Raw genomic sequence first — 57,015 nt, 5'->3', positions numbered from 1 at the left:
GGCGATGTCCAGCTTGGCCATCACCTTGACCCGCGAGACCAGCATGGCGGCGATGCGCGGCGACAGGCTGAGGATCTCGCGCAGCACGCCGTCGACCCGCAGGCGCACGACCAGCGCCTGCTCGTAGGGCTCGACGTGGATGTCGGACGCGCCCGAGCGCACGGCCTCGGCGATAAGGCCGTTGATCAGGCGGATGACCGGGGCGTCGTCCTGCGGGTCGAGCAGGTCGGCGGCGGTCGGCATGTCCTCCAGCAGATGACCCAGCGAACCGTCGAAGTCGTCGCCCGAAGCCGAGGCGAGGCCCGCGCCGGCATAGACCTCGGAGAACTTGCGGTCGAAGGCGGCGGTGGCCAGCATCTGCAACTTCAGGGGGACGCCGAGCGCCCGGCGCGCCTCGATCAGGGCCAGGGGATCGAAGCCCTCGCGCAGGCCGATGGTCGCCTCGCCGTCCAGCGACAGCAGGACGAGGCCATGGCGCTTTGCGAAGCCGTAGTCGAGCACGGTCATTGCGGCTGGGCCCGAGGCGGAGCCGGCAGGGCCACGGGCGAAGTACGCTGGAAGTCACGGATCACCGCATCCAGAGAGCTGTCGCCCTCGGGGGTGGTCAGGGCGCTCTCGCGGCGCATGCGATCCAGGCGCGGGCCGGTGACGGCGCGGGCGTCGTCGACCGTCCTGATGATCCGAGGACGGATGAAGACCATCAGGTTGGTCTTGCCGCGCTCACGGGCGGTGCTGCGGAACAGGCCCCCGATCCCCGGCAGATTGCCCAGGCCCGGCACTTTCTGCACCGACGAGGTCTCGGTCTGATCCAGGAGGCCGCCCAGCACGACGATATCGCCGTCGTCCACGAGGGCCGTGGTCTCGATCTCGCGCTTGTTGATGACCAGTTCGCTGGAGCCGACGCTGACCGGGCCGGCCACGGCCGAGACTTCCTGGCGCAGGAACAGGGTGATGCCGCCGCCGGCGTTGATCTGCGGCTTCACCTCCAGCTGCACGCCGACGTTCTGGCGCTGGATGGTGCGGAACGGGTTGGAATTGGCGTCGCCCAGCACCTCGCCGGTTGTGATCGGTACTTCCTGGCCGACCAGGATGCGGGCCTCCTCGTTGTCGAGGGTCATGATCGACGGCGTCGACAGCAGGTTGGAGCCGCTGTCCTTCTTGACCGCATTGATGATCGCGCCGAACAGCACGTCGCCGCTGCGGCCGGCCACGCCGCTGGTTATGCCCGAGGCGTTGAGCAGCGAGTTGATCGCGGCCTGGCGCATGGAGTTCACCGCCTCGGAGTCGCCGTCCTTGGGGTCGCCCGCCGCGATCGCGCCGGCCAGCGGCAGCAGGCTCGGCGAGGCGTTGGTGTAGTTGGTGGCCATGAACGGGATGGTTCCGTTCGTTCCGCCCAGCAGCAGTTGCACGCCCAACTGCTTGGCGGCGTCGTCGGAGACCTCGACGACGATGGCCTCGACCAGCACCTGCTCGCGGCGCACGTCCAGCTGGCGGATCACCTCCGAGAGCGTGCGCTGCAGTTCCGGCGGGGCGTTGATGATCAGGGCGTTGGCGCCGGGATAGCGGGCCACGTTGGCCCGGGCGCTCCCAGGAGCGGCCGTGACGGCCGAGGTCGTGGCGGGGGTCGCGTTGACAGATCCCGCCGCGCCGCCGGCCGGGCGGCTGGCGCCGGTCGCGACGCCCGACGGCGCCTGGCCCACGAGCTGTTGCAACACCGGAAGCATCTGCTCGGCGTTGGCGTGGCGCAGGAAGACGACCCGCACGTCGTCGCTGGACTCGGCGCGGCGGTCCAGGTCGGCGATCAGCGGCAGCAGCTTCTGGACGGCGTCGGGATCGCCGCGCAGCAGCACCGAGTTGCTGCTCTCGACGGCCACGACGGTGACCGCCCCCCTGCCCGCCTTGCCGTCGGCGCCGGGCCCGGCGATCAGGTCGTTGATCACCTGGGCGATCTCGCGCGCCGAGCTGTTGGTCAGGGTGACGGTGTGGACGGCGGCGCGGTCCTGGTCGACCTGGGCGAGCAGGGCCCGGATGCGACGGACGTTGTCGGCGTAGTCGGCCACGACAACCGTGCCGCCCCGGGCGTTGGCCACGACCTGCCCCTGAGGTCCGACAAGGTGTTTCAGCATGTCGGCCGCCGTGGCGGGGTCGAGAGTCCGTAGACGGAACACCTCGGTGGCGAACTGCCCCCCGGCCGCGCTCGGCTGGCGGGCGGCGTTCTCGGACGGCTCGATGCGGTAGACCCCGCCGCCGGCCGGGGTGGCGACCAGGTTGTTGGCCCGCAGCGTGGCCAGGAACAGCTCGAACAGCTCGCGCCGGTCCAGCGGCCCATTGCTGGTCACCGACACCGTGCCCTTGACCCGCGGATCGATCACGAAGGTGGTGTTAGTCGTCTTGGCCACGTCCTGGATGAAGGCGCGGATGTCGGCGTCCTGGACGTTCAGCACCTGGGTCTGGGCGAGCGCGGGCGCGGCCGACGGCAGGGCCAGCGCGATCGAGGCGGCCGCGGCCAGGATGCGCAGCGTGGGGGCCTTGGTCATGGACGTTCCGGAAACGAGAGGGTCATGCGGGCGCCGGCCCGCGAGAGTTCGACATGGTCGGCGGCGACGGACGCGAGGGTGACGCCGTCGGCGATGCTCTCGCCCACGGCGTAGGACTTCTGGACGCCGTCCGGGCCGGCGATGATCGCCGAACCGCCGCCGTCGGTCTGGCGCACGCCAAACAACCGGAAGCCCTCGACGCTGGCCGCGCCCCCGACGCGCGAAGACGCCCCGGCCGAACCGAAGGCGTCGAAGGTGGCGAGGATGCTGGGATCGACCGCTCTCTGGACCGGCGCGACCTTGACAGACAACGGCGGTGGCGGCGCGGCGACGATCCAGACCAGCCGCGCGATCTGCGTCGCCAGGACGAGCAGCACCATGAGCTCGAGTGCGATGAACGCTCGCGCCCCATGGGTCCGGATTGTTTCAGTCAGCTTTGAGAGCATCGGGATCGGCTTGGTGGTTCAACGGCGACGAGCGCTCCCCGCCCGCCAGGGCGAAGAGCGCCGTCGATCGGCCGCGGTGGGTCTTTGGGAGACCTAGAACCGCGTGGAGAGCGAGACCGAGAAGGTCTGGCCCAGGTCGTAGGTGTTGGCGTCCACCCGGCCGCCGCCCAGCACCTGGTACTCCTCGAAGTCTTCGCCGAGCAGGTTGCGGGCCTTGAAGGTGAACTCCAGCTCGCGGTCCCGGACGTCGAAGGCCTTGCGGTAGGTGAAGTCGACCGTCACGCCCGGTTCCTGCACGAGGTCGGGCTGGTCGGGCCGGCCGCGGGCCGAGATCCGCTTGCTGACATAGGTGGCCAGGATGGTGGCCTGGGAGCGGTGCTCCTCGTCCTCCCAGCCGAACTGGATGTTGGCCAGGTGCTTGGAGAGGCCCTGAAGCTGGCTGCCGTCCTTGACGTAGTCGAGCGCGCGGCGGGGCGCGCCGGCCCCGGCCAGCGGGTAGACGACGTCGTCCTCGCCCACCTTCACCTGCGAGTCCGAGAAGGTGTAGTTGGCGCCGACCAGCCAGCGCTTGCTGCCGAAGAAGGCGCCTTCGAACGGGCTGTCGAACAGCTTCTTGAAGTCGAGCTCAAAGCCGTAGAGCGAGGCCTTCGGCGCATTGACGTAGGTCTGGACGATCGTCGAGCCCTGCTCGCTGACCACCGACTCCACCGGACGATCCAGGTCTTTGTAGAACAGGCCGCCCGACAGGTACTGGTTGGCGGCGAAGTACCACTCGACGCGGGCGTCCAGGTTCAGGAGTTCGGTGTCGGTCAGGTACGGATTGCCGATGAACAGGCGGTCGGTGTCGGGATCGAAGTACTGCTGCGGCGCCAGTTCGCGGAACTGCGGGCGGGCGATGGTCTTCGAGGCGCCCAGGCGCAGCTGCATGTCCTCGGCGAAGTTGTAGGTCAGGGTCGCGGCCGGCAGGACGTAAGTCTCTTCCAGCGCGGTCGGCGTGGCCGCGGCCCCGCCGAACAGGTCGACGACCTGGACGGTCTGCTCGGCGTCCTCGACCCGCAGGCCGAAGGAGGTGCGCAGTCGCGGCAGGAACTCGGCGTCGACCTGGACGTAGCCGGCGTGGACCTTCAGGCCGGCCTCATAGGCCGCCGCGCCGTCGCCGCCGGTGATCTCGGTGAAGGTCAGGTAGCCCTGGGCCAGGTTGTAGTCCGACAGCAGGAAGTCGACCCGCTCGCGCTGGATGGCCAGCGGGATGGCGCCGCCCTGGTAGCGGAAGTCGCGGCGTTCGGCGTCGCGCTCGTTGTCCAGATAGGCGTACCCGCCGCTGAACTTGGCGTCGCGACCGCTGCTCAGCGGCAGGGTGTAGCCGACGTCGAAGCCGGCGCTGGCCATCGTGTCGTCGAGCGTGCTGAAGCTCGTCGAGTTCTGCTCCTGCGAGGCGGAGTGGTAGTAGACCCCGTTCTCCAGGCGATAGCGGATGAACTTCTCGTACGGCGCGTCGCGCTCGGACTTGGCGTAGGAGCCGCGCCAGTCGAAGTTCCAGGCGCCGAACTCATGCTTGCCCGACAACTGGGTGTCGTAGAGGTTCCGCTCGAACCACTCGGTGTAGGAGTCCAGCACTTCCTGGCCGGCGGCGTAGTCCTCGCCGGCGCGCTGGCGGGCCGACTTGGTGGTGTTGTGGACGTAGAGGTTGGTCCAGCGCACCTGATGGTCGCCCCACTCCAGGCCCAGGCCCACCAGGCCGTTCACGGTGACGTTGTTGCTGGTGTTGTTGAAGTTGTAGCTGGTGCGGGGCTCCAGCACGCCGTTCTGCTCGAGACCCTGCTGCTGGATCCCTTCGCGCGAGCGCCAGCTGTTCTCGAACCCGCCGATGGCGACCACGCCCAGGCGCGCGCCCGAGGCCAGCTCGAACGAGCGGCCGGCGCTGACGTCGGCCGAGAAGTTGCCGGGGATCTTGTTCTTGGTCTGGATCAGGTTCAGCGGCGCGTTGACCAGGCTGGAGCCGATGCGGATCAGCTGGGCGGCCGTGAAGTTGCTGGAATTGATGCGCTTGCCCGTGGCCAGCGCCTCGCGCAGCTCCGGCGGCTTCTTGCGCGTACCGTCGTCGTAGCCGAGGAAGTCGGTGTCCGAACCGTAGTAGGTCAGGCCCTTGTTCAGCGTGGTCTCGGTGTTGCCGCCGCCGCCGATCTCGACCTCGAAGAAGGCCTCGTCGGGAATGGCCACGGTCTGCAGGTCGATGACGCCGCCGCCGAACTCGCCCGGATAGTTCGGCGAGAAGCTCTTCTGCACCGTGGCGCCGGCCAGGATGGCCGCGGGGAACAGATCGAGCGGCACGACGCGCTGAAGCGGCTCGGGGCTGGGCAGCGGCGAGCCGTTCAACAGGGCCGAAGAGTAGCGCTCGCCAAGGCCGCGCACATAGACGAAGCGGCCCGACACCAGGCTGAGGCCGCTGACCCGGGTCAGGGCCTCGGCGGCGGTGCTGTCGCCGGCGCGCTTGAGGTCTTCCTGCGTCAGGAAGCTGGCGACCTCCGAGGTCGTGCGCATCGGCTCGGGGATGTTGCGACCCAGGATGAGGACTTCCTCGACCACATTGGGGGTCTCTTCGGGATCGAGCGCCGCGAACTGGCGCGGCGCGGGGGTTTCGGCTGCGCCCGGCTGCGGCTGGGCGGCGGGGGTCGTCTGCGCCATGGCGATCTGCGGCGCGACCAGCGCCGACGTCGCGAGCAGGAGGCCGCTCAGGGGCCGGAACAGCATGTTCATCACGGGAACCTTGGGATTGTCGGGCGTCGGGAAGCGGGGGCGACGCGCGGCCGCCCCCAACCGGATCAGCAGGTCGAGCCGCTGGTCAGGCCGCAGGTCCAGCCCTGCCACCAGGTGTCGTTGCCGTCCTTGACCGCCCCGATGTAGCCGGGGTTCACCAGGAAGCTGCTGAGGCTGGTGATGTTGGCGTAGGGCGTGCGGGCCGCCTCGTTGGCGCCGTTGATGAAGGTGCCCGTCAGCGTCGAGGTGTGGCTCGACGTGTTGTTGGTGCCGGCGTTGAACAGCGCCGCGACCGCCGTGGCGTCGACGTTGGTGTCGTTGGTGAACGGCGTGGCGCAGGCCAGGGCCACCGAGTGGAAGGCGACCTGGGTGGTGGCGTCGTCGATGTCGACGCAGCCGGCGGTGGCGGCGGTCATCTGCACCACCGTGTTGACCCACACGTTGTTGGTCGAGGTGTTGGCCACCAGCAGATCGTTGCCCGAGCCGCCGCGACCGATGACGGTCCAGTTGGCGAACTTGGGGTTCGAGCGCGGCGCGGTGCCGGCGCTGCTGGTTTCGAAGGCGCGGTTACCGCCGTTGGCGCGCTGGACGATGATGCCGAACTGCAGGGCGCCGTTGTAGCCCGTGTCGGTGTCGATGCTGTCGTCGTCGTTGCCGGTCAGGACCAGGTACTTGCCGTTGACGTTGCCGCCGAAGAACTCGATGCCGTCGTCGCTGCTGTTGTGCACCTGGATATGGTCGAAGGTGGTGCCCGAGCCGACGCCGGCCAGGGTGATGCCGTTCAGCTCGTTGTTGGCGACGATGACGAAGCCCGAGTGCTGGACGCGCAGGTAGCGCATGACGCCGCTGTTATCCTGCAGGCCGCTGCCGCCGTAGAAGGCGTTGGTGCCTTCGACCTGGGCCTCGCAGCCGGCCGTGCCCGGCGTGGCGCCGGCGCCCGAGCAGTTGCTGATCGGCGCACGGCCGAGAATGACGAGACCGCCCCACTGGCCGATCGAGTCGACGCCCGTCTGGCCTTCGATGCTCTGCTTGCTGGTGAAGACGATCGGGTTGGTGGCCGTGCCCTCGGCGAAGATCTGCGAGCCGCGGTTGACGACGATGTAGTCGAGACCGGCCGAACCGAAGACCTTCACGCCGGCTTCGACAGTCAGCACGCCGCGCGAACGGCCGGCGATTGGCGCGTTCGGGTCGCCGCCCTGGTCCTGGCCGACGTCGACGCGGCCGCTGACCGAGTAGACGGTGCCGGCGCGCAGCGGCACGACGAGGTTGCCGGTGATCAGCTGCGGCAGCTGGCAGTTGCGCAGCGTGGCGTTGGCGACGGTGCCGACATTGGCGAAGCCGGTCGGACAGTCGGCGGCCGGCGTGCCCGGAGGCGGGGTGGTCGGATTGGTCGGGTTCGAGCCGCCGCCGTTGCCGAAGCCGCCTTCGCCCGGAGACGCGACGCCGTCGGCGCCGCCGCAGCCCGCAAGCGCCAGGGAGGCGCTCAGCGCGAGCGCGATCAAGCTAACGTTTCCAACGCGGTTCATGACGGTTCTCCATTGGGCAGCCGCAAACAGGGCGGCGAAGACCCCCGGTCCCCACCAATGGAAAAAGCCTCGCCCTTCCCGCCCTGGATCGGCGGGCTACAGAGCCGCGAAGACAGTTAGCCCAAAGTTTTGTGACACATTTTCTGAGCAATAATTTGATACAAAGCCGTAATGATCAGAATCCAAAAAGTGGTCGTATGTCTAAAATAGAGCGAACCATGCGCTCTTCTTCAGACATCTGCGCGAAGCGGAAATCATCGCGACGCCTGACCTTGAAGCGACAGACCGATGACGCATTTCGGCTTCCAGATACCCGATGAACTCGCCGAACAGTTCGACTCCTACGCCGCAACGCGCGGCGGGCGTTCGGCGGCCCTGCGGGCCCTCGTCTCGCAATGCCTGTCGGAGGGGGGCGGCGCGCCGCCGCGACCAACGCCCGAGCCTGTCAGTCAGGCCCAGACCAGCTCGGTGGCGGTGCTGCTGACCAGGGACGACCGGCTGCGCCTGGACGAAGAATGCCAGGTCACCGGCATGACGCGCGGCCAGTGGCTCGTGGCCTGCGCCCGCAACCGGCTGCACGGCACTCGCCACTTCGGCCAGGTCGACAGGGACCGGATCGCGCGGATCGCCCGCGAGATGCGCGAGATGAAGTCCAGCCTGCACCGCTACGCCAGCGCCATCCAGCGCGCCCCGCGCGACCTGGCGGTCGTCGAGAAGCATCAGAGCCTGATCGGCCACCTGTCGGCGCAGGTCGAGCGGGGCTTGCGCGCCATCGAAGGCGCTTTCCGGGGCAACGACCACTACTGGAGCGGCAAGCCCGCCGAGCCTCGCCCGACCGAGGAACGGCGCATCGCCCCCGCCGCGTCGGCGGCGGAGGCGTCGCTCTAGGCTATTCGGCGGCGGCCAGGGCCCCGGCGTAGCGGTTGACCGCGAAGTCCAGGCCCAGGTTCTCGCGGAAGGTCGAACCTTCGTAGTCGGTGCGATAGATCCCCCTCGCCTGCAGGATCGGCACGACCAGCTCGACGAAGGCCTCCAGCTGGCCCGGCAGGCTTTCGAACAGCACGAAGCCGTCGGCGGCGCGGCCTTCGAACCAGGCCTGCAGGCTGTCGGCGACGACTTCCGGCGCGCCGACGAAGTGGCCGCGCGGCGTGGCGAAGCGCAGGGCCGTCTCGCGCAGGGTCAGGTTCTCGGCCTTCACGGCGGCGACGATGCGGTTGACCGAGCTCTGGTTGGAGTTGGCCCCGAACGCGGCGGCCTCCAGCGGGAACGGGCCGTCGGGATCGTGCTGGGAAAAGTCGTACTCGTTGAACGGCCGGGCCAGCATCGACAGGGCGTTGTCGAGCGAGACCAGCTCGGTCAGCTCCTTGTAGAGCGCCTCGGCCTCCTGCGCCGTCTTGCCGACAACCGGGCGGGCGGCGGGCAGGACCTGCAGCTGGTCGGGATCGCGGCCGAAGCCGGCGGCGCGGGCCTTGATGTCCTTGTAGTAGGCCTGGGCGGCGTCGAGATCCTCGTGCGAGACGAAGATGGCGTCGGCGCGCTTGGCGGCGAAGGCCTTGCCGTCCTCGGAGGCGCCGGCCTGGAAGATCACCGGCTGGCCCTGGGGCGAGCGGCTGATGTTCAGCGGCCCCTTCACCGAGAAGAACTCGCCCTTGTGGTTCAGGGCGTGCAGCTTGGCCGGGTCGAAGAACTGGCCGCCGGCCTTGTCGAAGGTCAGGGCGTCGTCCTCCCAGCTGTCCCACAGGCCCTGGACGACGTCGAGATACTCGCCGGCCAGGCGGTAGCGCACGTCGTGGGCGTAGTGCTTCTCGCGGCTGTAGTTGGCGGCGCTGCCTTCCAGCCAGGAGGTGACGACGTTCCAGCCGGCGCGACCGCCGCTGATGTGGTCCAACGACGAGAACTGCCGGGCGACGTTGAACGGCTCGCTGTAGCTGACCGTCAGGGTGCCCACGAGGCCGATGTTGCTGGTGGCGCCGGCCAGGGCCGACAGGATGGTCAGCGGCTCGAAGCGGTTCAGGTAGTGCGGGCTCGACTTCTCGGTGATGTAGACGCTGTCGGCGACGAACAGGAAGTCGAACTTGCCGGCTTCGGCGACACGGGCCTGGCGCTTGTAGAATGAAAAGTCGGTGCTGGCGCTTGGCTGGGCGTCGGGATGGCGCCAGTCGCCCCAGCCGGGGCCGACCCCGTGCAGGATGAAGCCGAGCTTGAGTTGGCGGGGCTGGGACATCGGGCCGTTCCGTTGGCTGAAAATGACGGAACCTGCTTACGAAGCCCCCTGCCCGCGATCCAACGAGATGGTCTCAAGCCCCTGATCAGGCTTGGAAATAAGGCGCATCGCCCTTGATCGTCACCCGCTCGACCACGCGCTCCACCGGCCAGTAGTCGAGCACGGCGTAGTGCTGGGTGGCGCGGTTGTCCCAGAAGACGATGGCGTTCTCGCTCCAGCGGAAGCGGACCTGGTATTCCGGCGCCTTCACGCGGTCGAGCAACTCGGCCAGCAGGCTCGCGGCCTCGTCGTCTGGCAGGCCAAGGATCCGCGTCGTGAAGACCTTGTTGACGAAGAGATGCGGCTGCCCGGTCTCAGGGTGGGTGCGCACCACCGGATGGGCCTGGGGCGGATAGGCCGCCCGCAGTTCCTGCCGCTTGGCCTCGTCGATGCGGTAGCCGTAGCTCTGCAGGATGTCGTGCTCGGCGCTCAGCCCCGCCAGCCTGTCCTTCAGCGGTTGGGGCAGGTCGGCATAGATGGCGGCGGTGTCGGCGAACAGGGTGTCGCCGCCCGACGGCGGCAGGGTGCGGGCGCGTAGCACCCCGCCCATCGACGGCGCGGGACGGAAGGTGACGTCGGTGTGCCACTTGTTGGCCGCCCGCACGATCGGGACGATGGCCTCGCGCAGCTTCATGCCGTCGGCGGCCTCGATGTGCAGGATCTCCGGGAAGCCCGGCACGTGGGCGGTGACCGGATGACCCTCCAGGTCGCCGAAATAGCGGCCGAAGCGGACGTGGTCCTCGTGGCTGATGTCCTGGTCGCGGAAGAACACCACCTTGTGGCGCAGCAACGCCGCGCGGATGGCCGCGACGATCTCGGGCTCCAGGGGCCTAGTGAGATCGAGGCCGGAGATCTCGGCGCCCAGCACCGGCCCGGCGGGGGTGACCGTCAGGCCGGCGTAATCGGGCGCGTCGCCCGCTGAGATCGGGGTCAAGGCGTTCATCGCGTCCTCCCAAGGACATCGCCGCTTCGAGAACGACGTTATCCTACTGTAGGCATGGGAATTGGATGGGCTCAAGCCGCCTTGCGGCGGCCCCCTCCGGCCCTCCGGGCCACCTCCCCCAGAGGGGTAGGATCTTTTGCCCTCACACCGCCGCAGGCGCCGGGGTCAGGGCGCGCACGGCGGCGATGATCGGGTCGGCTTCGGTGCGGGCCAGCCAGTCGGGGCTGACGTCGGCGAAGCGGACGACGCCCTTGCGGTCGATCACAACCACGGCCGGCTGCGGCAGCTCCCAGGTCCCCGTGCCGGTGACGTCGCCGATGAAACTGCCCTTGGCCCGCTGGGCGTCCTGGCTGGCCTGGTCGGCGACGTAGGTGACGCCGAACCGGCGCCCCAGTTCATTGCCGAGATCGGCGGCGACCTTGTAGCTGAGGCCGTGGCGCGCGCGGATCTCGCCCAGACGCTCGGGAACCTGCGGGCTGACGGCTGTCAGGGTCGCGCCGATCGCCGCCAGGGCCGGCGCCAGGCGCTCTTCGTAATAGGGCAAGGCGATATTGCAGGCCGGGCAGCCGGCGAAGCGGAAGAAGATCAGCACCGCCGGCCCTTTGGCGGTCAGGGTCTCCAGGGTCAGGTCGCCGCCCTCGACGTCCTTCAGCACGAAGGGCGCGACCTTGTCGCCGACCTTGACCCAGGCGTCCGGATCGGCGGCTTCGACCAGGCGGGCGCGCTGGTCGATGTTGATCTTCAACGCCGCCGGCTCCCAGGTGCGGACGCGTTCGGCATGCAGAGCGGCCAGGCGCTCGCGCAGGGTGTCTTGGCTCATTTGGTCCTCCCGTCCTCGGTTCGAGCGGTCTTGGCGTCGGCGTCTTCGATCGCCATCAGGCGGGCGCGCTCGAAGATCGCCCCCATGCGCCAGTGCTGGTTGGTGTGGGTGGCGGCGTGCTCGTCCCAGCCGCTGTCGCGCCGGAAGACGCCGACATCGCCCGTGGCCAGGGCCTGCTGCGGGGTGATCCCCGCGACACGGTCGGTCTGCGGCCAGACGAACAGGGCGTCTTCCGGACAGTAGAGTTCGCACAGGTAGCAGGTCTGGCAGTCGGCCTGGCGGGCGATCACCGCCTTGCCGCCCGGCCCACGCGCCAGCACGTCGCTGGGGCAGACCTCGACGCACGAGCCGCAGCCGCCGCAGCGGTCGTCGATCACGACCTCGATCATGCGACGGCCTCCAGCCTGGCGTTTTCAGGGCTGGCCGCCTCGAAGCGGGTGACGACATGGTCCAGGCCCTGGGCGCGCTGGCGCGACGCCAGGCGGGGATCCATGCCCGGCGCGTCCTCGCGGCGGTGCATGCCCCGGCTTTCGCGGCGTTGCAGGGCGCTGGCCTTGCTCCAGCGGGCGGCGGCGACCAGGGCGGCCGCCTCGCGAGCACGCAGCAGCCCCCTGCCCCAGCCGCCGGCATGGGCGGCGATCTCGCCCCAGGCCTCGTCGAGTTTCTCACCGGAGGCGGCCAGGGCCTCGCCCGTGCGGAAGATGTTGCGGTCGTAGGCGCCCATCTCGTCGCGGACGGTCTGGACGGCGGCCGGCAGGTCCACGCTCGCCAGACGGCTGGTGGGCCGCAGCCCAGCCTGGCCGATGTGATGCAGGCGCCCCAAGGCGTTCCCACGCTGGCGGGCGAACGCCGCCGCGCCCTGCCCGGCCCACTGGCCCGACGACAGCGCCCAGGACGAGTTCACCGCCCCGCCGCCCGAGATCGCGCCGGTGACCAGCTCGCGGCTGGCCGCGTCGCCGGCGGCGAACAGGCCCGGCACGGCGGTCTGGCAGAGCCGGCCGTCGATGCGCAGCCCGCCGATGCCGCGCACCGTGCCCTCGGAGACGAGCGAGACCTCGAACCGCTCGGCATAGGCGTCGACGCCCATGCGGGCGAAGGGGCGCACAAAGTTGGGCTGCACCTGGGGCATCACCTCGCGGATGTCGCGCGGGATGCGGTCGAGCCGGCAGTAGAGCCGCCCCTTCAGCAGGGCGCGGGCCAGGTGCGGGCTGACGTCCGGCCCGGCCGGAATGTCGAGTTCTTTGTCGGCCTCGTCGAACCAGCGGGCGAAGGCGAAGCTCATCGAGCGAGCCATGTTCGTGCCCGCCTGCATGGGCGTGTAGTAGTTGGTGAACTCCATCCCCGAGAGATCCGCCCCGGACTCGACGCCCATCAGCAGGCCGTCTCCGGTGTTGGTCGCCGATCCCAGCAGGCGCGAGGCGAAGGCGCAGCCGCCAGTGGCCAGCACCACCGCCCGGGCCCGGATGGTCCACGGCCGCTCGCCGCGCAGGGCGACGCCCGCAGCCCCGGTGACCACGCCATCGGAATCCGTCAGCAGTTCCAGCGCCGGATGGTGGTCGAGGATGGTCGCCCCAGCCTCCAGGGCGAAGGCGCGCATGGCCCGCATGTATTCGGGACCGCGCAGGCCCCGGTACTGAACCCGTCCCTGCTCGTCGGTCGAGAAGGCGTAATGCTTGGCCAGCTGCGGCAGGCTGGTCCAGGTCAGGTCGAGGATCCGCGCCATCCAGTCGGGATCGCCCAGGCCCAGCGAGCGCTTCAGCCGGTCGGCGACGGCCGCCTCGCGATGCTCGGGCGGAACCCACCAGTGGCCGGGACCGGCCGTGGCGGTGACGCCGCTGGTTCCGCACCAGCCCTTGTCGGCCAGGATCACCCGCGCGCCTTCCCGCGCCGCCGCGATGGCGGCCCAGGTTCCGGCCAGCCCTCCGCCGATCACCAGGACGTCGGTTTCCCAGTGGGAGGTATCGTCGTCCTGCGCCATCAGGCGATCGCCGCGTTGAACGAGGCGTCGAAGGCGCCCGCGGGATCCAGCTCCGACCTGATCGCCCCGGCCGCGCGGAAATGGTCGAGCAGTGAGCGCGCCTCGGCCACCGACGTCTCGTCGATCGGCACGGGCACGGCCTTGTAGTTGCTGACCGTCCAGCGGGCGATGTCGAGCGACAGGCCCGTCTCCTTCGAAAGCACGGCGGCGAAGGCGTCGGGGTTCTGGGCGGCCCAGCGACGGGCCTTGGCTAGGCGGCGCAGGAAGTCCTCGATCTGGGGCCGCTTGGTGAGGATCGCCTTGACGCTGGCGGCCTCGTAGCCGTTGCCGCTGAGATAGCCCTCGCCGTCGGCCAGGACCCGCGCGCTGTCGTGCAGCCGGGCCAGCGCCACGTACGAGCCCCAGGTCACCCAGGCGTCGATGGAGCCGGCGGTGAAGGCGGCCTTGGCGTCGCCGGGACTGAGGAACACCACTTCGACATCCGTCGCCGAGAGCCCGGCCTTCTCGATCACCCGCAGCAGCAGGTAGTGGCCGATTGAGCCCCGTCCCGTGGCGATCTTCTTGCCCTTAAGGTCGGCGGGCGCGCGGATGCTCGAGTCCTTTGGCACGAGGATCGCGGTGGAACGGCCGCCGCTGCGGCCGGCCTGCACGGCCTTGATCTTCGCGCCGCTGGCATAGGCGAACAGGAACGGCGCATCGCCGGCCTCGCCGAGATCGACCGCCCCCGCGCCCAGGGCCTCGAGCAGTGGCTGGGCGGCCGGGAACTCGCTCCATTCGATCCTGTAGGGAACGCCTTCCAAGGCGCCCGAGGCGATCAGCACCGCCTTGGTGCCGCCGCGCTGGCTGCCGACCTTGAGCGGGGCGGCGGCCTCGCCCTTGCCGCAGGCGGAGAGCCCGGCCCCAATCCCGACAAGCGCGCCAAAACCGATGATGAGCTGACGTCGATCCATGCCGCCCTCCCCTTAGAAGCGTTGGGTCAGGCGGGCGTAATAGTAGCCGCCGGTGATGCCGAAGGGCGAGAACAGGCCGTATTGCAGCGTTCCCTGGTCGGCGTTCACGATGCCGATCTTGTCGGGATACTGGTCGAACAGATTGTTGGCCCCGATCGCGATGTTGGTGTTCGGCCGGACGTCCCAGGCGATGTCGAGGTCGGCGACCCACTTGGGGCTGTAGGTCCGGTCCAGGCTCACCGACGTGCCGGCCTCGGTGTATTCGCCGTAGCGTGTGCCCCGCAGGCTGGCGCTCACCGCGCCGCGGCTCCAGACCGCGCCCAGCACCACCTTCTCGCGCGGGGTTCCGACGGTGAGGTCGGAGATCTTCTGGCGGTCGAACAAGACGAGGTTCGGATTGACCGCCTTGAGGATGGCCGGGGTCTGCGCGACGTCGCGGACCTTGGTCTTGTTGAAGGCGTAGGCGGCGTTGAGGTTGAGGCGGCCGGCCGAACCGAGGTCGAAGCCGTACTCGGCCACGAAGTCGATCCCCGTGGTCCGGGTCGAGACGGCGTTGGTGTAGTAGGTCGCCGTCAGCCCCTGCGGGAAGCGGGCCAGCAGGCCGACCAGGGCCGGCTGCGAGGAGAGCTGGGTCACCGACAGGTCGAGGTTGCTGGTGTCGACGATGCGGTCGTCGATATCGATCTGGTATGCGTCGAGCGTCAGGCGCAGGCGCGGCAGCGGCTCTGCGGTGATCCCGAAACTGTAGTTGGTGGACGTCTCGGGCTTGAGCGGGCTGGCGCCCAGGGCCTTGGCCTCGGCGGTGTCGGTGCGCAGCACCTTGGTCGGGAAGGTCAGGTACTCGCCCGGGGTGCAGGGCGCGCCGCGGAAGGCGTTGTTCGGCGCGGCCGGGCACAGGCTGCCGGAGATGGTCGAGGTGGCGAACACCGTCTGGCCCAGCGACGGGGCGCGGAAGCCGTTGCTGACCGTGGCGCGCAGGGCGTAGCCGGGCAGGAACTCCCAGCGGGTGGTCAGCTTGCCGCTGGTGGTGTCGCCCACGTCGCCGGTGTAGCGCTCGTGGCGGACCGCCGCGCCGACGTACCAGTTTTCAGTCAGGTCGGTCCCGACATCGAGATAGGCGGCATAGGAATGGCGGGTGGCCGAGCCGGCGTCCTCCGGCGCTGTGCCGGCATAGGACGACAGGCCCGGATTGGGCCGCAGGCCAGCGAACGGCTGGCCGGCCGGGATCACGTAGTCGCCGACGATGTAGGACGCCTCGTCCCCGGCCTCGATCAGGAAGCGCTCGTAGCGGTGCTCCAGCCCCCACGACACCTGCAGCGGCCGGGGCAGCACGCCCTCGAACGAGCGGGTGACGTCGAGGTTGTTGGTCCATTGCTGGAACTGGTGGGTCGACAGGTGGAAATAGGTCGGGCTGTCGGGACCCAGGGTGGCGTTCAGGGTGTTCTGGCCGTCGAGCTGGGCGTGGTCCTGGGCGAAGGTGGTCGAGGCGTCCCAGGCCCAGCCGGCCTTCTCGCCACGCGCGCCGAAGCTGGTCTGCCAGTCCAGCTCGAAGATCCGGCGCAGGGCGTTGAAGCCGTTGGGATAGACCTCGGGCAGCGAGTTGCGGTTCAGCGGCCGGCCGGCCGTGACGCCGGTCACTGGCGCCAGGTTCGGCAGGAAGCTTCCGGTCACCTTCTTGGACGAGCGGTGGCTGACCGTGCCGCTGGAATAGAGGGTCAGGTCGCGCCAGGGCAGTTCGGCGTTGTAGGCCGTGGCGATGATGTCCTCCTCGCCCGGGCCGTAGCTGGCGCCCCAGAAGTAGCGATCGGCCGTGGCGTCGCGCGGATCGGGCGTCACGGTGGTCACGCCGCCTACGGTCGTGACGGTCGGCTGGTAGAGGTACTGGGCGCGCGAGGGCACGGCGCGCGAGGCGGCCTCGTTGTTCTTCCAGTTGATGGCCAGTTGCAGGAAGCCGCCGTCGTCGCCCAGGGCGCGGCCGAAGTTCAGGCTGGCGGCGCGGGTGTCGCCGTCGCCGAGGTAGTTCTGGCCGCCCGTGTAGGAGAAGGCTCCGCCTTGCGTGTCCTTCTTCAGGATGATGTTGACGACGCCGGCGATGGCGTCCGAGCCGTACTGGGCCGAGGCGCCGTCGCGCAGCACCTCGATGCGTTCGATGGCCGAGGCCGGAATCAGGTCGAGGTCGACCGGCACGCCGCCGCGCCCCACCCGGGCCAGGTTGTTGATCAGCGAGGTGGTGTGGCGGCGCTTGCCGTTGACCAGGAACAGGGCCTGGTCGCCGTTGAGGCCGCGCAGGGTGATCGCCCGCACCGTCCACGAGGTGCCGCCGCCGTTGACGCCCGGCAGGTTGAACGAAGGGATCAGGGTGTTGAGCACTTCCTTGAGGCCCACCTTGCCGGTGGCGGTCAACTGCTCGGACGAGATGACGTCGATCGGCGCGGGGCTGTCGGCGACGGTGCGGCGCACGCCGCGCACGCCGGTGACGACCACGCCGTCCAGCGCGTCGGCCGCCGCGTCGGGCGCATCGGCGGCCGGTATCGGCTCGGCGGCCAGGGCCGCGCCCGAGGCGCAGGCCAGCAGCAGTCCGGCGAAGGCCGAGCGCTTCAGGGTCTTGGACGAGGAAACAAAGGTCAAAAGTCTATCCCCCGCGCGGGGCGCATCGGCCCGGCGTCGTTCTTGGTCTTTCAGAAGTCGGAAGGTCGGCGGCGCGACTTCGGCGGGCCGCGCCGTCCAGACGTCATGCAGGCTTGCGCTCGCGGTACGGCACGTCGTCGGAGCCGATCAGCACGCGCTCCATCACCCGCGGGAAGTCGCCGTAGTCGCGCACGGCGTAGTGCAGGCCCGCGCGGTTGTCCCACAGGGCCACGGAATTCGGCCGCCAGCGGAAGCGGGCGTGGTGCTCGGGCTTCTTCACCTCGTCATAGAGGCGAGCCAGCAACGCCTTGCTCTGGTCCGGCGCCAGGTCGACGAAGCGCGGCTTGAGGCTGTAGTTGATCCAGAAGATCTCCTGGCCCGTCTCCGGATGGGTGCGGATGGCCGGGTGGGCGGTCAGCGGATAGCGCTCGCCCGAACGGTTCAGGGCGTCCTGGTAGTCGTGGATGACGTAGAGCTCGTCAACGGCGGCCTTCAGGTCGTCGGGCAGGCCCTTCCAGATGGCGTGGCCATCGGCCCAGATCGTGTCGCCGCCGACCTCGGGAATGTGCACGGCCTTCAGCACCGCGCCGAACGACGGGTTCACGCGCCAGCTGGTGTCGGTGTGCCAGTGGTTCTCGCGGATGTCGTACTTCTTGAAGGCCTCGGCCGAGATCGGCTGCACCGCGCGGTGCGTTTCGACGCCGCCGGTCGGATGGGCGTAGACCTCGCCGAAATTGGCGGCGAAGGCCAGCTGCTGGTCGCGGGTGATGTCCTGGTCGCGGAAGAACAGCACCTTGCGGTCGAGCAGCAGCGCCTTCAGGGCGTCGCGCTGCTCGCGGGAAAGCGTCTGGCGCAGGTCGATCCCGGCGACTTCGGCGCCGATGGTCGGGCTGACGGGCGTGACGGTCAGGCCAAGGGTCTCGCGGACCTGGTCGAGGACGGCGCTCATGGGAACCTCCTTGCAGCCGACGCGATACGGTCGGCGGAGGCGAACATGGCCAGCACGCCCAAATGGCGCGAACGAGTATTTCTCAGAAAGAATTCAGAGATTTATATATCGCGAACCGCAATAAACGGCATTGGCCGCGCGCATATTTCAGCGGCGTGAATGAGCAGGATCAGCCATCCTCGACAGCGCGCTTGCGCCCCGTCCGACGATCGCCGAATAAACTCCTATCGATTTCGTAGAGTTTTCTGAGCATGGCCTCGCCACCAACGCCCGTGATCGCCGTGGTCGGCGCAGGTTTCAGCGGCGTGATGACCGCCCTGCACCTGCTGCGGGACGGCGCGGCCGTGCGGGTCATCCTCTTGGAGCGCAACGCGCCGGTCGGGCTGGGCGCGGCCTACGCCACCCATAATCCCAGCCACCGGCTGAACGTCCGCGCCGGCAACATGAGCGCCTGGCCCGACCGTCCGGGCGACTTCGTGGCCTGGCTGCGGGGTCTGGGACTGGATGTCGGCCCCGGCGACTTCGCCACGCGCGGCGACTATGGACGCTACCTGCAGGCCCTGCTCGCCGAGATCGTCGAAGGCCCGGAAGGCGCCGGCCGCCTGGTGATCGCGCCGGACGCCGTGGTCGGGCTGGAGCCCGGCGGCGACGGTTGGCGGCTGACCACCGCCATGGGCCGTCCCATCCTGGTCGACGCCGTGGTGCTGGCGCTCGGCAATCCCCCGCCCTGCCGCCCGCCGGGGGTGACCGAAGCCCTGGCCGCCTCGAGCGCCTATGTCGCCGATCCCTGGCGCTGGGACCCGGCTCGCCTGCCGTCCGGCCCCGTGCTGCTGCTGGGAACGGGCCTGACGATGGTGGACCTGGCCTTGAGCCTCGAAGACGCCGCGCCCGGCCGCTCGATCATCGCCCTGTCGCGACGCGGCCTCATGCCCCGGGAGCACGAGGGCGAGCCGCCGGCCCGGCCGCCCTCGCCGCCGGCCTCTGACATTCCGCCGCTAGCCGCCCTCGCCTGGCTGCGCCGCACGGCGGCCGAGCACGGCTGGCGCACCGCCGTCGACGCCCTGCGCCCGGCCACCCACGACCTCTGGCGGGGCTGGAGCGTGGCCCACAAGCAGGCCTTCCTGCGCCACGCGCGGCCCTTCTGGGACGTGCATCGTCACCGCCTGTCGCCCGAGGTCGCCTCACGGGTCGCCGGCCTGCGTCGCTCGGGCCGCCTGAAAGTCGCCGCCGGCAAGATCGTGCGCTTGGCCGAAGCCGAGGACGGCCGGGTCGAAGGCGCTTGGCGGCCGCGCGGCGAGACCGCCTCGCAGCCGTTCTCGGTCTCGGCGGTGATCAACGCCACGGGCCCGACCGGCGACGTGACCCGATCGACCGATCCTTTGCTGCTCGACCTGATCCGGCGCGGCCTGGCGCGGCCCGATCCCCTGCGCCTGGGCCTCGACGTCGACGCCGACAACCGCCTGCTCGACATGTCGGGCTGCGCCAGCCGCACCCTGTTCGCGGTCGGCCCTGTCACGCGCGGGGCCTGGTGGGAGATCAACGCAGTGCCCGACATCCGCGGCCAGGCGGCGCAGGTGGCCGCCGCCGCCCTGGCGGCGACGCGACGCGGTTAGAGCTCCAGCGCCGCGGTGTGGATCAACTCCGACAGCTTGCCGATCGACGGGTGCGGAGCCGGGCCGGTGCGACGGACATAGGCCACCTTCGGCAGGCTGGGCAGGGCCGCGTCGGGGATCGGCTGGGCGTCCGGACGGAACAGGCTGGTGCGGCAGGTGACCGCCAGGCCCGACTGCACCGCCGCGCGCAGGGCCGAGAGGCTGGGGGTCTCCAGAGCCACCCGGTAGGGTCGCCCTTCCCGCTCCAACGCCGCAAGGGCCGCATCGCGAAAGCGGCACGGCGCCTCCAGGATCGCCAGCGGCAGGACGTCCAGCTTGGTCAGGTCCGCATCGCCGTGCCAGACCATCGGCACGGTCCGCGCCGCGGCGGGATCGTCATAGGCCCCCATGCACAGGATCACGTCCAGGCGGTCGCTGCGCAGCAGATCCAGCAGTTCGGGCGAGCCAGCCACCCTCACCTGCAACTGGGTGTCGGGATTGAGCTGGGCGAAACGAGCCAGCACGCCCGACAGCAGGGTCTCGGCGAAGTCCTGAACCAAGCCCACCCTGGCAGGCCCGGCCAGGGCGTCGCCGGTCAACGCCACCACCGCCCGGTCGTTCAGCGCCAGGATATCCCGGGCGTGGCCCAGCAGGGTCTGGCCGGCCGGGGTCAGCGAAAGACGCCGCCCCTCACGGTGAAACAGCGGCGTCAGAACGGTCTCCTCCAGCCGCTTCATCTGCAGGCTCAGGGCCGACTGGGTGACGAAGACGCGCTCGGTGGCGCGCAGCATCGAACCGCTGTCGACGATGGCCACGAAGCTGCGGAGAAGTTCGGTCGGAAGGTTGGTCGGCATCTGGCGTCCCGTCTACCCCGTTGAGGAACTCTAATAAGACCCCTGAGGATAAGTCTATTGATCGAGTAGGAATTCAGCGTCCATCTCTGTGAAGCAACGGCGCCCCCGCCGCAACGGTCACAGCGATGGAAGCGCCCCGATGTCTTTGGCGATCGCCGATAGAATTTCTTCAGCCAGGCCCTTTCGATGGCCTCGCCTCTCGCGAGCCCGCTGGCTGTCTCCGGTGCTGCTTCTGGCCTTGTGGGAGTTGGGATCGCGGCTCGGCGTGATCCCCGAGCGGGTGCTGGCCGCGCCCTCGACGGTGGCCGAAACCTTCTGGGCGCTGACCATCTCCGGCGAGCTGCCCGCCAACCTGCTGGTGTCGCTGGCGCGGGCCGCCGCCGGCCTGGCGATCGCGCTGGCCGTGGCTGTGACCCTCGGACTGGTCGCCGGTCTGTCGCGCCTGGGCGAGACCGCGATCGACCCGCTGATGCAGATCAAGCGGACCATCCCGTCCCTGGCCCTGACCCCGCTGTTCATCGTCTGGTTCGGCATCGGCGAGACGCCGAAGATCGTGCTGATCGCGGTGGCGACCACCTTCCCGATCTACCTGAACCTCTTCGCCGGAGTGCGCGGCATCGACGTGCGGCTGGTCGAGGCCGCCCGGAGCTTTGGCCTGTCGGGCTGGAGCCTGGTGCGCGAGGTGATCCTGCCGGGCGCCCTGCCCTCGTTCTTCGTCGGCCTGCGCTACGCCCTGGGCGTGTCGGTGCTGGTGCTGGTGGTGGCCGAGCAGATCAACGCCCAGGCGGGCCTTGGCCACCTGATCAACAACGCCCGCGATTTCATGCGGACCGACATCATCGTCGTCTGCCTGCTCGTCTACGCCCTGCTCGGCCTCGGCGCCGACGCCCTCGTCCGCACGCTGGAGCGCCGCGCTCTGGCCTGGCGGCCCAGCCTCGTGGAGCAATGACCATGGTCCAGCCGCGCATCCGCCGCCGCGCCTTCGACACCGTATCGCCCGCGCCGGCTTCGCCGTCGATCGCCCCGCCGTCCGTCGCCCCGGCCGTGAAACTGACCGGCTTCGTCCGTCAGTTCGGCGAGAACCGGGTCATCGACGGCCTCGACCTGTCGATCGCGCCGGGCGAGTTCGTCGCCCTGCTGGGCGCCAGCGGCTCGGGCAAGACCACCCTGCTGCGCACCCTGGCCGGGCTGGATCCGGTCGGCGACCAGGACGTCACGACGCCGAGCACCCGCGCCGTGGTGTTCCAGGACGCCCGCCTGCTGCCGTGGAAGAAGGTCTGGCGCAACGTCGCGCTGGGCCTGAAGGACCCAAGTTTCAAAAAGGGGGGCGTCCGGGCCAGAGCCGAAGCGGCGCTGAAGGAGGTCGGCCTCGGCCACCGCCTCGACGCGTGGCCCTCCACCCTCTCCGGCGGCGAGGCTCAGCGCACGGCCCTGGCCCGCGCCCTCGTACGCGAGCCGGGCCTGCTGCTGCTCGACGAGCCGTTCGCGGCCCTCGACGCCCTGACCCGGCTGAAGATGCACGATCTGGTCCTCAACCTCTGGCACGAGCACAAGCCGGCCGTCCTGCTGGTCACCCACGACGTCGACGAGGCCATCTCGCTGGCCGACCGCGTGCTGGTGCTCAACAAGGGCAGGATCGCCGCCGAGGAGCACATCACGCTGGAGCGCCCGCGTGCGCCGGACGCGCGCTTCCAGGCCATTCGCCGTCGCCTGCTCGGTCACCTGGGCGTCGAGGCGCCCGTTTCCCTGCAAGAGGCCCCGCACGAGGGCGCCCTGATCGCCTTCCCGACCGGCGAGGCCGTGCAGTGAGCACCGCCGCCGCCCGCCGCCTGGAGCCTTCCCCGCGCCTGCCCGACCTGGACGCGGTGCTGCCGGGCCTGACGCAGGCCTTCGCCGCCACCGCCGGCCGTCACGACCGCGAGGCCAGTTTTCCCTTCGCCAATTTCCAGGCCCTGCACGAGGCGGGCCTGCTGGCCCTGACCGCGCCCAAGCGCCTCGGCGGCCTGGAAAGCGACCTGCCGACCGCCCTGAAGGTGGTCTCGGCCGTCGCCCGGGGCGAGCCGGCCACAGCGCTCGTCCTGGTGATGCAGTACCTGTTCCACGCCTCGGTCGAGGGGCGTTCGGGCTGGCCCGAGCACCTGAAGCAGCGGGTCATCGGCGACGCCATTGACCACGGGGCCTTGATCAACGCCCTGCGGGTCGAGCCTGATCTCGGCACGCCGGCCCGCGGCGGCCTGCCGGCCACCATCGCCCGCCGCACGCCGGAAGGCTGGCGGATCAGCGGCCGCAAGATCTACTCCACCGGCTCCAGCGCCCTGACCTGGTTCGTGGTCTGGGCCCGCAGCGACGACGCAGCCCCCCTGGTCGGCGGCTGGCTGGTCCGCGCCGACAGTCCCGGCGTGGTCATCGAGGAGACCTGGGACCACCTGGGCCTGCGCGCCAGCGCCAGCCACGACGTGGTGTTCGAGGACGTGCTGGTCCCGCTGGACCACGCCCTGGACCCGCAGCCCCCGGGCGCTCCGCCGCCCTATTCGGCCGTGTTCGGAACCTGGTCGTCGGTGCTGACGGCGGCGATCTACGACGCCGTCGCGCGCTCGGCCCGCGACTGGCTGGCCGACTTTCTGCTGGCCCGCAGGCCCGCCAACCTGGGCGCCAGCCTCTCGACCCTGCCCCGCTTCCAGGAGGCCCTGGGCGAGATCGACGGCCTGCTGCTGGCCAACCGCGTGCTGCTGGACAGCGCCGCGCGCGGCGACACGGCCGCCAGTGAAAGCGGCCTGGTCAAGCACCTGGTCACCGAGAACGCCATCACCGTGGTCGAGAAGGCCCTGAAGCTGACCGGCAATCCTGGCCTGACCCGCGCCAACCCGCTGGAGCGCCATCACCGCGACGTGCTGTGCGGCCGCGTGCACACCCCCCAGGCCGACGTGGTGCTGACCGGCGCGGGTCGCGCGGCCTTCGCCTCCCGGGAAGATATCGGTGCGGAGGCGGCGCCATGAGCCGTCTCGTCGTCGCCAGCCAGCTGCCCGAGGTGTTCAACAGCGTCTTCGCCCAGCATGCGGCCGACGCAGAGATCATCGCCGTGCCGCCGGGCCTGACCACGCCCCTGCCACCCTCGGCCAAGGTCCTGGTGGCCGCGCCGTTCCGCAAGGCCGGCGGCGTGCTGCCCAAGACGCCGCCGCCGGGCTGGCCGTTCGACGTACGCTGGGTGCAGCTGGTTTCGGTCGGCATCGACTTCTATCCGGACTGGCTGTTCGACGGCCCCGTAGTGACCTCGGCGCGCGGCTCGTCGGCCGTGGCGCTGGCCGAGTTCGCCCTGGCGGCGATCCTGGCCGACGCCAAGCGCCTGCCCGAGATCTGGATCGACAAGGCCGAGCGCTGGACGCCCCAGCCGCTGAAGCTGATCTCCGGCACCACGCTGGGTCTGGTGGGCTTCGGCGCCATCGGCGAGGCCCTGGCCCCGCGCGCCCAGGCCCTGGGCCTGAACGTCATCGCCACCCGTCGCTCGGACAAGCCGATCCCCGTGTCCGGCGTCGAGCGGGTGGCCGACCTGAAGACCCTGTTCGCCCGCAGCGACCACGTGGTGCTGGCCGCTCCGGCGACGCCGGAGACCGAGCGCCTGATCGGCCGCGAGGTCCTGGCCCACGCCAAGCCCGGCCTGCACCTGATCAACATCGCCCGCGGCGCGCTGATCGACGACGACGCCCTGCTGGCGGCGCTGGAGGACGGCCGCGTGTCGCGCGCCAGCCTGGACGTCACCTTCCCCGAGCCGCTGACCGACGGCCACCCGTTCTACGGCCATCCCAAGGTGCGCCTGTCGCCCCACACTTCGGTGCACACCCCCGACACCCGCATCAACCTGGCGACCAGCTTCGCCCAGAACCTCGCACGCTTCCGCGCCGGCGCGCCCCTGGCCGACGTCGTCGACCTGTCGCGCGGCTACTGAGAACAAGGACCCTTTCGCGATGACCGCGATCCCCTCACCCCGCGGCTTCGCCGCCGCCGGCCCGCACCCCGCCAAGATCGAGACCGTGCTGCCGCCGTTCGGCGCGGGCGAGATCCCCCAGCAGCCGACGCTCGAGCTGGAGCGGCTCTATCGCAAGCAGCGCCTGGCCGCCGGCTATCGCCTGTTCGGCCGCTACGGCTTCGACATGGGAGGCGCCGGCCACATCACCGCCCGCGATCCCGAGTTGACCGACCACTTCTGGGTCAATCCGCTGGGCGTGCACTTCTCGCGCATCAAGGTCAGCGACCTGATGCTGGTCAGCCACGCGGGCGAGATCGTGCAGCCGCCGGCCAAGGCCCCAGCCCGCCTGAACCGCGCCGCCTTCGCCATCCACTCGCAGCTGCACGAGGCGCGCCCCGACGTGGTGGCCGCGGCCCACTCGCACTCGCTGTACGGCAAGGCCTGGTCGGCCCTGGGCCGGCTGCTCGACCCGCTGACCCAGGACTCGGCGGCCTTCTACGACGATCACGCCCTGTTCGAGGAATTCTCGGGCGTGGTGCTGGACACCAGCGAGGGCCAGAAGATCGCCAAAGCGCTGGGGCCCAAGAAGGCGGTGATCCTGCAGAACCACGGCATCCTGACCGTCGGCCAGTCGGTGGAAGCGGCCGTCTGGCGCTATCTCGCCCTGGAGAACGCCTGCCAGGCCCAGCTTCTCGCCGAAGCGGCGGGCCCGACCAAGCCGATGCCGCCGGAGGTCGCCAAACATACCGCGAGCCAGGTCGGCACGGAGCTGGGCGGCATCTACGCCTTCCAGCCCTACTGGGACATCGTCACCGAAGAAGAGCCGGACCTGTTCGACTGATGACCGGCCTTTCCCTTTCCCGCCGCGACCTGATGTCCGGCGGCCTTTCGATCGCGGGCCTGTCGCTGGCGGGCCTGACCACCGTGAACCTGGCGGCCTGTTCGCCCCCAGGCTCTGGCAAGGGCGACGACAAGGCCGGCTCGCTGGCCGACCTGACGCTCAGGGTCGCCACCTATCGCGGCAATCCCGAGAGCTTCTTCGGCGAGGCCGGCATCGCCGCGCCGCCCTACAAGCTGGCCCGCACCCAGTTCGCCGGCGGCAACTTGATCGCCGAGGCGATCAACGCCCGGGCGCTGGACTTCGGCGGCATGAGCGAGATCCCGCCGATCTTCGTCGCCGCCCAGCCCGGCAACCAGGTGCGCATCGTCGGTGTGCTGCAAGGCGACGTGAACAACCAGGTGGTCCTCGTGCCCAAGGGCTCGCCCATCAGGGACTTCAAGGACCTGAAGGGCAAGCGCGTCGGCTACGTGAAGGCCACGACCTCGCACTACATCCTGCTGCGGCTGCTGCAGGAGGCGGGTCTGGCCTGGAGCGACATCCAGCCGGTGGCGCTGAGCCCGCAGGACGGCCTGGCGGCCTTCCAGAGCGGGGCGCTGGACGCCTGGGTGATCTACGGCGTCATCGTCTACCAGGCCCGCGCGGCCGGGGCGCGGGTGCTGCGCACGGCGCTGGGCATACTGTCGGGCAACTACCTGATCACGGCGGCCAAGGAGGCGCTGGACGATCCCGTCCGCTTCCAGGCGCTGGGCGACTATGTCAGCCGCTACAAGCGGGTGTTCGACTGGATCAACGCCGATGGCGACCGCTGGGCGCAGGCCCGCGCCAAGGCCACGGGCGTGAAGGCCGAATACTACGCGCAGGAGTTCCGCGAGAAGTCGTCTCCGAGCATCCTTGGCCCGATCAGCGAGGCGGCGATCGCTTCGGAGCAGGCGGTGGCCGACACCTTCGCCGCCGCCAAGATCATCCCTTCGCGTGTCGACGTGCGCCCGCTGTGGGATGACCGCCTCTCATCATTCCTGAAATAATGTCGAGCGCTGCAAATATATCCGATGACTTCGGACGATATGAGCAGAGCTATTCGCTCGATCATTTTATATTCGTTGAGATAAGCGGCCTCACCAAGACAAATCCCCATCGAACAAGTCGGGGATAGATCCGTGCAGACCTTCAAACTTCAGCTTCTCGCCTTCACTTCAGGCCTCGCCGTCTCCGGCGGGGCCTTGGCGGCCGAACCGGCGCCGGCCGCCAATACCGACGACAGCGGGTCGGCCGCCGTCGAGCAGGTGATCGTCACCGCCGAGCGCCGCGCCACCGACCTGCAGAAGACCGCCATCGCCATCTCGGCCTTCGGCCCGCAGGTGCTGGCCGACCGCAAGGTCGACAACATCCGCGACCTGGCCGGCCAGATCCCGAACCTGTCGATCAGCCGCGTCACCATCAGCCACACCACCCAGACCTATGCGCTGCGGGGCGTCGGCGAGGCCGATCCGATCCAGGAGCCGGTGCTGGCGGTCTATGTCGACGACGTCTACGTGCCCCGCCAGATCGGCTCGATGATCGAGTTCAACGACCTGGAGCGCATCGAGGTGCTGCGCGGCCCGCAGGGCACGCTGTATGGCCGCAACTCCAGCGCCGGCGCCCTGCGGATCATCACCCGCGATCCGGGCGACGCGTTCCGGGCCAAGGCCGAGGTTGGCCTGGGCAGCTACGGCGCCGTCGACGTCCGGGCGCTGGTCGAGGGCCCGATCGTCGAGGGCAAGCTGGCCGGCAGCCTGTCCTACATTCACCACAAGCGCGACGGGGTGACCTTCGACCCGACGCTGAACCACGACGTCAACCGCATCGACCTGGACGCCTACCGCGCCAAGCTGCGCTGGACCCCGACCGAAAAGCTGGACGTGCTGTTCACGCTGAACGCCCTGCGCGACCGCAGCGACACCCGCAGCTACATCCCGGTGAACCAGCCGGGCGGCGTGTTCGACAAGCGCCGCTCCTATTCCGAGGTCGAACCGACCCAGGACCTGGACCAGATCAGCGGCTCGATCCGCGTGCAGTACGCACTGAACGACAACCTGAAGATCAAGTCGATCACCGCCTATGGCGGCTTCAACCTCAATCCCGTCAACTACGACAACGACGGCGAGGCGGCGCTGATCCAGAAGAACCTGATCCATTACAACGACCAGTACGTCACCCAGGAAGTCCAGCTGAACGGCGACTACGGCCGCCTGACCTTCACCAGCGGCCTCTTCTACCTGCACGAACGGTTCTTCGTGGAGCGCGACGGCTACAGCCGCCGCAACGCGCAAGCGACCAATCCGGTGACGACGCCGGGCAACTACAACTTCGCCCGCGCCCACAACATCACCAACACCGACGCCTACGCCCTGTTCGGCGAGGCGACCTATGCGGTGACCGACCGCCTCAGCCTCACCGGCGGCCTGCGCTGGACCAACGAGGAGAAGGAATTCACCTTCGACAACAAGGTGCTGAACCTGGCCGGCCAGGTGATCGGCCAGTCGATCGCGGGCACGGCGAACAAGACCTGGTCGGCGATCACGCCCAAGCTGACGGCGCAGTACCAATGGACCCCGGACGTCTCGCAGTACGTCAGTTACTCCAAGGGCTTCAAGTCGGGCGGCTTCGACAACCGCGCCACGCGCTTGGACCTGGCCACCCTGCCCTTCGCGCCCGAGGACGTGACCACCTTCGAGGCCGGCCTCAAGACCCAGGCCTTCGACCGTCGCCTGCGAGCCAACCTGGCGGCGTTCTACAACGACTACCAGGACCTGCAGGTGTCGTTCTACGACCCGGCCTATGTGGGCAGCCGCCGCGGCAACGCCGGCCAGGCCCATACCTACGGCGTCGAGCTGGAGACGCAGGCGCGGCCGACCGAACGGGTGGGCCTGAACTTCAACGTCGGCTGGCTGTTCGCGGTCTATGACGACTACAAGGGGGCCGGCGGCGCGGGCGTGAACGCCGACGGCAACCGCCTCTTGAACTCGCCGCGCTGGAACCTGTCGGGCGGCGTCACCTGGGACGTGCCGGTCGAGATCCCCGGCGCCGTCCGCGTCGGCCTCGACGCCCAGTGGCAGAGCGGCGTGGTCAGCAGCGCCACCCCGGCGGCGGGCGGCCAGAACAACATCCCGTCCCAGGGCTTCCTGAACGGCACGATCACCTGGACCGCGCCTGATCCGCACTGGGCCGTGCAGCTGTCGGCGCGCAACCTGCTCGACAGCGACAAGCCGGTGACCTCGACCTACACGCCGTCGACCGGGGTCTACTACCTGAACTTCCCCGATCCGCGGACCTGGCTGGTCACGCTGAAGTACGCGCTGTGACGTCATGAGCAGCACGCCCAACCTTCCCCGTCTGGCAAAGTTCGTGGGTGATCTCGGCGCCCTGCTCGACCGCACGGGCGAGGAAGCCGAGATCCTGAGCAAGGGGCAGGCCTTGCTGACCGGCCTGATCGCGCAGGACGATTGGCTGCCGGACGCCTACGCCCAGCCGAACCCGGCCCGCTACCAGCAGTACCTGCTGCACTGCGACAGCCGCGAGCGATTCAGCGTGGTCAGCTTCGTGTGGGGGCCGGGCCAGGCCACGCCGGTGCACGACCACACGGTCTGGGGCCTGGTGGGCGTGCTGCGCGGGGCCGAGCTGTCGCAGCCCTATCGCCGCGACGGCCAGGCCCTGGTTCCCGACGGTCCGGTCCACCGGCTGGAGCGCGGAGAGGTCGAGGCCGTCTCGCCGAGCGTCGGCGACGTGCACCAGGTCACCAACGCCTTCGACGACCGCCCCTCGATCAGCATCCACGTCTACGGGGCCAATATCGGCGCGGTCCGCCGCGCCACCTACGACGCCGAGGGACGCAGCAAGCCCTTCGTCTCCGGCTACTCCAACGACACCCTCCCCAACCTGTGGGACCGCTCAAAGCCGGTCCCCGCCGAGGCCGCGCCATGACCCTGCCCGTCGTCACGCCCCGCGAGGTCCGCCAGGACCTGATCGCCCGCCGCGAGATCGCCCTCCTGGACCTGCGCGAGGAGGACCCCTTCGCCAAGGCCCATCCGCTGTTCGCCTCGCAGCTGCCGCTCAGCCGGCTGGAAGTCGAGATCCTCGACCGCGTGCCCCGCAAGGAGACGCGGATCGTGCTCTACGACGACGGCGAAGGCCTCGTCTCGCCGGCCGGCAAGCGGCTGGCCGCGCTCGGCTATACCGACGTCAGGGCGCTGAAGGGCGGCCTGCAGGGCTGGAAGGACGCCGGCTACGAGCTGTTCCAGGACGTCAATTCCTACAGCAAGGCGTTCGGCGAACTGGTCGAGGCGCGGCGGCACACCCCTTCCCTTCCCGCCCAGGAGGTGCAGGCCCGCATCGACGCCAAGGCCGACCAGGTGATCCTCGACGCCCGCCGGTTCGAGGAGTACGCCACCATGAGCATCCCGGGCGGGGTCAGCACGCCGGGCGCCGAACTGGTGCTACGGGCCCGCGAACTGGCGCCCGATCCCGCCACCACGATCATCGTCAACTGCGCCGGCCGCACCCGCAGTCTGATCGGCGCCCAGTCGCTGGTGAACGCCGGCGTGCCCAACCCTGTCTTCGCCCTGCGCAACGGCACCATCGGCTGGACCCTGGCGCAGCAGAGCCTGGAAACCGGCCAGAGCCGCAAGTTCCCGGACGTCACCGAGCAGACGCTGGACGAGGCCCGCGCCAAGGCCCGCGACGTGGCCTACCGCGCTGGCGTCCGCCGCATCGACGCCGAGGGGCTGGCCGATCTGGCGACCGACCGCAAGCGCACCCTCTACCGCTTCGACGTCCGCACGCCGGACGAGTACGCCAAGGGCCACCCGCCGGGCTTCCGCAGCGCGCCGGGCGGCCAGCTGGTGCAGGAGACCGACGTCTTCGCCCCCGTCCGCGGCGGCCGCATCGTGCTGGCCGACGACCTGGGGCCGCGCGCCGACATGACCGCCTCGTGGCTGGCCCAGCTGGGCTGGGAGGTCTACGTGCTGGAAGGCGGGTTCGAGGGCGAACTGGCGACCGGCGCCTGGCGGGCGACCGAGCCGCCGCACCTGCCGGTGGTCGAGACCATCCTGCCGCGCGCCCTGGCCGAAGCCCTGAGTGAAGAGGCCGTGGTGGTGCTGGACCTCGCGCCCAGCCCCGCCCACCGCAAGGGCCACATCCCGGGCGCCTGGTTCGCCATCCGCGCCCAGCTGGCCGAGGCCCTGGAGCGGGTTCCCGAGGGCAAGCCGATCGTCCTGACCTCGCCCGACGGCGTGCTGGCCCGCCTGGCCGCGCCGGAGCTGGAGGACATCGCCGACCAGCCCGTGCGGGTGCTCGACGGCGGCACGGCCGCCTGGGTCGCCGCCGGCCGGGCGCTGGAGACGGGCCTTGCCCGCGCCGCCAGCGATCCGACCGACATCTACAAGCGCCCTTACGAGGGGACCGACAACGCCGCCGAGGCCATGCAGGCCTATCTCGACTGGGAGTTCGGCCTGGTCGACCAGCTGGCCCGCGACGGGTCGCACGGCTTCTACGTGATCTGAGGCGACGCCATGACCCTGACCCTCTACATCGCCCCCGGCAGTTCCTCGCTGGCCCCACTGGTGGCCCTGGAAGAGATCGGCGTCTCCTACGAGGTGCGCCGGCTCGACCTTTCGGCCGGCGACCAGCGCAAGCCGGAGTACCTGCGGGTCAACCCCAAGGGACGCATTCCCACCCTGCTGGTCGGCGACGAGCCGGTCACCGAGGTGCTGGCGATCCTGACCTATCTGGCCCACCGCTACCCGCACAGCGAGCTACTGCCGCTGCTGGAGCCGCTGAAGCTGGCCCATGCCTACGAGGTGATGAGCTGGTTCGCCAGCACCGTGCACGTGGCCTTCGCCCAGATCGCCCGGCCCGAGCGCTATGCCGACGACGAGGCGGTGAAGGCCGCCCTGGCCATGCCCGGCGAGGCCCGCTTCGCCCGCACCCTGGCCGACATCGAGCGCCTGGCCCAGGGTCCGGGGCCATGGCTGCTGGGCGAGCACTTCAGCGCCGTCGACGCCTACGCCCTGGTGATCTGGCGCTGGGCCGAGCGCCGCCAGATCGACCTCGCCGCCTATCCCGCCTGGAGCGCCAAGGCCACTCGCGCCTTCGCCCGCCCGTCCGTCGTCCGCGCCCTGCGCAAGGAGACGGCCCAGGCGCCGACCCACGCCCACTGACCCCCTTCTTCTCGCACCTCAGGAGCATCCCATGAGCGTCGAATTCATCGGTATCATCCACACCCAGAACGTCTCGGAGATCCATCCGCCGGCTGGCCCGGTCATCGACGTCGACTATGTCGAGAAGATCGCCCGCGCCCATGACGAAGGCGGCTTCGACCGCGCGCTCGTGGCCTTCCACTCGACCGGCCCGGAAAGCCAGCTGGTGGTGGCGCACGCGGCTTCGGTGACCAAGAACCTGAAGTTCATGATCGCCCATCGGCCGGGCTTCACCCAGCCGACCCTGGCGGCGCGGCAACTGGCGACGCTGGACCACTTCACCGGCGGCCGCGTGGCGGTGCACATCATCACCGGCGGCTCGGACGAGGAACTGGCCAAGGACGGCGACCACCTGACCAAGGACGAGCGCTACGCCCGCACCAGCGAGTACCTCGACATCGTCCGCGCCGAGTGGACCAGCGAAAAGCCCTTCGACTACAAGGGACAATACTATCAGGTCGATCAGGGCTTCGGCGCCGTGAAGCCGCTGCGCACGCCGCAGATCCCGGTCTATTTCGGCGGCTCGTCGGAAGCGGCGATCCCGGTCGCGGGCAAGCACGCCGACATCTTCGCCCTGTGGGGCGAGACCCAGGCGCAGGTTGCCGAGACCATCGCCCGGGTGCGCCACGCCGCCGCCAAGCATGGCCGTCAGGTGAAGTTCTCGCTGTCGCTGCGCCCGATCATCGCCGACACGGAAGAGGCCGCCTGGGCCCGGGCCGACGAGATCGTGGCCCGCACCAAGGCCCTGCGCGAGGCCGCCGGCCTGCCGACCAGCGGCCACCGTCCGCCCAACGCCGGCTCGCAGCGCCTGCTGGACGCGGCCGCCCAAGGCTCGCGCCTCGACAAGCGCCTCTGGACCGGCGTCGCCGCCGTCACCGGCGCGGCCGGCAACTCGACGGGCCTGGTGGGCACGCCGCAGCAGGTGGCCGAGGCCCTGCTCGACTACTACGACCTGGGGGTCACCACCTTCCTGATCCGCGGCTTCGATCCGGTCGAGGACGCCATCGCCTACGGTCGCGACCTGCTGCCGCTGGTGCGCAGGCTGGTGGCCGAGCGCGAGGCCCAACCCGCGGCGGCGGCGAGCTGACGCCATGGCCCCGTACGACGCCGGCGCGCCGGCTCCACAGCCGGAGACCGACTTCAGGGACGTGCTGGCCCACCTGGCCAGCGGCGTCGCCATCGTCGCGTGCTGGGAGGGCGAGACGCCGAGGGGCCTGCTGGTCAGCTCGATCACCGGCCTTTCGGTCGCCCCGCCCCGCTTCCTGTTCTGCGTGCGCAAGGAGGCGGGGTGCCACGACGCGCTGCTGCGGCGTCCCGACCTGTCGGTGGCGCTGCTGGGCGCGGCCGACGAGGAGGAAGCCCTGCGCTTCGCCTCGGGGTCGCGGGCTCGCGAACGGTTCGACCCCGGCCGCTGGCGGCTGCATCGCCCGACACCGCCGGTGTTCGGCGGCGGCGTGGCGCGGGCCGTGTGCCGGGTGGACACGGTGGTCGACGCCGGCAGCCACTCGATCTTCATCGTCGAGACCGAACACGTCGGGTTCTCGCCGGGGCCTGCGCTGGTGGCGTGGAACCGGGGGCTGACGCAGGTGGGGTGAGGGCTTCAAGATGCTCCCCCTGAAGGGGGAGCTGTCGCGGAGCGACTGAGGGGAAGTGATTGCTCGCTTTGAGGCGCACTTACCTCCGCAGACACTTCCCCCTCCGGCCCTTCGGGCCACCTCCCCCTTCAGGGGGAGGATCTTCAGGCCGCCGCCCTGATCCTCCGCAGCGTCGCAATCGCGCCCAGGCACGCCGCGGCGGCTTCGCGGCCCTTGTTGGCGGCGTCGTCGCGGCTGCGGACGACAGCCTGGCCGTCGTCATAGGTAGTCAGCACGCCGAAGGTGATCGGGGTCTCTGTGGCCAGGCCCGCCTGCATCAGGCCGATGCTGGCGCCCAGGCTGATGAACTCGAAGTGGGCGGTGTCGCCCTTGATCACGCAGCCCAGGCAGACGACGCCGTCATAGTGGCCGGTGCGGACCAGCGCCTGGGCCAGCAGCGGCAGCTCGAAGGCGCCCGGCGCGTCGATGACGTCGCCCTCGGCCACGGGCGCGCCGCCTTCCTGAAGCTGCGCCAAGGCGCCACGCAGCAGGCCGCCGGTGACCTCGGGATTGAAGCCGCTGACGACGACGGCGATGCGGGTTTCGGGTTGGGTCATGAAGACATCCAGGTCAGGAGGCGCGGGCCAGGCCGTGGCCCAGCTTGTCGCGCTTGGCGGCGAGATAGGCGGCGTTGTGCGGGGTGACGGGGGCCAGCAGCGGAACCTGCTCGACCACCTTGATCCCTCCGGCGCGCAAAGCGGCGGCCTTGCGCGGGTTGTTGCTGAGCAGACGGACGCTGCCCACGCCCAGCGCCTTCAGCATGGCCACGGCGGCGGCGTAGTCGCGCGGGTCGTCGGCGAAACCCAGGGCGTGGTTGGCCTCGACGGTGTCGAGCCCCTCGTCCTGCAAGGCGTAGGCGGCGATCTTGTTGGCGAGGCCAAGGCCCCTGCCCTCGTGGCCGCGCAGATAAACGAGCGCCCCGCCCTCCTCGCCGATGCGGCGCATGGAGGCCTGCAGCTGGGCGCCGCAGTCGCAGCGCTGCGAGCCCAAAGAATCGCCGGTCAGGCACTCGGAATGCACCCGCACCAGCGGCGCGTCGCCCAGCGGCCCTTTCAGCAGCACGAGGTGCTCGACGCCGCTGGTCCGGTCGCGAAAGGCGCGGACCTCGAACCGGCCGCCGTGGGCCGACGGCAGGTGCGACGTGGCGACCGGCTCGACCGTCTGGACGCGCAGGTGCTCGACCAGCTCGGCGATGGTCAGGATCGGCAGGTCATGACGGGCGCCGAAGATCTCCAGGTCGTCGCGGCGGGCCATGGTCCCGTCGTCGTTCATCACTTCGCAGATGACGGCGGCGGGGGTGAGGCCGGCCAGTCTCATCAGCTCGACGGAGGCTTCGGTGTGGCCGGCGCGGGCCAGCACGCCGCCGGGCACGGCTCGCAGGGGGAAGATGTGGCCGGGCGAGACGAGGTCGGCGGGCCCCGCGCCCGGCGCCACGGCGGCCTGGATGGTCAGGGCCCGGTCGAAGGCCGAGATGCCGGTGTCGACGCCCACGGCCGCCTCGATCGAGACGGTGAAGGCGGTGCTGCGGCGAGTGCGATTGTCGGCGACCATCGGCGGCAGGCCGAGGCGGTCGACGGCGTCGGGCTCCATGGCCAGGCAGATCAGACCGCTGGCGGCCTTGGCCATGAAGGCGATTGCCGGAGCGTCGGCGAACTGGGCGCCGAGCACCAGATCGCCCTCGTTCTCGCGATCCTCGTCGTCGACGAGGATGATCATGCCGCCGGCCTTCAGGCGTTCGAGGGCGTCAGATAGGCGTGACATAGCCGCTCCACGTATTTGGCCAGCACGTCGACCTCGACATTGATCGGAGCGCCGACGCCGGCGTGCTGAAGGTTGGTGTGGGTCCAGGTGTGGGGGATGATGGTGATCCCGACCGGAAAGCGCCCCTCGGCGTCGGCGGGGCCGACGTGGTTGAGGGTCAGGCTGATCCCGTCGAGGGCGATCGAGCCCTTCTCGACGCAGAAGGCCCGCAAGGCGCCCGGCAGGCTGAGGGTCAGCCGGCGCGAGCCGCCGTCGTCGATCACTTCGGAAAGGCGCGCGACGCCGTCGACGTGGCCCTGGACGAGGTGGCCCGACAGCCGGGTTGACAAGGTGACCGCCCGTTCGAGGTTGAGCACCGTTCCGACGCCGGCCGCGCCCAGGCTGGTGCGGGCCAGGGTCTCGGGGCTGACGAAGAAGTCGGCCCCGCCGCCCGGGTCATGGCGCACGACGGTCAGGCAGACGCCGTTGACGGCGACGCTCTCGCCCAGGACCAGATCCGGGAAGCCCGTGGCCAGCGACAGCCGCAAGGCGCCGTCCTCGGGATCGACGGCGACGACCTCGCCGAGGGTTTCGATGATGCCGGAGAACATGAGGCTCCTTCAGATGACCGCAGCGCGCAGGGTCGTCTCGACGGTGTCGGGATCGCCGGCGCGCGCGGCCTTGGTGATGACGACGCGCTCGTCCCAAAGGCCGGCGGCGAGAAAGGTGGTCGACAGGGTCGGGCCGGCCTCGACCAGGGCCTCCAGCGCGCCGCCTTCGGCCAGGTCGGCCAGCAGCGCGGGGATGTCGGCGTGTATGGAGGGAACGAGGCCGCGCGACCGGGCTCCCACGAGGTAGGTGGCCGGCACGCGGCCGCGGCGGTCGAGGATCGCCAGGCGCCTGGGCGCGCGGCGTGGGTCGGCCACGCGGCGGACGGTCAGCAGCGGGGCGTCGGCCAGGACCGTGCCCGAGCCGGTGATCACCGCGTCGGCGCGGCGGCGCAGGGCGTGGGCCAGGTCGAGGGAGGCGTCCGAGGTGAAGGTCCTTTCGCCCGGCGGCGGGATCATCGAACCGTCGGCCGCGAAGGCCTGCTTGAGGGTCAGCCAGGGCCGCCCCTGCGTGGCGCGCATGGCGAAGGGGGCGATCAGGCGGGCGGCCTCGTCGGCCAGCGGACCGGCCACGAAGGCGACGTCGAGCCCCGCGGCGGAAAGGCGCGCGGCCCCGCCGCCGGCGACAGCCGGATTGGGATCACGGGCGCCGATCCAGACGGCGCGGGCGGGGCTGGCCAGGATCGCTTCGACGCACGGTCCGGTGCGGCCGTGGTGGTTGCAGGGCTCCAGGGTGACAACGAGGGTGTGGACCTCGCCCAAGCGATCGCGGCAGGCGGCCAGGGCGGCGGCCTCGGCGTGGGGAAGGCCCGCGCCTTGGTGAGCCTCGAGCGCCAGCACGGTCCCATCGGCGGCCAGCACCGCGCAGCCCACCGGCGGGTTGGGCGCGGTGGCGCCGGCCAGGGCGGAGGCGGCGGCGAGGGCCAGGCGGAAGGCCCGGGCGATGGCCGGCGGTGGAGGCGAAAGAGCCGTCATGCCAAGCAGTTAGGCCGGGCTCCTCAGCCTCGCCAAGCGTTGGTCGCTTTTCGAAACTCTTACATGTTAGAGCCCATGGGAAATGACGGCGCCGCGTTTTGCGCTTACGAGCGTGAGCATGCGCGCGCAGCCCCCGAGCCGGCCATGAAGGGCCCCCTGAACAGCGTCGAGCCCCATGGCGACTGGGCGCCGGGGCTTCAGAAGGCGCGGCTGTACGAACTCATCCTGCAGGACATAATCCTGGGCGAGCTGCCGCCGATGCAGGTGCTGGAGGAGAAGGCCCTGGCCGCCCGCTACGCCGGCGGGGTGGCGGGGGTGCGCGAGGCGCTGGGGCGGCTGGCGATCGAGGGCCTGGTGGTGCGCCGGCCACGCGTGGGCACGATCGTCGCGCCGATGGACGTCGCCGAGATCGAGCACGCCTTCGAGGTGCGGCGAATGCTGGAGGGCCGCACCGCCGCCCTGGCGGCCCGCAATCGCCGTCCGGCGGATCTCGTGGCCATCACCGCCGCCTTCGAGGGGGCGGAAGCCGCGATCGAGGCCGGCGACTTCCGTGCCATGCTGGCCATGGACCACGCCTTTCACCGCGCGGTGGCCTTCGCCGCCCAGAACCCCACCCTCGCCCGCTTCGTCATCGCCCTGCAGAATGTCGCGACGCGGTTCTGGATCTGGCAGATGGAGAAGCAGACGCCGCAGGAGCAGATGGCCGACGTGGTGCTGCACCGGGCTCTTGCTCAAGCGATCATCGACCGCGATCCGGTCGCCGCCGAAGCCATCTGCGCCCAGTTGATCGGCGAGCCGCCCAGCGCCCAACGCGCCTGACATCACCCATGATGGGCGAAAAATGGGCCGACTGCGGGTTGCGTATTGTTACGTTATAACATAGTTGACCTTCGACTATTATTAGATGGGGTCAGCGTTCCATGCAACTTCGAAGCATCCTTCTCGCCGCCGGCAGCCTGACGGCCCTGGCCGCGCCGACCTTCGCGATGGCCGCGCAGTCGGGCCCCGGCGGGACCGACGTCGAGGGCGTGGTGGTGACCGCCGACCCGCTGGGCCGCTCGGGCAAGGAGGTGATCTCCAGCGTCGCGGTGCTGACCGGCGAGGAGTTCGTGCAGCGCCGCCAGGCCACGCTCGGCGAGACGCTGAACGGCCTTCCGGGCGTCAATTCCGACACCTTCGGCGGTGGCGCCAGCCGGCCGGTGATCCGCGGCCAGACCGCTCCGCGCGTGAAGGTGCTGAGCGAGGGCGCGGCCCTGATGGACGCCTCTGAGGTGTCGCCCGACCACGCCGTCTCTGGCGAGCCGCTGCTGCTGGAAGGCGTCGAGATCCTGCGCGGTCCCAGCGCCCTGCTCTACGGCGGCGGCGCGATCGGCGGCGCGGTCAACCTGATCGACCGCAAGATCCCGACGCAGGTTCCGCCGCTGGGCGGCGACGGCGTGGCCGAGGTGCGCTTCGGCTCGGGCGACAACGAGCGGGCCGGCGTGCTGGGCCTGACGGCGGGCGTCGGCCAGTTCGCGGTGCGGATCGAGGCCGCCGGCCGCAAGACCGACGACTACGAGGCCCCCGGCTTCGACAGCTCGACGGTTCCGGGCACCTTCAACCGCACCTCGACGGCGACCCTGGGCCTCTCCTGGATCGGCTCGCGCGGCTATCTGGGCGCGGCCTACACCCAGCAGGACAGCAAGTACGGCCTGCCCGGCCACAGCCACGAGTACGAGTCCTGCCACCCGCACGGAACCACCTTGCACTGCGGCGGCCATGACGATCACGGCGACGAGGACGACCACGATCACGACCATGAAGGCGAAGAGCACGGCGCGCCGGTCGTCGACCTGCTGAGCAAGCGCGTAGACGTGCGCGGCGAGATCAACGACCCGTTCGCCGGCGTCGAGCGCGTCCGCCTGCGGGCCGGCTATACCGACTATCGCCACCACGAGATCGAGGACGGCGCCATCGCCACCACCTTCGGCAACAAGGGCTACGACGCCCGCGTCGAAGTGCAGCATGCGCCGATCGGCGGGGTGCGCGGCGTGGTCGGCGTGCAGGTGGGCAAGAGCGACTTCTCGGCCGTCGGCGAGGAAGCCTTCATTCCGGAAAGCCGCACCGAGACCCGGGCCCTGTTCGTGGTCGAGGAATACGTGGCCGGCGAGTGGCGCTTCGAAGGCGCCCTGCGCCAGGAGTGGCAGGACGCCAGCGCACAGGGCCGGGTCGACACCGACCACAAGCCGTTCTCGGCCTCGGCGGCGGCCAGCTGGACCTTCACGCCGGGCTATGTGGCCTCGCTGTCGGTGGCCCGTTCGCAACGCGCGCCGAGCGCCCAGGAGCTGTATGCCCGCGGCGTGCACCTGGCGACCAACACCTACGAAATCGGCTCGGCCGGCCTCGACGTCGAGACCGCCGCCTCGGTCGAACTGGGCCTGCGCAAGACGCAAGGGTCGACGACCTTCTCGGCCAGCGTCTATCGCTACGCGTATGACGGCTACATCTATGCCGACACTCTGGACCGCTACGAGGACTTCCGCCTGGTGCGCTACAGCCAGGACGACGCCCGCTTCACCGGCGTCGAAGGCCAGGTGACCCAGAAGCTGAAGCCCTGGCTATCGGTCACCGCGTTCGGCGACTACGTGCGGGCCAAGCTGAAGGACGGCGGCGGCGACCTGCCGCGCATTCCGGCCGGACGCCTGGGCTTGCGCAGCGACGCCAAGAGCGGCGCGTGGAGCGGCAATGTCGAGTACGTGCGGGTCTTCGACCAGGACCGCATCGCGGCCTTCGAAAGCGAGACGCCGGGCTACGACATGGTCAACGCCACGCTGGCCTACGACCTGCCGATGGGCCCGGTGATCGGCCAGGTGTTCCTGCGCGGCACGAACCTGCTGGACGAGAAGGCGCTGAACCACGCGTCGTTCGTCAGCACCTCGGCGCCGCTGCGCGGGCGCAACGTGGTGATGGGTCTGCGGGCGCTGTTCTAGCCAGCCGCCAGCTTGGAGACGCCATCCCCTCCCCGGCGTCTCCGAAGGCTCGTCATCCCGGACGGCGTCCGGGATGACGAGCTCGCCTCAGTCCGCCTCAGTCCGCCTTGGCCACGACGCCGGGCGTGATCCGCACGCTGTGCACGGCCCACATCGGCTCGATGGCCTTGCTGGCGAAGGTGAAGCAGATGTCGCCCTTGCCGCGCGGCGGGGCGTCGACGACGATCTCGGTGAGGGCCGAGTTCTTGGCCGCCTGCGTCAGCGGCACGGTGGCCAGGCGCGGCCCCTTGCAGCCAAAGCGCACCTCCAGTTCGCCCTCGGGCCGCGACGGCGGGCGCACCGGCAGCGGCTCCAGCTTGTTGCCGAGCTGGAAGTTGTAGGGCAGCTGGCCGACCGTGACGGTCAGCTTGGCGCCGGCCGACAGGTCGGCGTCCTTCCAGATCCAGCACGGGTTGAGGATGTCGAGCAGGAAGGTGGCGCGCTCGCCCTTCTCGCCCACGCCATCGTCCTCGAGATTGAGGATCAGGCCCTCGGTGCAGCGGGTCAGCTGGTGCGAGCGGCGCGTCAGAGCGGTGTCGGCGGTCACGTTCCAGGCGCGCACGCGGCCCAGCGGATGCTTGCCCTGGAAAGTGCGGGCCTTCAGCTGCGAGCCGGCCGAAAGCTTCAGCGGCGCGGCATAGCGCGGCGAGGCCGCGGTCGGCTCCGAACCGTCGGTGGTGTAGCGCACCTCGCCGACCTGGAGGCCGGTGTCGAGGCTGGCGCCGATCTCGGAGCCCTTGGGCCAGTCGAACGACGCCTGCGGCTCGAACGGCACGGCGTCATAGGCCAGGCCCAGGTCCGACAGGCGGCCGAGCATCGCCGGCAGGCGGTCCTCGAAGCCGGCCCAGCCCTGCTTGTCGCGCGGGGTCCAGGCGTTTTCGGCCAGGGCCGCCAGGCGCGGGAACAGCATGGTCACGGCCCGCTCGTCGGTGCGGATGTGCTCGCTGAACATCGTGGCCTGCATGCCCAGCACGTGCTTGTGCTGCTCGGGCGTCAGTTCCGACGGTTCGGCGTCGAAGGCGTAGACGCTCTTCAGCGTCGAAAGCTTGCCGCGGCCGGGCGGTTCGTCGGGCGAGGTGCTCTGGCGATGGTCGAAATAGAGCACCGGCCCGGGCGCCAGCACGGTGTCGTGACCCTGCCTGGCGGCGGCGACCGCGCCCTCCAGTCCGCGCCAGGACATGACCGTGGCGTTGGGCGCAAGGCCGCCTTCGAGGATCTCGTCCCAGCCGACCAGGCGACGCCCCTTGGCGTTGAGGTGCTTCTCGATGCGCTGGATGAAGTAGCTCTGCAGGGCGTGCTCGTCGGCCAGGCCCAGTTCCTTCATGCGGGCCTGGATCCTGGGGCTGGCCTCCCACTGGGCCTTCAAGGCTTCGTCGCCGCCGACATGGATGTATTCCGACGGGAAGATCGCCATCACCTCGTCGAGCACGTCCTCCAGGAAGGCGAAGGTCTCGTCGTCGACGTTGAAGATGTCGGGATAGACGCCCCAGTCGGCCATCACCCGGTCGGCGGCCGGGCGCGTGCCCAGCTTGGGATAGCTGGAGATCGCCGCCTGGGCGTGGCCGGGCATCTCGATCTCGGGCACGACGACGATGCTGCGGGCCGCCGCGTAGGCGACGATCTCGCGGGCCTGGTCCTGGGTGTAGAAGCCGCCGTAGCGGACCTCCTCGCCGGAAGCCTTGTAGCCCGCCGCCCCGGCCGGACGCCGCCAGGCGCCGTGGTCGGTGAGATTGGGGTACTTCTTGATCTCCAGCCGCCAGCCCTGGTCGTCGGTGAGGTGCCAGTGCAGCGTGTTGAGCTTCAGGCTGGCCATGCCGTCGATGATCCGCTTGATCGTCGGCAGGCTCTGGTAGTGGCGGGTGCTGTCGAGCATCAGACCGCGCCAGGAAAAGCGCGGGGCGTCCTCGATGCGCACGGCCTGGACGCGCACCGGCGCGCCGGCCTTCTCCTGACCGGCCAGCTGCCAAAGCGACACCGCGCCGTAGAACAGGCCCGCCTTGTCCTTGGCGCGAATTTCGGCGCGCTGGGACGAGACGTCGAGGGCGTAGGCCTCGCCCGCCGGGCCGCCGCGCGACAGCACGACGCCGCCCGAGCCGGTCGGCGCGCCTTCCTTGATCGCCAGGCGTACGCCGCGCGTGGCCGCCAGGGTGTCGACCAGCCACTGGGCCGCAGTCCGCGCCTCGACGTCGCCCGGCGCGATCCAGACGGCGTCTCCGGCGCGCAGGGTCAGAGCACCTTGCGCCGGCGCGATCTTGGCCGGGGCCGGCGTCACGGCGAAGGCCTGGGCGGCCAGGGCCGGCGCGGGCAGCACGGCGGCGAGCGCAACGGCGGCCGCGACGGGTCGGAGGGTGAAAGGCATGGTCAGCTCCCAGCGGCCTCTGCTCAGAGGCTCTTGATCGTTATGTTCGAAATCCGGGCCGCAAAGCCCTTGCCGGCCGGCGAGGCGGCCATGACGCCGAGGTCCACAGCGTCCGGCATCGGCAGGTGGCCAAGGCGCGTGTCGACGAAGGCGCCCTCCCCCACGGCGTGGGCGCAGAAGAGGGTCTGGCCCGAGCGCCGCAGCTTGACCCGCACGGACGGCGCGGAGGGGATCACGAGCGACGAGCCGTCCGACCAGTCGCGGGTGAAGACGGTGGCCGAGTGCAGCTCGCCGCCCAGCCGCTCGACGCCGGTCTTCATCCAGAGATCGGGGGCGAGGCGCAGCATCAGGCCGGTCTGGTCGGCGTCGGCGGCGTAGTCGCCCGCCAGGGTCGCGGTCATCTCGAAGTCGCCGGACTGGCGGCGGAACCAGAAGTGGCCGTTGTCGATCAGCGGCCCGCCGGCCGTGCGCCGCCAGAAGTCGGTTCCGGCCTTGGCCTCGCAGGCCAGGGCCCCATCCTTCCAGGCCCAGGTGTCGGGCGCGTTGAGCCAGGACCAGCCGTCGGCGGCCCGGGCCAGGGCGGGCGTGGCCAGGGCGGCCGCGGCCGCGCTAGCAAGAAAGGCTCGACGGTCGAGGGCGCGATCAGACGACAAGGCTGAGCCCCAGCACGCAGACCAGGCCGACGACGCCGACGACGCTTTCCATCACCGTCCAGGACAGCAGGGTCTCCTTCAGCGACAGGCCGAAATACTCCTTGAACAGCCAGAAGCCCGGGTCGTTGACGTGCGAGAACATCAGGCTGCCCGCGCCGATGGCCAGGACCATCAGGTTGGGGTCGACGCCGGTGGCGGCCATCACGGGCTGGATCAGGCCCGCGGCGGTGAGGCCCGCGATGGTGGCCGAGCCGAGCGCGACGCGGATGACCATGGCGATCAGCCAGCCCAGCACCAGCGGGTGCAGCGGCAGCGAGCCGAGCCAGCCGCCCAGCGTGGCGCTGACGCCGCTGTCGACGAACACCTGCTTCAGGGCCCCCGCCCCGGCCAGGATCAGCAGGATCGAGGCCACGTCCTTCAGGGCGTCGCCATAGCGCTGCATCTGCACGGGGATGCCGATACCGCGCAGCACGCCCAGGCTGAAGGTGGCGTAGATCAGGCAGAGGGTCAGGACCACGGCGGGGTGGCCGACGAAGCCGATCAGGTCGTGGGTCGGCGACGGGGTCTTGAAGGCGACCAGCAGCGCCGTGGTGGCGGCGATCAGCACCACCGGCAGCAGCGCGGTCGTGAAGCTGTTGATAGGCCCGGGCGCCTTGGCGTCCGGGGCCTCGTCGGCGGCGAAGGGCGAGTCCGCGGCCGGGCCGCCCAGCGGCAGCAGATTGACGCGCTTGAGCACTAGGGTCAGCAGCGGGCCGCCGACCATCAGGGCGGCGATGCTGACGACGAGGCCGTAGCCGAGGGTCAGGCCCGTGTCGGCGCCGAACAGGGTGACGAGGGCGGCCGGCGACGGGTGCGGCGGCAGGTAGCCGTGGGCCACCGACAGGCCCGACAGCAGCGGCAGGCCCACATAGACCGGCGGCAGGTCGGCCCGCTTGGCGATCGAGAAGATCAGCGGGATCATGACCACGAAGCCGACGCTGTAGAACAGCGGGATGCCGACGATCAGGCCGGTCATGGCCATGGCCAGCAGGATGAAGCGCAGGCCCACGGCGCCGATCAGAGCGCGGGCGATGCTCTGGGCGGCGCCGCTGTCGGCGATGGCGCGGCCGAACATGGCCCCCAGGCAGATGATGGCGACCAGACCACCGAGCATGTCGCCGACGCCCTTCTCCAGCGACTTGGGGATCTGGGCCAGCGGCATGCCGAACAGCACCGCGCCGCCCAGCGCCACGACCAGGAAGGCCAGGAACGGCGGAACCTTGCCCCAGGCGATCAGCACGACCAGCAGCGCGATCAGCGCGACGACGGCGAGCACTATCATGGTCGGACCACCCTAAGCCCCGCGGACGACGTTTCGCTCCGCGGGTGGAAGGAAAGAGCGATTCCCCGGCGCCGTGGGGTTCGACGTGGCGCCGGGGAATCTAAAGCCGGACAAGGCAGGGGATCCGCCTTGGGGCTGAGGCCCGGCCGCTTACCGGGGAGGGAGTGGCTTCGCGGCCGGTGGTGGGCGCGCTCGCAGAAGCGCGCCCGAGCACGGCGATCAGAACCGCAGGCGCACGCCCGCGCGGTACATCCGACCGATGGTGTCGTAGAGGTAGGGATTGACGCCCGGGCTGACGTTGGTGGTCGGCGCGGCGACCGGATCCTCGTCGAACAGGTTGTCGACCTTGAAGTAGGCGGTGACGTTGTCGTTGACGTCGTAGGTGCCGCCGAGGTCGACGTAGGTCGCCCCCTCCATGTGGTTGTTGTCGATGGTGCGGCGCTGCACGGTCGAGACCGGGCAGTTGGTCTGGCACTCGATGTATTCGTTGTTGTAGACGCCGTCGCTGATCCAGCGCTGGTAGAGGGTCAGGCTGAGGCGATCGAGCGCCCAGGTCTGGCTGAAGGTGGCCTTCCAGTCGGGCGTGTTCGACAGGTTCACGCCGGCGCTCTCGACCGGGATCGTGCCCAGCACGCCCGAGGTGGTCTTGAAGCTCATGACGTGGGTGGCCAGCGCGCGGATCGACAGCGTGCCCGGCAGGCCCCAGTCTTCCAGGTTCTTGCGGTAGATCGCCTCGAGGTCGACGCCCTTGGTGCGCATGGTGGCGACGTTGAAGGCCTGCACCCGCACGAAGTTGGTGTTGGGCTGGGTGCTGGTCAGCAGCATCGCCCCGCAGATCTCCTGGTTGCCGGCCACGCACAGGTCGACCAGGTCCTGGGCGGCCAGCGAGTTGATGGCGCCGTCGACCTTGATGTCGAAATAGTCGGCCGAGAAGCTGAAGCCCGGCAGCCAGGCCGGCTCGGCCAGGACGACGCCGACCTCGGTGTTGCGGGCGATTTCCGGACGCAGGTTGCTGTTGCCGACGATCTCCTGGAGGACGTTCACCGCCGTGCCGCGATAGAGGACGGTGGCGTTGGTCACCACCGGCGGCGCGAACAGTTCGCCCAGGTTCGGGGCGCGGATGTCGCGCGAGGTCACCGCCCGCAGGCGCAGGCCCTGGACCGGGGTCTTCCAGACGCCGCCCAGCTTCCACGTCGTGACGTTGCCCGAGGTGCTGTACCGCGTCTGGCGGACCGCGCCGTTGATGTTGGCCTCGCCGAGGGTCTGCGACTGAAGGATCGGCACGTTGGCTTCGAGATAGCCTTCGGTCACGCTGTAGGAGCCGTGACCGCCGTGGTAGTTGCCGGCGTACCAGTTGTTGCCCGCCAGGCGCAGCAGCGGATCGGCCTTGTAGTCGTCGGTGTAGCCGTTGTCGGCGGTCGCGCCGTCGCCATAGGGGTCGCCGATGGTTCGGTACTTCTCTTCGCGCCATTCCAGGCCCGCGGCGATGGCCACCGGGCCGGCCCACGACTGGAAGGGCTCGCCGGTGACGTTGAACGCGGCGACGGACTCGTTCTGCTTGGAGCGCTGGCGCGGTCCGTTCTTGGGCATCACATAGGCCAGGGCGGCCGGGTCCTGCGTCACGTTGCCGATGATGTTCAACGGCACGCAGCCGGCGGCGCGGGCGATCGGATCGCGGCAGATCACCGTGCCGTTCGGGCCGGCGATGGCGTCGATGGCGGCGTTGTAGCGGGGCGTCAGGGTGATGTTGTCGACATCGATGCTGATGCGGTTGACGCCATAGGCATAGTAGGCGTCATAGCTCCACGACGTGCCGAACACCTCGCGGCTGCCCGTCGCGCCCAGCACGAAGCGTTCCTGCTCGCGCTTGACGTTGACGTCGATGGGTCCGAAGGCGCCGTTGCTGGTGCCCATCTGGAAGCTGGTGATGTTGTTGCTGACGCAGGCCGAACGGATGGCGGCCGGCACGAACGGGTTCTCGCACTGGATGGTCAGGCCCGTGCGCTCGGCGCCGACATTGGGCTGGTTGAGCGAGTTCACCTGGGCGAAGTTGGTGGTCAGGTAGATCTCGTCGTCGTCGCCCCACTTGTAGCTGACGCGGCCGTAGGCGACCTTGCGCTTGAGGCGCGCGGCCAGGGTCGGCGAAGCGCCGATGCCGCCCGACAGGTCGCCGCCGACGCAGAACGGGGCGAAGCAGCCGGTGACGCCGCCAGCGCCCTTGGGCGTACCGCCCGAGCCGTACTGGAACTGGTAGGGCGCGCCGCCCGGACCGAAGGCGATGCCTTGCAGCGGGCCGTTCGTGATCAGGCCGTACTGGGCGTACTGGATCTGCTGGGCGCCCTTGATGACGCGATACTGCGGCCGGCCGTCGGTGGTCGAGGCCAGCGGACGCACCTGGATGGCGGGCGTCTCGTACCAGTCACGGCCGCCGGCCTGCTGTTCGCCGAAACCGCCGGCCAGGACGCCTGCCTCGCGGCTGTACTCGACGCTGCCGATGACGCGCAGGCGGTCATCCAGGAAGGCGTCGCCGAACGCGGCCTGCGCCACGAAGGTGTCGTTGTCGCGGTACTTGCTCTCGCCGCCTTCGAGGCGGGCCTTGAAGCCCTCGAAGGTCTTGTCGGTGACGAAGTTGACCACGCCGCCGATGGCGTCCGAGCCGTACGAGGCCGAGGCGCCGCCGGTGACCACGTCGACCTGCTTGATCAGCAGCTGCGGGAACTGGCTGACATCGGAGACGCCGTTGATATTGGCGGGGGTGACGCGCTGGCCGTCCAGCAGGGTCAGGGTGCGAATGGGCCCCAGGCCGCGCAGGCTGAACGAGCTCAGGCCCTGCATGCCGCTGCTGGTGCTGTTGACGAAGACCGTCTTGCCGGTGCTGCCCTGCAGGGCCGGCATCTGGACGATGGCCTGGAAGACGTTGGGCTGCGAGGCCTTTTCCAGGTCCTCGGCGGTGACGGTGGTGGTCGGCGTCGGCTGGGTGAAGCCGCGCGAGGCGATGCGCGAACCGGTGACGACGACTTCGGAAACCGTGGCGTCGGCCTCGGCGGCTTGCGCCTCAGGCTGGCCTCCGGCGTGCGCGACAGCCCCCCAGGACAGCAGCGCCAGAGCCGAGACCGTGCCGGCATAGGTTCGGCGATTCAATTTCAACAACTTCCAGCCCCCTTGCTCGAGGAGTCCACGTCCGGGCGCACTGACGGCGCTCACTGAACCTGGCTCCAGGTGAGTGTTATTACTTCCCCACGAACGCAGGGATTCTCTTTATATTTTTGAATGTCGGACAATCAGGCCCGGATACTGTTGCGAACCGGGCCACCGCCTTCAATTCCCGCCCTCTTGAGGACGCAGGAAGGATTGTCACAGGCCCCATATAACGTCAATCACAAAACATTCATTTATGTAGCAATCATAAAAAGATTGCCTAAGGAGGACGCTAGAGATCGGAAAAATCTCTTATTTTTCAGCGCACAATGCGGCGCCCACAAATGCGGCGCCGACGAAGGATGCGCCATCAAAGCGACGCGAGCAGCCACATCCACACACGCGGAGCGCATGAGACCGCTATCAAGAAAAGATCGAATTCCGAGCGAAGGAATAGGCGATATGCCGCCTCACCCAAGCATATGGCGCCCCGGAGGCCAGAAGAGCCGCTCCAGCGACCGCTCGACCAGCGAAGGATCAGTCGCCGATGGGCTGCTGGGGCGCAATTCCGTGCAGCCAGGCGACACTGCCGCGAGCCCGACGCAGCATCTGGTGCGCCCGCTCGCCCAGCGACACGGCCACGGCGTAGGCCAGCCGGTCGATGACAAACAGCTGGGCGAAGCGCATCGGGTTAGGCTGGAACTCCTCGACGCCCGACGGCGACAGCCCCACATGCAGGCAGACGTCGGCGTCACGTCCCAATGGTGAATCCGCGTCGGTGATGGCGATGCAGGTGGCCTTGTAGTGCTTGGCCAACTCCATGCTCTCCTGCAGCTCGCGCGGGCGGCCGGTGGACGACAGAAACAGCGCCACGTCGCCGGGCGACAGGATGGCGGCCGACATGCGCTGAGCGTAGCCGTCGGTGAACACCATGGCCGGCACGTCGAGGCGGAACAGGCGGTTGTGGATCTCGCTGGCCAGGGCGGCCGAGCTGCCGCCGATGCCGTAGATCACCACGCGCGCGGCCTTGGCGATGGCCAGGGCGGCGACCTGCAAGTCCTTCTCGTTCAAGGTCTCGCGCGTACGCCCGAGAGCGTCGATGATGGTATCGAACAGGCGGTCGGCGACCGCGGCGTGGGCGCCCAGAGGCGCCTGAGGCTCCACCCTGGCTGGCGCCGGACGGGCCGCCCGCTCACGCTGGTCGGTGACGGCCTGGGCGTGGGCCAGCTCCTGGATCAGGCGGAACTTCAGGTCCTTGAAGCCCTCGCAGCCGACCGTGCGGCAAAAGCGCAGGACCGTCGGCTCGCTGACTCCCAAATCGGTGGCGACCGACTTGACGCTGGCGCGAACGAACTCGTGCGGCGACTTCAGGACCAGCTTGGCGATCTTGAGATCCGAGCGCGTCATCGCCTCCATCATCGCCTCGATGCGCGGAAGGATGTCGCCGTCGTCGACGGCGTTTTCAGACTGACTCATCCCCCGGTCCCTTCACCAAACGGCGCGCGCCCGACGACAGATACCGACAACGATGTCGCGCCGCAATCAAGGTGGCCGCCTCGCCAGCATCAAGAATGATAGTTTTGCTACATTTTCGTTGACACCGCCACATCCAGCATGGCTCCTGAGCATCGGAACTCGACCTTGAGTCAGGAGAATTTCGTGTCCATCCAACGCATCGGCGCGGCCACCACGGGCACCGGCGGCAACGCCCTGCCCTTCTGCCAGGCCACGATCGCCAACGGCTTCGTCTTCGTCTCTGGCCAGGTTCCGATGGACGAGAACGGCGTGCTGGTCGACGGCGGCGTCGTGCCCCAGACCCACAAGGTCATCGAGAACATCGTCGGCATCCTGGCCAAGGCCGGCTGCACCCTGAAGGACGTGGTCAAGGCCAATGTCTGGCTGGACGACGCCCGCGACTTCCACGCCTTCAACCGCGTCTACAACAGCTATTTCGGCGACGCCCTGCCGGCCCGCGCCTGCGTGCAGTCGCCGATGATGGTCGACTGCAAGGTCGAGATCGAAGTCATCGCCCTGGTTCCGCAGGCCTGACGCCGATGATGTCGCCCGCCGATCTCGACACGCTGGTCCTCGCGCCCGGAACCAAGGCCGTCCCGCTGGACGGCTCGGTGCGCACGCTCGGAGACTTCTCCGGACGGGGCCTATCGCTGCTCGGCGGCGACATCCCCATGCCGGCCGCGGTGCTGAAGCGCGCCGCGATCGACAACAATCTGTCGGTCATGCAGGCCTATGTCGACGCGGCGGGCGCCAGGCTCGCCCCACACGCCAAGACGACCATGTGCCCGCAGCTTCTGGCCCGCCAGATCCAGGGCGGCGCCTGGGGCCTGACGGCGGCGACCATGACCCAGCTGAAGCTGTGCCACGAGATCGGCGCGCCGCGCCTGATCCTGGCCAACCAGCTGGTCGGCCGCGCCGAGATCGAATGCCTTCGCGACCTGACGACCAAGGCGCCCGACCGCCCGGTCTATGTGCTGGTCGACGGCGAGGCCGGCGTGCGCGCCATCTCCGAAATCTTCGCCGCCGCGCCCGAGGCGCCGCCCGCAAGACTGCTGATCGAACTAGGCATGGCGAACGGCCGCTGCGGCGTGCGCTCGGCCGACGAAGGCCTGGCGCTGGGGCGCCTGATCCACGCCCTGCCGGGCGTCGAACTGCACGGCGTCGAGGGTTACGAGGGCCTGGTCTTCAGCGACCACGCCGTACAGGACGCGACCGAGGTCGACGCCTATCTCGACGGCCTGATCGGCCTGCACCACGCCCTGCGCGCCGAAGGGCTCTACGCCTCCGACGAGGTGGTGCTGACCGCCGGCGGCTCGGCCTATTACGACCTGGTGGCACGCGCCCTGGCCGGCGAGGCGCCGGGCGCCGTGATCGTGCTGCGCAGCGGCTGCTACGTCACCCACGACAGCGGCTTCTATCGCGAACTGCTGAGCCGCATGGACGCCCGCGAGGCCGTCGGCGCCCCGCCCCTGCTGCGCCCCGCGCTGGAGGTCTGGACCCGGGTGATCTCGCGCCCGCAGCCGGACATGGCCATCGTCATGATGGGCAAGCGCGACGTCTCGTTCGACATCCACCTGCCGACGGCCCGCCGCTGGTTCCGCCCCGGCCTGCACGAGCAGGCGCAAGGCGTCGACGGAATCGTCACCGCCAAGCTGGCCGACCAGCACGGCTTCCTCACCATCGCCCCCGACGCCGACCTGGCCGTCGGCGACCTGCTCGGCTTCGAGATCTCCCACCCGTGCACGACCTTCGACAAGTGGTCGGTGCTGCTGGAGGTCGACGAGGCCTACGGCGTGCTGGGCGGCCTGAAGACCTTTTTCTGAAGTGAGCGTTCGTTGAGCAGTCCGACCATGGCAAGCCCCCTCCCCGCCGCCGACATCGTCCTCAAGGGCGGCACGGTCATCGACGGAAGCGGCGGCGCGGCCTTCGTCGCCGACGTCGCCCTGGCCGGCGACACCATCGTGGCCGTGGGCGCCTCGCTGCCGACGGGCATGGCGCAGGTGATCGACGTCTCGGGCCTGGTGGTGGCGCCGGGCTTCATCGACGTGCACACCCACGACGACCTCGTCTGCATCACCCAGCCCGACATGCTGCCCAAGATCAGCCAGGGCGTGACGACGGTAGTGGCCGGCAACTGCGGGATCTCGGCCCCGATGCTGCGCTTCGACGAGGCGGTGGCCGAGCCGTTCAACCTGCTGGGCGCCCGCGAGGACTTCGCCTACGCCGCCTTTGCCGACTATCGCCGCGCCATCGAGGCGGCCAGCCCGCGCGTCAACGTGGCGGCCCTGGTCGGCCACTCGACCTTGCGCGTGCTGTGCATGGACGACCTGGAGCGCCCCGCCACGGCGGCCGAGCGCGAGGCGATGGACGCCCTGCTGCGCGATGCTCTGTCAGAAGGCGCCCTGGGCATGAGTTCGGGCGTGTTCTACGCCCCGGCCTGGGCCGCCGACATGGAGGAGCTCCAGGCGCTGGCGCGGACCGTCGCGCAGGCCGGCGGCGTCTACACCGCCCACATCCGCGACGAGCGCGAGGGCATCATCGAGGCCTTGAAGGAGGCCTTCGCCGTGGCCGCGCCCAGCGGCGCGCCGCTGATCCTGTCGCACCACAAGTGCGCCGGCGTGCGCAACTGGGGCCGGGCGGCCGAGACCCTGGGCCTGATCGACCAGACCCGCCAGAGCCAGCCGGTGCACCTGGACTGCTATCCCTACACCGCCGGCTCGACGATCATCCGGCCCGACCTGGCCGACGGCGAGGTCGAGATCCTGGTCAACTGGTCAGAGCCGCATCCGGAGATGGCCGGCCGCACCCTGGCGGCGATCGCCGCCGACTGGGGCCTGTCGCAGCCGGAGGCCGCCGAGCGGCTGATGCCCGGCGGCGCCAGCTACTTCCAGATGGCCGAGGCCGACATGCGCTCGATCCTGGCCCATCCCTGCTGCATGGTCGGCTCCGACGGCCTGCCGCACGACAAGCGCCCGCACCCGCGCCTTTGGGGCGCATTCCCCCGCGTGCTGGGCCACTACGCCCGCGACCAGAAGCTGATCAGCCTGGAGGCGGCCGTGCACAAGATGACCGGCCTGGCCGCCGACACCTTCCGCCTGGCCGGACGCGGCCGCGTGGCCGCGGGCATGAAGGCCGACCTGACGGTGTTCGACGCCGAGGCGATCATCGACCAGGCCACCTACGAGGCGCCGACGCGTCCGGCCAAGGGCGTCGAGCACGTCTTCGTCAATGGCGCCCTGGCGTTCAGCGGCGGCGGCGTGGTCGGCGAGCGTTCAGGTCGCTTCCTAAGCTCGGCCGCCTGACGCGGGAGCCGACATCCTGAAGGTGTCACGCGACGCCGGCGAAAGCGGAGATTGCGCAGCCAAACCCAGCCCCTAAGGTTTCGCCAGTCTTAGATTCTGGGGGCTTTCCATATGTCTACTCAAGAACCCGTCGGCGAGGCCTTCGACTTCGGGCGGGTGATCCAGCGCACCTTTCAGGTCATCGGCGCCAACGGTGTGCTGTTCGCCATCGGCGCCCTGGCGCTGGTGAGCCTGCCGCTGCTGGTGGGCACGCTGATCGGCCTGCAATGGGCGGGCAATCCGATTTTCGGGCTCTGGATCGCCGTCGGCTCGCTGCTTTCGGCCCTTGGCAGCGTTGTCCTGCAGGGCACGGTCGTCCGCGCCGCAGTCGGCGGGATGAACGGCGCGCCTGTCGCGCCTCGCGAAGCGGTTTCGACCGGCGTTCGCTTCCTGCTGCCGCTGATCGGCCTGGCCATCGTCTCGGCGCTCGGCATCTGGCTGGGCCTGATCCTGCTGATCGTGCCGGGCGTCATCGCCAGCCTGATGTGGTCGGTGGCCGCACCGGTGCTGGTGGTCGAGAAACTCGGCGTCTTCGGCAGCCTGAAGCGCAGCCGCGACCTGACCCGCGGGCGCCGTTGGGCGATCCTTGGCCTGTTCGTGCTCTACATGATCGTCAGCTTCATCCTCGGCGTCGTCATCCAGGCCGTCGGCCTGCCGCTCGGCGTATCATCCAGCGGCCTGTTCGGCCTGAACGACGCGACCATGTCGGTTGGCCTGATCGTCTTCGTGTTCGCATCGTCGCTGGTGAACGGCCTGCAGGGCGTGATCGTCGCCGCCGGCGTCGCCTCGCTGTACTACGAACTGCGCACGTCCAAGGAAGGCGCCGCGCCCGAGGACACCGCATCGGTCTTCGACTGACGCTTCGACCTAGCGCGCGGTGTCGTGCTTGTCGCGACGCCGCACGCCCATAAGCAGGCGCGCCTCCAGCCGCTTGCGCAGGGCCGCGTAATAGGCGCTAAGGAAGTCGTAGTCGTCTTCCTCCGCCAGGCGCGTCCAGCCGACCTTGCCGGCGATGCGGTCGGCCACGGCGCGCATCGTCTTGCGATCGCGCTCGCGCAGCACGTCCTCGAGCACGTGAAGCTCCTTGGCGCCGTAGGCGTCGATCTGCTCCTGGGTGAAGGCGTAGCGCCGCAGGCGCTCGGCCCCCTCGTCTGCCATGTCGCGCATCAGCTTGCGCTTGGGCGCGCGCACGACCCAGGTGCCGCCGATCAGATCGCCGGCCCGCAGGCGGTCCTTGTTGAACAGCGGAAACAGCACGAACACGCCCGCCCAGGTGATGCCCAGCAGGTACATCCAGCCCTCGACGCCGCCGCCCTCGACGCCGGCCGGGGCGAACAGCATGCTGATCGGGATGAAGATCTCCAGCTCTCGCATGGCGTTGCGGGCGAAGATCGCGCCGGGCCGCAGGCGGCCGCCGTCACGGGCGGCGACGCGGATGCCCATGGCCCGCTTGCCCGGCGTGGCGGCCGCGGCGCTGAGTTCGAAGCCCACGAAGTAGAAGTTGCGCAGCAGGAAGAAGCCGAGCAGCCACAGCACGGCGATCACCTCCGCCCCCTTGAGGCCAGCGGCCGCCAGGGCGCCGACGCCGATCAGGCCGATCAAGATCGAGGCGACGATGAGCACGCCCACCATGATCGCCGCGTCCACCAGGAAGGCGCCGGCGCGCTGGCTGGCGTCGGCCAGCTGCAGGCGCAGGTCGACGCCCTCGGGCGTGACGAAGGCCCGCGTCAGCTTGAGCGTGGAGGCTTCGCTCATGCGCTCGCCCTCCGGCGCGGAGCGTAGAAATAGAGGCCCCAGATCAGGGCCGTGAACGCCGCCACGCCATAGCGGGCCGGCGTCCAGACGATCAACTGGCGGCCGAAGCCCTCCAGCAGCCCGGCGAAGAACAGCATGACCACAACGCCGCCCATCACGGTGGCGGCGTGCCGTCCGGCCGCGGCGGCCGCGTCCAGACGACTGCGCTCGCCCGGGAAGGCCACGGTCCAGCCGATCTTCAGACCCGCGGCGCCCGCAAGGCAGACGGCGAAGATCTCGGTCACGCCGTGGATCGCCAGCCAGCCCCCCGCCTCGACGCCGAGGCCCCGGCTGGCGAACAGCGCGAAGAACACGCCCAGCATCACGCCGTTGTAGATCACCAGCATCGCGGTGGGCACGCACAGCGCGAAGCCCAGGGCGAAGGCCAGCAGCGCCACCTGGGCGTTGTGGGTGAACAGGAAGGTGGCGAACATCGAAAGGCCGCTGCCCGACTTGGCGCCGTCCAGGGTGGAGCGGAGCATCTCGGTGGTCGCGGCCGGGTCACGCCCGCCGGTCATCTCCCGGGGCATGAAGGCGTAGTACCACTCGGCGTCCTGGCCGAAGAGCCAGGCCCCTACCAGGGCGCCGATCACCATCAGCCCGACGCTGACCAGGGTCTCGCGCCACAGGCCGCGCACCGCCGCGGGCCAGCCGCCGGCGAAGAAGGCGCCAAGCTGGCTGCGCAGGGTCTCGCGCGAGCCGTAGACGAAGAAGTAGGCTCGGGCGCAGAGCATCTCCAGATAGTCGATCATGCCGCGATCGAGCGAGGTGGCGCGGGCCACCGACAGCGACGACAGCGCCGAACGGTAGAGCACCGGCGCGGCCAGGATCTCCTCTTCGGAGAGGCTGGCCATCGAGCCCTTCTCGACCTTCTCCATCAGCCGCTCGAGGCGCTTCCAGTCGGCCTCGCGTTCCTGCCGGAAACGCTGGCTCTTCAGGCGGCCGTCGACCTTGACGTCGATCACAGGAGGTCCCTCCGCTTGAGGTCGACATAGGTGTTGATCAGGGCCGGGCCGATGCGGGCGGCCGGAGCCTCGACGATGTGCGCGCCCATGCGGCGCAACCGGGCGACCACGGCCTCGCGCTCGCGCAGCAGGCCGGCCGAGACGACGGCGCGGGAGATGTCGGCCGGCTCGAACGGCTCGGCGTCGACCATGGCCTCCAGCTCCTCGTCCTGCATGACCACGAACAGCACCAGGTGGCGACGCAACAGATGGGCGCTGGCGTCGATCATCAGCTCGGCGGCGGTGGGATCGGTGAAGTCGGTGAACACCACCACCAGCGAACGCCGACCCAGCTTGGCCGCCAGGGTGTTGAGCGCCAGGGTGTAGTTGGTCTCCTCGGCGGAGTAGTCGATGCGGCCGGCCGCGTGCTGCAGCTGGCGGAAGGCGTCCAGCCCGCTGACCACGCCGGTCAGCAGGCGCGGCGCGGAATCGAACGAATAGAACCCCGCCCGGTCGCCGGCGCGCAGGCAGGCATAGGCCAGCAGCAGGCCGGCGTTGATGGCCCGATCGACCTTGGGCGCGCCGCCGACCGGCTCGCACATGGCCCGGCCGCCGTCGATGGCCATGACGATATGATGGTTGCGCTCCGTGCGGAATTCCTTGGCCAGCAGGTGCAGGTGCCGCGCCGACTGCTTCCAGTCGATGGCGCGCGGGTCCATGCCGGTCTGGAACTCCTTCAGCGCCTCGAACTCGGAGCCCTCGCCGCGGTCGACCTGGGTCTTGCTGCCGATCAGGGCGTCGCGGGCCAGCATCCGCACGGCCTCCTCGCGCACGCCCTGAAGGTCGGTGCCGGCCGGCGCCTCGATGTCGAGCACGAAGGCCTGCTGCTTCCAGACCAGGCCCAGCGGGCCGGTCCAACGCACCCACAGGCGGTGCAGACGCCCCTCCCCGCGCCGCTCGGGCGTCAGGGAGAAGTCGAAGGTCGCCACTCGACCCTCGACCGCGCTGCGGGCGAAGCGCGGTTGCAGGCCCAGGCGGTCGTCCGCGTCCAGCGCGGCCTCGGCGCGGCCGGGAACCGGACCCTTGCCGAAGCGCGTGGTGAAGGCGATGGGAGCCGTGCGGGCGACCGACAGGAACGGCCGCTGGGGCTCGTCCAAGGCCAGGCGCGAGCGCGAGCCGCCCGACAGCGCATCGGCGGCCATGGCCAGCAGCATGACCCCGATCCAGATCGGTCCGGCCAGCCAGCCGGCCGGCGCGAGCACGCCGACGACCAGCGCCGCCGGGATCCCGGCGGCGACGGCGACGACGGCGCGGCGCGTGGGGTAGATCACCGGGGAGCCGCCACCCGCTCGACCAGGCCCGAGAGCACGTGGTCGACCTTGCGGCCCTCGATCTCGGCGGCGGCCGAGAGGATCAGGCGGTGGCGCAGGGCTGGCGCGGCCAAGGACTTCACATCGTCGGGGATCACGTAGTCGCGGCCGTCGAGCACGGCGCGGGCCCGCGCGGCCACGGCCAGCATGGCGCCGGCGCGCGGGCTGGCGCCCGTCTCGATGTCTGTGGACTCGCGGGTGGCCCGCACCAGATCGACGATGTAGCCGACGACCTCGTCGGTCAGGCGCACCTTGGCCACGGTCTCGATGGCCGCGTCGATCGCCGCGCGCTCGGCCACGGCCTCGACCCCGAAGCTCTTGGGATCCATCTGGCCGGTGCGCGAGCCGTGGCCGACGATGATCGCCCGCTCCTGCTGGGCGCTGGGATAGTCCAGCACGTGCTTGAACAGGAAGCGGTCGAGCTGGGCTTCGGGCAGCGGATAGGTGCCCTGCTGCTCGATCGGGTTCTGGGTGGCGACCACGGTGAAGCGGGGGCTGAGCGGGTGCGACTTGCCGTCGATGGTGACCTGGCGTTCCTGCATGGCTTCCAGCAGCGCGGCCTGGGTCTTGGGCGGGGTGCGATTGATCTCGTCGGCCAGCAGCAGTTCGCAGAACACCGGACCGCGCGTCAGGCTGAAGGTCGAGGTCTGGAAGTTGAACAGGTTGGCGCCGATGACGTCGCCCGGCATCAGGTCGGGTGTGAACTGGATGCGGCCGTAGTCGAGCGCGACGGTGCGAGCGAAGCTCTGGGCCAAAAGCGTCTTGGCCGTGCCCGGCGGGCCCTCCAGCAGCACGTGGCCGCCGGCGAACAGCGCCGTCAGCAGCAGGTTGACGGCGTCGTCCTGGCCCACGACGGCCTTGCCGATCTCCGAGCGGATCCGCGCGGCGAGCGCCCCGACTTCACTGACGTCCACGGATGAGCTCCTGCTTCCAGATATGGAGATCGCGCGCCACGGCCATCAGGTCGGACGGCGAGGCCGTCAGCGCTCGATCGGCCAGCGCCGAATAGGTGTGGGTCGCGCCGACGGTGCGGCTGACGCGATCGAGAAAGTCGACGAGATCCTGGCCGTCGAGGCCGCGCGGCGCGCCGATGGCGCGGGCGGCCGACGCCTGGATAAGCCGGGCATAGAGCTTGGCCATGCGGTGCTCGCGACGCGCCAGGCGCACCAGGCCGGCGGTGTTGTCGGCCAGCGCCGTCTTGCCCAGGGCCACCGCCCGGCGCGAGCGCAGCGGCGGGCCAAAGCGCGCGAAGGCCTGGGCCCCCGCCAGCAGGGCCAGGGCCACGGCCACCAGGGTCGCTCCCAGCAGCGGCGGCTCGACGACCAGGCGCATAA

General features: G+C 70.0%; 48 protein-coding genes (2 of these 48 running past the window's edge). 20 read left to right on the top strand and 28 right to left on the bottom strand.

What is annotated here, in order from left to right; translation table 11 throughout:
- The 5 genes from gspE to V6S85_RS00425 form a co-directional block, all read right to left on the bottom strand.
- A protein-coding gene (gene gspE / locus V6S85_RS00445) for a type II secretion system ATPase GspE (protein WP_334347607.1) crosses the window boundary here: on the bottom strand, positions 1–507 show its start. The gene continues 954 nt to the left of window position 1, outside the view; the window shows 507 of its 1,461 coding nt (coding positions 1–507); the start codon lies at positions 505–507; the stop codon falls past the left edge of the window.
- Positions 504–2,537 (bottom strand): type II secretion system secretin GspD, encoded by a 2,034-nt coding sequence (gene gspD / locus V6S85_RS00440; RefSeq protein ID WP_334347606.1) that lies wholly within the window; start codon positions 2,535–2,537, stop codon positions 504–506. The genes gspE and gspD overlap by 4 nt, the downstream gene beginning before the upstream one ends.
- Positions 2,534–2,917 carry a type II secretion system protein N gene (locus V6S85_RS00435; protein ID WP_334347605.1) on the bottom strand — a complete coding sequence of 128 codons (384 nt, stop codon included), beginning with the start codon at positions 2,915–2,917 and terminating at the stop codon, positions 2,534–2,536. The genes gspD and V6S85_RS00435 overlap by 4 nt, the downstream gene beginning before the upstream one ends.
- 159 nt (positions 2,918–3,076) lie before the next feature.
- The gene (locus V6S85_RS00430) at positions 3,077–5,851 is read right to left on the bottom strand and encodes a TonB-dependent receptor domain-containing protein (RefSeq protein ID WP_334347604.1); all 2,775 of its coding nucleotides are present in this window, start codon (positions 5,849–5,851) and stop codon (positions 3,077–3,079) included.
- Positions 5,806–7,242 carry a hypothetical protein gene (locus V6S85_RS00425; RefSeq protein ID WP_334347603.1) on the bottom strand — a complete coding sequence of 479 codons (1,437 nt, stop codon included), beginning with the start codon at positions 7,240–7,242 and terminating at the stop codon, positions 5,806–5,808. Before V6S85_RS00425 ends, V6S85_RS00430 begins: the two co-directional genes overlap by 46 nt.
- A 312-nt stretch (positions 7,243–7,554) precedes the next feature.
- On the opposite strand from V6S85_RS00425, the gene V6S85_RS00420 reads away from it, so the two are divergent.
- Positions 7,555–8,154 carry a hypothetical protein gene (locus V6S85_RS00420; protein ID WP_334347602.1) on the top strand — a complete coding sequence of 200 codons (600 nt, stop codon included), beginning with the start codon at positions 7,555–7,557 and terminating at the stop codon, positions 8,152–8,154.
- 1 nt (position 8,155) lies between these two features.
- Here V6S85_RS00420 and V6S85_RS00415 read toward each other — a convergent pair whose 3' ends face one another.
- The 8 genes from V6S85_RS00415 to V6S85_RS00380 all read right to left on the bottom strand — a co-directional run bounded on the left by V6S85_RS00415 (position 8,156) and on the right by V6S85_RS00380 (position 17,797).
- Positions 8,156–9,490: an LLM class flavin-dependent oxidoreductase gene (locus V6S85_RS00415; protein WP_334347601.1), complete on the bottom strand. Its 1,335-nt coding sequence runs from the start codon at positions 9,488–9,490 to the stop codon at positions 8,156–8,158.
- Between the two features lie 85 nt (positions 9,491–9,575).
- Complete coding sequence (locus V6S85_RS00410) at positions 9,576–10,472, bottom strand: TauD/TfdA dioxygenase family protein (RefSeq protein WP_116568792.1); 897 nt, start codon at positions 10,470–10,472, stop codon at positions 9,576–9,578.
- A gap of 142 nt (positions 10,473–10,614) precedes the next feature.
- Complete coding sequence (locus V6S85_RS00405; protein WP_116568793.1) at positions 10,615–11,292, bottom strand: peroxiredoxin-like family protein; 678 nt, start codon at positions 11,290–11,292, stop codon at positions 10,615–10,617.
- Positions 11,289–11,681: a 4Fe-4S dicluster domain-containing protein gene (locus V6S85_RS00400; protein ID WP_334347600.1), complete on the bottom strand. Its 393-nt coding sequence runs from the start codon at positions 11,679–11,681 to the stop codon at positions 11,289–11,291. Before V6S85_RS00400 ends, V6S85_RS00405 begins: the two co-directional genes overlap by 4 nt.
- Positions 11,678–13,270 carry an FAD-binding protein gene (locus V6S85_RS00395; RefSeq protein WP_334347599.1) on the bottom strand — a complete coding sequence of 531 codons (1,593 nt, stop codon included), beginning with the start codon at positions 13,268–13,270 and terminating at the stop codon, positions 11,678–11,680. The genes V6S85_RS00400 and V6S85_RS00395 overlap by 4 nt, the downstream gene beginning before the upstream one ends.
- Positions 13,270–14,220 (bottom strand): ABC transporter substrate-binding protein, encoded by a 951-nt coding sequence (locus V6S85_RS00390; RefSeq protein WP_334347598.1) that lies wholly within the window; start codon positions 14,218–14,220, stop codon positions 13,270–13,272. The genes V6S85_RS00395 and V6S85_RS00390 overlap by 1 nt, the downstream gene beginning before the upstream one ends.
- A gap of 12 nt (positions 14,221–14,232) precedes the next feature.
- Positions 14,233–16,848: a TonB-dependent receptor plug domain-containing protein gene (locus V6S85_RS00385; RefSeq protein ID WP_334347597.1), complete on the bottom strand. Its 2,616-nt coding sequence runs from the start codon at positions 16,846–16,848 to the stop codon at positions 14,233–14,235.
- A gap of 103 nt (positions 16,849–16,951) precedes the next feature.
- The gene (locus tag V6S85_RS00380) at positions 16,952–17,797 is read right to left on the bottom strand and encodes a TauD/TfdA dioxygenase family protein (RefSeq protein ID WP_334347596.1); all 846 of its coding nucleotides are present in this window, start codon (positions 17,795–17,797) and stop codon (positions 16,952–16,954) included.
- Between the two features lie 251 nt (positions 17,798–18,048).
- On the opposite strand from V6S85_RS00380, the gene V6S85_RS00375 reads away from it, so the two are divergent.
- A complete protein-coding gene (locus tag V6S85_RS00375) occupies positions 18,049–19,410 on the top strand; it encodes an FAD/NAD(P)-binding protein (RefSeq protein ID WP_334347595.1) in 1,362 nt (453 codons plus the stop codon).
- Here the strand turns inward: V6S85_RS00375 and V6S85_RS00370 are convergent.
- Positions 19,407–20,243 (bottom strand): LysR substrate-binding domain-containing protein, encoded by an 837-nt coding sequence (locus tag V6S85_RS00370; protein ID WP_334347594.1) that lies wholly within the window; start codon positions 20,241–20,243, stop codon positions 19,407–19,409. The genes V6S85_RS00375 and V6S85_RS00370 overlap by 4 nt on opposite strands.
- A gap of 223 nt (positions 20,244–20,466) precedes the next feature.
- Here V6S85_RS00370 and V6S85_RS00365 point away from each other — a divergent pair, with 223 nt between their 5' ends.
- The 12 genes from V6S85_RS00365 to V6S85_RS00310 all read left to right on the top strand — a co-directional run bounded on the left by V6S85_RS00365 (position 20,467) and on the right by V6S85_RS00310 (position 32,876).
- On the top strand, positions 20,467–21,192 hold the full coding sequence (locus V6S85_RS00365; protein ID WP_334347593.1) for an ABC transporter permease subunit: 726 nt from the start codon (positions 20,467–20,469) through the stop codon (positions 21,190–21,192).
- Entirely contained in the window at positions 21,189–22,052 is an 864-nt protein-coding gene (locus V6S85_RS00360; protein WP_431830647.1) for an ABC transporter ATP-binding protein, read from the top strand. Before V6S85_RS00365 ends, V6S85_RS00360 begins: the two co-directional genes overlap by 4 nt.
- Positions 22,049–23,239 (top strand): acyl-CoA dehydrogenase family protein, encoded by a 1,191-nt coding sequence (locus V6S85_RS00355; RefSeq protein WP_334347592.1) that lies wholly within the window; start codon positions 22,049–22,051, stop codon positions 23,237–23,239. Before V6S85_RS00360 ends, V6S85_RS00355 begins: the two co-directional genes overlap by 4 nt.
- A complete protein-coding gene (locus V6S85_RS00350; RefSeq protein ID WP_334347591.1) occupies positions 23,236–24,186 on the top strand; it encodes a D-isomer specific 2-hydroxyacid dehydrogenase family protein in 951 nt (316 codons plus the stop codon). Before V6S85_RS00355 ends, V6S85_RS00350 begins: the two co-directional genes overlap by 4 nt.
- 19 nt (positions 24,187–24,205) lie before the next feature.
- Positions 24,206–25,048, top strand: a complete 843-nt coding sequence (locus V6S85_RS00345) for a class II aldolase/adducin family protein (RefSeq protein WP_334347590.1) — start codon at positions 24,206–24,208, stop codon at positions 25,046–25,048.
- Positions 25,048–26,073: an ABC transporter substrate-binding protein gene (locus V6S85_RS00340; RefSeq protein WP_334347589.1), complete on the top strand. Its 1,026-nt coding sequence runs from the start codon at positions 25,048–25,050 to the stop codon at positions 26,071–26,073. The genes V6S85_RS00345 and V6S85_RS00340 overlap by 1 nt, the downstream gene beginning before the upstream one ends.
- Positions 26,074–26,205: 132 nt before the next feature.
- Positions 26,206–28,389 (top strand): TonB-dependent receptor, encoded by a 2,184-nt coding sequence (locus V6S85_RS00335; protein WP_334347588.1) that lies wholly within the window; start codon positions 26,206–26,208, stop codon positions 28,387–28,389.
- Positions 28,390–28,393: 4 nt separating this feature from the next.
- On the top strand, positions 28,394–29,008 hold the full coding sequence (locus V6S85_RS00330) for a cysteine dioxygenase (RefSeq protein ID WP_334347587.1): 615 nt from the start codon (positions 28,394–28,396) through the stop codon (positions 29,006–29,008).
- Positions 29,005–30,585 carry a rhodanese-like domain-containing protein gene (locus tag V6S85_RS00325; RefSeq protein ID WP_334347586.1) on the top strand — a complete coding sequence of 527 codons (1,581 nt, stop codon included), beginning with the start codon at positions 29,005–29,007 and terminating at the stop codon, positions 30,583–30,585. Before V6S85_RS00330 ends, V6S85_RS00325 begins: the two co-directional genes overlap by 4 nt.
- A 9-nt stretch (positions 30,586–30,594) precedes the next feature.
- Positions 30,595–31,242, top strand: coding sequence for a glutathione S-transferase family protein (locus V6S85_RS00320; protein WP_334347585.1), 648 nt, complete (start codon positions 30,595–30,597; stop codon positions 31,240–31,242).
- 31 nt (positions 31,243–31,273) lie between these two features.
- On the top strand, positions 31,274–32,368 hold the full coding sequence (locus V6S85_RS00315) for an LLM class flavin-dependent oxidoreductase (RefSeq protein ID WP_116568811.1): 1,095 nt from the start codon (positions 31,274–31,276) through the stop codon (positions 32,366–32,368).
- A 4-nt stretch (positions 32,369–32,372) separates the two neighbouring features.
- Positions 32,373–32,876: a flavin reductase family protein gene (locus V6S85_RS00310; protein WP_334347584.1), complete on the top strand. Its 504-nt coding sequence runs from the start codon at positions 32,373–32,375 to the stop codon at positions 32,874–32,876.
- A gap of 143 nt (positions 32,877–33,019) precedes the next feature.
- On the opposite strand, the gene ribH is transcribed toward V6S85_RS00310, so the two are convergent.
- From ribH to ribD, 4 genes are read right to left on the bottom strand one after another with little or no spacing between them, the layout of a single operon-like run.
- Entirely contained in the window at positions 33,020–33,472 is a 453-nt protein-coding gene (gene ribH / locus V6S85_RS00305) for a 6,7-dimethyl-8-ribityllumazine synthase (RefSeq protein WP_334347583.1), read from the bottom strand.
- A 13-nt stretch (positions 33,473–33,485) separates the two neighbouring features.
- A complete protein-coding gene (gene ribB, locus V6S85_RS00300) occupies positions 33,486–34,676 on the bottom strand; it encodes a 3,4-dihydroxy-2-butanone-4-phosphate synthase (protein ID WP_334347582.1) in 1,191 nt (396 codons plus the stop codon).
- The gene (locus V6S85_RS00295) at positions 34,643–35,266 is read right to left on the bottom strand and encodes a riboflavin synthase (RefSeq protein ID WP_334347581.1); all 624 of its coding nucleotides are present in this window, start codon (positions 35,264–35,266) and stop codon (positions 34,643–34,645) included. The genes ribB and V6S85_RS00295 overlap by 34 nt, the downstream gene beginning before the upstream one ends.
- Positions 35,267–35,275: 9 nt before the next feature.
- Entirely contained in the window at positions 35,276–36,238 is a 963-nt protein-coding gene (gene ribD, locus V6S85_RS00290) for a bifunctional diaminohydroxyphosphoribosylaminopyrimidine deaminase/5-amino-6-(5-phosphoribosylamino)uracil reductase RibD (RefSeq protein WP_334347580.1), read from the bottom strand.
- A 144-nt stretch (positions 36,239–36,382) separates the two neighbouring features.
- Here ribD and V6S85_RS00285 point away from each other — a divergent pair, with 144 nt between their 5' ends.
- Together V6S85_RS00285 and V6S85_RS00280 are read left to right on the top strand one after the other, a co-directional pair.
- Complete coding sequence (locus V6S85_RS00285; RefSeq protein ID WP_334347579.1) at positions 36,383–37,057, top strand: GntR family transcriptional regulator; 675 nt, start codon at positions 36,383–36,385, stop codon at positions 37,055–37,057.
- A gap of 101 nt (positions 37,058–37,158) precedes the next feature.
- A complete protein-coding gene (locus V6S85_RS00280) occupies positions 37,159–39,207 on the top strand; it encodes a TonB-dependent receptor domain-containing protein (RefSeq protein ID WP_334347578.1) in 2,049 nt (682 codons plus the stop codon).
- A 97-nt stretch (positions 39,208–39,304) separates the two neighbouring features.
- Here the strand turns inward: V6S85_RS00280 and V6S85_RS00275 are convergent, their stop codons facing one another.
- The 5 genes from V6S85_RS00275 to V6S85_RS00255 all read right to left on the bottom strand — a co-directional run bounded on the left by V6S85_RS00275 (position 39,305) and on the right by V6S85_RS00255 (position 48,193).
- On the bottom strand, positions 39,305–41,605 hold the full coding sequence (locus V6S85_RS00275) for a beta-N-acetylhexosaminidase (protein ID WP_334347577.1): 2,301 nt from the start codon (positions 41,603–41,605) through the stop codon (positions 39,305–39,307).
- Between the two features lie 23 nt (positions 41,606–41,628).
- Complete coding sequence (locus V6S85_RS00270) at positions 41,629–42,258, bottom strand: DUF1349 domain-containing protein (protein ID WP_334347576.1); 630 nt, start codon at positions 42,256–42,258, stop codon at positions 41,629–41,631.
- Positions 42,248–43,579 carry a GntP family permease gene (locus V6S85_RS00265; protein WP_334347575.1) on the bottom strand — a complete coding sequence of 444 codons (1,332 nt, stop codon included), beginning with the start codon at positions 43,577–43,579 and terminating at the stop codon, positions 42,248–42,250. The genes V6S85_RS00270 and V6S85_RS00265 overlap by 11 nt, the downstream gene beginning before the upstream one ends.
- Positions 43,580–43,798: 219 nt before the next feature.
- Positions 43,799–46,720, bottom strand: a complete 2,922-nt coding sequence (locus V6S85_RS00260) for a TonB-dependent receptor domain-containing protein (protein ID WP_334347574.1) — start codon at positions 46,718–46,720, stop codon at positions 43,799–43,801.
- A gap of 534 nt (positions 46,721–47,254) precedes the next feature.
- Positions 47,255–48,193 carry a MurR/RpiR family transcriptional regulator gene (locus V6S85_RS00255; protein ID WP_334347573.1) on the bottom strand — a complete coding sequence of 313 codons (939 nt, stop codon included), beginning with the start codon at positions 48,191–48,193 and terminating at the stop codon, positions 47,255–47,257.
- Between the two features lie 183 nt (positions 48,194–48,376).
- Here V6S85_RS00255 and V6S85_RS00250 point away from each other — a divergent pair, with 183 nt between their 5' ends.
- The 4 genes from V6S85_RS00250 to V6S85_RS00235 all read left to right on the top strand — a co-directional run bounded on the left by V6S85_RS00250 (position 48,377) and on the right by V6S85_RS00235 (position 52,431).
- Positions 48,377–48,766 carry a RidA family protein gene (locus V6S85_RS00250; protein ID WP_116568823.1) on the top strand — a complete coding sequence of 130 codons (390 nt, stop codon included), beginning with the start codon at positions 48,377–48,379 and terminating at the stop codon, positions 48,764–48,766.
- Between the two features lie 5 nt (positions 48,767–48,771).
- On the top strand, positions 48,772–50,055 hold the full coding sequence (locus tag V6S85_RS00245) for an amino acid deaminase (protein ID WP_334347572.1): 1,284 nt from the start codon (positions 48,772–48,774) through the stop codon (positions 50,053–50,055).
- 27 nt (positions 50,056–50,082) lie between these two features.
- On the top strand, positions 50,083–51,534 hold the full coding sequence (locus V6S85_RS00240) for an N-acyl-D-amino-acid deacylase family protein (RefSeq protein ID WP_334347571.1): 1,452 nt from the start codon (positions 50,083–50,085) through the stop codon (positions 51,532–51,534).
- A 111-nt stretch (positions 51,535–51,645) separates the two neighbouring features.
- Complete coding sequence (locus tag V6S85_RS00235) at positions 51,646–52,431, top strand: glycerophosphoryl diester phosphodiesterase membrane domain-containing protein (protein WP_334347570.1); 786 nt, start codon at positions 51,646–51,648, stop codon at positions 52,429–52,431.
- Between the two features lie 9 nt (positions 52,432–52,440).
- Here the strand turns inward: V6S85_RS00235 and V6S85_RS00230 are convergent, their stop codons facing one another.
- The 5 genes in view from V6S85_RS00230 to V6S85_RS00210 are tightly spaced (each overlapping or abutting the next) and all read right to left on the bottom strand, a layout consistent with a single transcriptional unit that may run on beyond the window.
- Positions 52,441–53,328 (bottom strand): RDD family protein, encoded by an 888-nt coding sequence (locus tag V6S85_RS00230; RefSeq protein ID WP_116568827.1) that lies wholly within the window; start codon positions 53,326–53,328, stop codon positions 52,441–52,443.
- Positions 53,325–54,332, bottom strand: coding sequence for a stage II sporulation protein M (locus V6S85_RS00225; RefSeq protein ID WP_116568828.1), 1,008 nt, complete (start codon positions 54,330–54,332; stop codon positions 53,325–53,327). The genes V6S85_RS00230 and V6S85_RS00225 overlap by 4 nt, the downstream gene beginning before the upstream one ends.
- Positions 54,329–55,642, bottom strand: a complete 1,314-nt coding sequence (locus tag V6S85_RS00220; RefSeq protein ID WP_334347569.1) for a DUF58 domain-containing protein — start codon at positions 55,640–55,642, stop codon at positions 54,329–54,331. Before V6S85_RS00220 ends, V6S85_RS00225 begins: the two co-directional genes overlap by 4 nt.
- A complete protein-coding gene (locus V6S85_RS00215; RefSeq protein WP_431830648.1) occupies positions 55,639–56,595 on the bottom strand; it encodes an AAA family ATPase in 957 nt (318 codons plus the stop codon). Before V6S85_RS00215 ends, V6S85_RS00220 begins: the two co-directional genes overlap by 4 nt.
- Positions 56,582–57,015 carry the 3' end of a hypothetical protein gene (locus tag V6S85_RS00210; protein ID WP_334347568.1) on the bottom strand. It continues 796 nt past the right edge of the window, so the window shows 434 of its 1,230 coding nt (coding positions 797–1,230); its start codon lies beyond the right edge, outside the window — the gene reads right to left on this strand; its stop codon occupies positions 56,582–56,584. The genes V6S85_RS00215 and V6S85_RS00210 overlap by 14 nt, the downstream gene beginning before the upstream one ends.

Source organism: Caulobacter sp. CCNWLW153 (assembly GCF_036889365.1).
Classification (GTDB): domain Bacteria; phylum Pseudomonadota; class Alphaproteobacteria; order Caulobacterales; family Caulobacteraceae; genus Caulobacter; species Caulobacter radicis.
This window is presented reverse-complemented; position numbering and strand designations above follow the sequence as displayed.

Excerpts from the sequence above, each read along its gene's own strand:
- V6S85_RS00380 (WP_334347596.1), bottom strand. The coding sequence starts at position 17,797 with ATGAGCGCCGTCCTCGACCAGGTCCGCGAGACCCTTGGCCTGACCGTC.
- V6S85_RS00255 (WP_334347573.1), bottom strand. The coding sequence starts at position 48,193 with ATGAGTCAGTCTGAAAACGCCGTCGACGACGGCGACATCCTTCCGCGC.
- V6S85_RS00405 (WP_116568793.1), bottom strand. The coding sequence starts at position 11,292 with ATGAGCCAAGACACCCTGCGCGAGCGCCTGGCCGCTCTGCATGCCGAA.
- V6S85_RS00410 (WP_116568792.1), bottom strand. The coding sequence starts at position 10,472 with ATGAACGCCTTGACCCCGATCTCAGCGGGCGACGCGCCCGATTACGCC.
- V6S85_RS00310 (WP_334347584.1), top strand. The coding sequence starts at position 32,373 with ATGGCCCCGTACGACGCCGGCGCGCCGGCTCCACAGCCGGAGACCGAC.
- V6S85_RS00240 (WP_334347571.1), top strand. The coding sequence starts at position 50,083 with ATGGCAAGCCCCCTCCCCGCCGCCGACATCGTCCTCAAGGGCGGCACG.
- V6S85_RS00420 (WP_334347602.1), top strand. The coding sequence starts at position 7,555 with ATGACGCATTTCGGCTTCCAGATACCCGATGAACTCGCCGAACAGTTC.
- V6S85_RS00235 (WP_334347570.1), top strand. The coding sequence starts at position 51,646 with ATGTCTACTCAAGAACCCGTCGGCGAGGCCTTCGACTTCGGGCGGGTG.
- V6S85_RS00390 (WP_334347598.1), bottom strand. The coding sequence starts at position 14,220 with ATGGATCGACGTCAGCTCATCATCGGTTTTGGCGCGCTTGTCGGGATT.
- V6S85_RS00415 (WP_334347601.1), bottom strand. The coding sequence starts at position 9,490 with ATGTCCCAGCCCCGCCAACTCAAGCTCGGCTTCATCCTGCACGGGGTC.
- V6S85_RS00285 (WP_334347579.1), top strand. The coding sequence starts at position 36,383 with ATGAAGGGCCCCCTGAACAGCGTCGAGCCCCATGGCGACTGGGCGCCG.
- V6S85_RS00340 (WP_334347589.1), top strand. The coding sequence starts at position 25,048 with ATGACCGGCCTTTCCCTTTCCCGCCGCGACCTGATGTCCGGCGGCCTT.
- V6S85_RS00395 (WP_334347599.1), bottom strand. The coding sequence starts at position 13,270 with ATGGCGCAGGACGACGATACCTCCCACTGGGAAACCGACGTCCTGGTG.
- V6S85_RS00245 (WP_334347572.1), top strand. The coding sequence starts at position 48,772 with ATGATGTCGCCCGCCGATCTCGACACGCTGGTCCTCGCGCCCGGAACC.
- V6S85_RS00265 (WP_334347575.1), bottom strand. The coding sequence starts at position 43,579 with ATGATAGTGCTCGCCGTCGTCGCGCTGATCGCGCTGCTGGTCGTGCTG.
- V6S85_RS00375 (WP_334347595.1), top strand. The coding sequence starts at position 18,049 with ATGGCCTCGCCACCAACGCCCGTGATCGCCGTGGTCGGCGCAGGTTTC.
- V6S85_RS00295 (WP_334347581.1), bottom strand. The coding sequence starts at position 35,266 with ATGTTCTCCGGCATCATCGAAACCCTCGGCGAGGTCGTCGCCGTCGAT.
- ribH (WP_334347583.1), bottom strand. The coding sequence starts at position 33,472 with ATGACCCAACCCGAAACCCGCATCGCCGTCGTCGTCAGCGGCTTCAAT.
- V6S85_RS00345 (WP_334347590.1), top strand. The coding sequence starts at position 24,206 with ATGACCGCGATCCCCTCACCCCGCGGCTTCGCCGCCGCCGGCCCGCAC.
- V6S85_RS00315 (WP_116568811.1), top strand. The coding sequence starts at position 31,274 with ATGAGCGTCGAATTCATCGGTATCATCCACACCCAGAACGTCTCGGAG.
- V6S85_RS00330 (WP_334347587.1), top strand. The coding sequence starts at position 28,394 with ATGAGCAGCACGCCCAACCTTCCCCGTCTGGCAAAGTTCGTGGGTGAT.
- ribB (WP_334347582.1), bottom strand. The coding sequence starts at position 34,676 with ATGTCACGCCTATCTGACGCCCTCGAACGCCTGAAGGCCGGCGGCATG.
- V6S85_RS00370 (WP_334347594.1), bottom strand. The coding sequence starts at position 20,243 with ATGCCGACCAACCTTCCGACCGAACTTCTCCGCAGCTTCGTGGCCATC.
- V6S85_RS00230 (WP_116568827.1), bottom strand. The coding sequence starts at position 53,328 with ATGAGCGAAGCCTCCACGCTCAAGCTGACGCGGGCCTTCGTCACGCCC.
- V6S85_RS00350 (WP_334347591.1), top strand. The coding sequence starts at position 23,236 with ATGAGCCGTCTCGTCGTCGCCAGCCAGCTGCCCGAGGTGTTCAACAGC.
- V6S85_RS00435 (WP_334347605.1), bottom strand. The coding sequence starts at position 2,917 with ATGGTGCTGCTCGTCCTGGCGACGCAGATCGCGCGGCTGGTCTGGATC.
- ribD (WP_334347580.1), bottom strand. The coding sequence starts at position 36,238 with ATGACGGCTCTTTCGCCTCCACCGCCGGCCATCGCCCGGGCCTTCCGC.
- gspD (WP_334347606.1), bottom strand. The coding sequence starts at position 2,537 with ATGACCAAGGCCCCCACGCTGCGCATCCTGGCCGCGGCCGCCTCGATC.
- V6S85_RS00280 (WP_334347578.1), top strand. The coding sequence starts at position 37,159 with ATGCAACTTCGAAGCATCCTTCTCGCCGCCGGCAGCCTGACGGCCCTG.
- V6S85_RS00320 (WP_334347585.1), top strand. The coding sequence starts at position 30,595 with ATGACCCTGACCCTCTACATCGCCCCCGGCAGTTCCTCGCTGGCCCCA.
- V6S85_RS00325 (WP_334347586.1), top strand. The coding sequence starts at position 29,005 with ATGACCCTGCCCGTCGTCACGCCCCGCGAGGTCCGCCAGGACCTGATC.
- V6S85_RS00360 (WP_431830647.1), top strand. The coding sequence starts at position 21,189 with ATGACCATGGTCCAGCCGCGCATCCGCCGCCGCGCCTTCGACACCGTA.
- V6S85_RS00400 (WP_334347600.1), bottom strand. The coding sequence starts at position 11,681 with ATGATCGAGGTCGTGATCGACGACCGCTGCGGCGGCTGCGGCTCGTGC.
- V6S85_RS00275 (WP_334347577.1), bottom strand. The coding sequence starts at position 41,605 with ATGCCTTTCACCCTCCGACCCGTCGCGGCCGCCGTTGCGCTCGCCGCC.